The sequence below is a fragment of the Streptomyces sp. NPDC005878 genome, assembly GCF_040629815.1.
Taxonomy (GTDB): Bacteria; Actinomycetota; Actinomycetes; order Streptomycetales; family Streptomycetaceae; genus Streptomyces.
In genome coordinates this window covers 1-57,149 of sequence record NZ_JBEXWK010000017.1, presented here as the reverse complement: position 1 = coordinate 57,149, position 57,149 = coordinate 1, and the positions used below count along the sequence as shown (strand labels likewise).

Here is a 57,149-nt window from a genome sequence, read left to right as displayed (position 1 = left end):
GCGTCCGAGGCCTCCTCGGGCGCCGCCTCGCGCAGCAACGAGGCGGCGAGGAGCAGCACCTGATGGGCGTCCCCGACCGGCCCGCCGCCCAGCCCGGCCAGCCCGCGCGCCAGCTCGGCCCTGCCGCGCAGCACATCCGGCGGTACCCGTGCGCCCTCCGGGGCCCGCACGTCGCCGGTCGCCCCGCCCATGCCCATGCCCGTCCGGAGCCGGTCGGACCGGTGGCCTGTGTCGTGAACGTTGCGAGGAGGCCCGGATCGGGCCGGAACTCCAAGAGCGCGGGGCGGGGAGGGCATCCCGGCCCCGGGCGGGACCGAGGCCCTCGCGATGGGTGGGGCGAGGTGCGGCGTACGCGCCGCCGCCGCACGATTCCCCGCCGTGGTGTCGTCCCCGCCCACCGGCCCGCTCCTGCCGCAGGAGCGGACTCCGGGGCGGCCTCCGGCGGGACGGGCGAAGAGCGCGTACAGCTCCCGGCGCCGACGCGGTGGCACGGTACCCAGGACCGCGCGCCGCAGAAAGGGGTCGTCGAACCGGAGTGCTTCCCGGGTACCGCGCAGGAATCCGTCGGCGACCAGCCGGTCCAGCGCCTCGGACGACGCGCGCACGGCGCGGGCCACCGCCAGGACCGCGTCCGCACCGACCGGACGGACGGCGGCAGGCCCCCCGGTCACCGGATCCGGCTGCCCCGTGCCGGGCTGCGGCTCCCCGGCGACGGCCACCAGGGTCAGCACCCGCCCGCACTCCGCCGGCAGGGAGTCGAGGAGCCCCCGGTACACCCGCGACAGTGAGGCGTCGTCGGTGACCGGGCCCGGGGGGCCGTCTCCGCGCTCCAAATCGGCGCGGACACGGGCCGCCGTCGCGGTCAGGACACCGGGGTGGCCCGCGGCCTCGTCGAGCAGGCGCGTGCGGAAGGACGCGGTCAGGGGCAACCGGCATAGGTCGTCGAGCAGGGTCCGCGCTCCCTCGTGGCTCAGCCGTCCCAGGGACAGCAGCCGGGCACCCGGCACATCGGGGGGCCGCCGATAGGCCGCGAACGAGACGACCCATGCCCACGGCCCCGTGTTCCCCCGCCAGGCCGCGTCGAGCGCGGTGCGGGAGTGGGCGTCCCAGAGGTGATGGTCGTCCAGGCAGAGCAACAGCGGCTCGCCGGGGCACAGGGCGGCCAGCGCGCCGGGTACGCCGCCCGGGCCACGGGCCGCCCGCAGGGCACGTCGCGCGGCCGGGGGAGTGGGGGCGAGGGCGGACATGAGGGCGCGTACCCCGCTCCAGGGGACGCGGTTGCCGCTGGGCGCGGTCACCTGGTGGGCCCGGATCCGGGAGTCCCGTACGGCCTGGTCCAGCAGTGCGGTCCGGCCGGTGCCCGGGCGTCCGGTGACCAGCAGGACGGCGCCCCTCCCCTCGGCGGCCCGCGCCGACAGCTCCGCCACGGCGGCGAGTTCGGACGTACGGTCGTACAGCCGCGGAGCAGTGGCGACCCTCGATGCTCCACTCACGCCATCACCGTACTGGCCGGTAAGTGGCCAGGAAAGAGGCAGGCGCTGGGCCGGGGACCACACCTCGGGCTCATCCGTTGTGCACGCGGACAATCTGAGGGGCACAGGCTCGGGCGCCCGGAGCCCCTGGCCGCGCACCCGCCCGCGGTGCGCGGCGAGGGCCTCCGGCCCGGGTCAGGAGCCGAGGGGGCAGGTGCCCCGGTACTCCTCGATCGTCAGGCTCGGCCGTGGCAGGGGACAGAGGAACTGCTCGTAACGGGTGTCGTCGTCGATGAACCGCTTCAACCAGGAGATGCTGTACTTCGCGATCGTCGTGTTGGAGCTGTTGGGGGTGAGGTGGGTGGCCCCGTTGAGTTCCAAGTAAGCCTTGTCCAGTGAGGCCGGCAGGGTCTCGTAGAACGGCTCCGAGTGGGTGGCGACGGGAGCGATCGTGTCGCCGTCGGCGCCCACGATCAAGGCCGGGGTGTTGATCTCGGGCCAGGTCTTGTCGGTGTTCCAGGCGGTCAGCGGGATGGTGGCCTTGAGCGAGGGCCGGCTCTTCGCGGCCTCCAAGGCGCCTCCGCCGCCCATCGAGTGGCCCATGACACCCAGCCGCGAAGCGTCGACGCGGTTGCGGACCGAGCTCCGTTGGGTCAGATAGTCGAGCGCCGAGAGGAGTTGGCGGCCCCGGCTGTCCGGCTGGTCCAGTGTGGTGAGGGTGTCGATGGTGAAGACGACGAAGCCCTGCGAGGCGAGCCGTGGTCCGAGCCACGAGATGGAGGACTGGTACGCGGTGAAGCCGGGGGCGATCACCACCGCGCCGAACGTGCCGTCGCTCGTGGAGGTGGGGTAGTAGATGGTGCCCCCGCCGAACCCGGTGACCGAGAGGGCGGAGACGCTGCTCTGGGAGACCGCGTAGGACCCGCGGACCGCCTCGATGGAGGCCACGGTGGGCGCCGGTCCGCGCTCATAGGGGTTGTCCGAGGCGGTGGAGGCGGTGGAGGCGGTGGAAGGGGGCGAGGCAGTGGCGGCGGGTGCGGCCAGGAAGGCCAGGGATGCCAGGGCCGCGGCGGCGGCGATGTGTCGTTTCACGACGGAGCCGTCCTCTCGAGTCGTGTGCCGTCATGACGTGGGTTGCGCGACGCCGACCGCAGAACGACCGGCGCACCGGTGTGGACCGGCCCCGTCACTGTCGGGGTGGCGCCGGGGGAAGGCATCGGTGAAATGACCGGCCACGCGGGGACGGGCGTGCCTCGCAACGGCACGAGGGCTCGGGCCTGCGCAGGTGCCGTCCGGGAGCGCTGCCGAAGTCAGAGTCTCGGCAGGGCCCCGCGGGTGAACGGGTCACGCAGGGGGTGTCGGCAAGATCCACAGGGCGAGCGGATCCATGTCGCCCCGTTCCACGGTGAACCCGGCGGAGCGCAGAATCCCGGTCACGGCGGTCTGCAGATGACCTGCCGCCTGTATGAAGTACTGGAAGGCAGGGCCCCCGTCCGGACAGCTCGTGTCGAACTCGGCGTGAACTGACGGATCGCAGTTCCAGTAGACGTCGACTCCCGGTTTCCTCAAAGGGATCGACGTCGCCCTTTGCCCCTGGTGACTGGTCGCCGATCGTGCCCAGGCAGGCCGGCAGACCGGCCTTTCGCAGCTCATCGCACACCCGGGCAGCCAGCCTGGACCGCGCCTCTGCCTCCTCGGCGGTGACATGCTTGAGCCCTACGTCTTCGGGTGTCAGGTCACCGAACTCGATGTCGATCACGCTTCCTTGGTTGCCGAGAGTGGCCAGACTCGCCGGCGGCCCGCATCCAGAAGTTCCTGGCGTTGCCGGTCGTCTTCTCTGGAGTGGCATCGTCCATGTCGGGTGCTGGCCGCGCTGGAGACGGCGGTGGGGGAGGTGTTGGACGACTCCGTCGTGGAACTTGTCGAGCAGGTCAACGCCGCTGTCGAGTTGCGCGATGGGCGCGCTGCGGTTCCTGATGGAGGCACCCGCAGACAAGGAGTGGACAGACGACGGTGCCGTGCACGAGGTGCACTCGCTCAAGCGCCGCGCGGCTACCGCAACCCGGCCCGTTCTACGCCAAGTTCCTGGACGGCGTCCGGGAACAGGTCAACCGCCTCATCGAGCAGTCCATGCAGGAGTGGGACCGCGTCAGCCAAGGTCCGGAACGGGCCGGGTGAGCCGAGTTTCGGTCCGTGACTGGTCCGGAAGCGCTGGCCAGGAGCGGGACACGAGGGGGAGGAAATGGGAGTTACAGCAGAGATCGGGTCCTGCTTGGAGTGGGCCGGACAGAAGGCGCCTGACGGGCGGAAGCCCAGGTCAGGCGCCTGGTGCGGGCTTCTAGAAGAACCCCAACTTCTTCGCCGAGTACGACACCAGCAAGTTCTTCGTCTGCTGGTAATGCTCCAACATCATCTTGTGGTTCTCCCGCCCGATCCCCGACTGCTTGTACCCGCCGAAGGCGGCATGCGCCGGGTACGCGTGGTAGCAGTTCGTCCAGACGCGGCCCGCCTGGATCGCGCGGCCCGCGCGGTACGCCTGGGAGCCGTCGCGGGTCCAGACGCCGGCGCCCAGGCCGTACAGCGTGTCGTTGGCCGTGCGGATCGCGTCGTCGAAGTCCGTGAAGGACGTCACCGCGACGACCGGGCCGAAAATCTCCTCCTGGAAGATCCGCATACGGTTGTCGCCCTCGAAGATCGTGGGCTGGACGTAGTAGCCGCCGGCGAGCTCACCGTCGTACTCGACGCGCTGACCACCCGTCAGGACCTTCGCGCCCTCCTGCTGGCCGATGTCGAGGTAGGACAGGATCTTCTGGAGCTGGTCGTTGGAGGCCTGGGCGCCGATCATCGTGTCGGTGTCCAGGGGGTGGCCCGCCACGATGGCCTCCGTGCGGGCGATGCCCGCCTCCAGGAACTCGCTGTAGTGGCCGCGCTGGATCAGCGCCCGCGACGGGCACGTGCAGACCTCGCCCTGGTTGAGGGCGAACATCGTGAAGCCCTCCAGCGCCTTGTCGCGGAAGTCGTCGTCCGCCGACCAGACGTCATCGAAGAAGATGTTCGGTGACTTGCCGCCGAGTTCCAGCGTCACCGGGCGGATGTTCTCCGACGCGTACTGCATGATCAGACGGCCCGTGGTCGTCTCGCCGGTGAAGGCGATCTTCGCCACCCGCGGGCTCGACGCCAGCGGCTTGCCCGCCTCCACGCCGAAACCGTTGACGATGTTGAGTACGCCCGGAGGGATGAGGTCGGCCACCAGAGCCAGCCATACGTGCACCGACGCCGGGGTCTGCTCCGCCGGCTTGAGCACCACCGCGTTGCCCGCCGCCAGCGCGGGCGCAAGCTTCCATGCGGCCATCAGAATGGGGAAGTTCCACGGGATGATCTGGCCGACGACGCCGAGCGGCTCGTGGAAGTGGTACGCGACGGTGTCCTCGTCGATCTGGCTCAGCGACCCCTCCTGCGCCCGCAGCGCACCCGCGAAGTAACGGAAGTGGTCGATCGCCAGCGGGATGTCCGCCGCCAGCGTCTCGCGGACCGGCTTGCCGTTCTCCCAGCTCTCCGCGACCGCCAGCTCCTTCAGATGCGCCTCCATCCGGTCCGCGATCTTGTTCAGAATGTCCGCGCGCTCCGCCGGGGCCGTCCGTCCCCACGCGGGGGCCGCCGCGTGGGCCGCGTCGAGTGCGCGCTCCACGTCCTCGGCCGTACCCCGGGCGATCTCGGTGAAGGACCGGCCGTTCACGGGGCTCGGGTTCTCGAAGTACTGGCCACCGGCCGGCGGCACGTACTCCCCGCCGATGAAATGGTCGTAGCGCGACTCGTACGAGACGATCGCACCCTCGGTGCCGGGCGCTGCGTAACGGGTCATGTCCGTGGCCTCCCTCCGGCGCCGCCCGCCCTTGGACGGCACTCGCAGCGCAGGCTAGGGAGGGCGAGGTTGCGCCCTCGTTGCGCGAGGTCCGGCCCCCCTGGGCCTTGCCCGCTCGCCGGGTTCAGGGGGTGCCGGGGGCGCCGGGCACCCCCGACCTCATCCCCAGTTCCGTCTCCAGATCGGCCAACCTGGCCTGCGCCGAGCCTCGTTGGCCCTCCGGCAGTGCCTGTACCAGGGCCCGCAACACCCTCGAATCCTCCTCGCCCCACGGGCTGCGCGCCCAGTCGGCCAGCAGGACCGGATCGCTCCGCTCGATCACGGCCGCGCGCAGCTGGGCGGCGAGCCGGGACCGTATCCGTATCACCGCGGGTGCCTGCGAGGCGGGCAGCAGGGGGCCCGCGTACGCGCCCATCGCCGCCGCCACCGCGCCCGAGGCCAGTCGGCGGGCGACCAGGTCGAAGTCGGCTTCGACGGGGAGCGTGAGGCGGTACGGGCGGGAGGCGAGGAGGTCGGGGCCCAGGAGGTGACGCAGACGGGAGAGTTCGGCGCGGATCGTCACGGGCGTCACGGACTCGTCCTCGTAGAGGTCGATCAGGAGTTGGTCACCCGTCAGGCCCTGGGGGTGGCGGGCGAGCAGGACCAGCAGCTCGCTGTGGCGGCGGCTCAGGCGCACCTTGCGTCCGGCCGCGACCAGGAGCGCCTCGTCGCGGCCGAGTGCGCTCAGCTCGATCGTGTCGCCGGCCGGTTGCGGGGCCAACAGGGCGAGTTCCGCCTCCGCCGCCCGTGCCACCGCCTGGACGAAGGCGAGACTGTGCGGGTGCGCCAGACCGTCGCCGCCGGTGATGTCCACCGCGCCGAGCAGCCGTCCCGTACGCGGGTCGTGCAGCGGGGCCGCCGCGCACGTCCAGGGGTGCACCGGGCGCCGGAAGTGCTCGGCGGAGAAGACCTGTACGGGCCGGTCCTCTTCCAGCGCGGTGCCCGGCGCGTTGGTGCCCACCGCCGACTCCGCCCACCGCGCGCCGGGCACGAAGTTCATCGCGCCCGCCTTGCGCCGGGTGCCCGCGTCGCCCTCGACCCACAACAGCCTCCCGCGCGCGTCGCAGACGGCCACGAGATGGTCGCCGTCCTTCGCGTACGTGCCCGTCAGCTCGCGGATCACCGGCATCGCGCGCGAGGGGATGCCCGTCGCGGTACGCCGCAAGCTCGTCCTCGTCCAGCTCCAGACCGGCCGTGCCGTCCGGGTTAACCCGGGCGCGCGCCGACCGCCGCCAGGACGCCGCCACCAGCGGGCGTACGGGCCGGACCACCCGTCCGGCCGAGGTGAACGCCTCGTGCGCGCGGCGCAGCTCACCGGTCCGCTCGGCGGGGTCCGCGCCCGCCTCCAGGGCGACCCAGGACGCATGCCGGGACTCGTACCGCGATTCGTACCGCGTATCGGTCACCTGAGCCTCCGGTCGGGCGGGCGGGCGGGCGGCGTGGACGGGGACCGGTCCATCGTCGGCCCGCCCCGCGCACCCGGCAAGCCACCTCGCACCGAGGGGCTCGCGTCCGGCCGGTCGTCACCTCGGCCCGCGTCCAGCCTCGGTGGGCCGTCCAGGCGCGCCGGTCGGGAGAAGTGGACCGGGGTGCCCGGTCAGGAGAAGTTGACCAGGCGGATGTACCGCACCCAGTCCCAGTTCGTCCCCGGATCGGTGTGGTCGCTGCCGGGCACCTGGTAGTGGCCGATGATGTGCTCGCGGTCCTTGGGGATGCGGTAGCGGTCGCAGATCGAGGCGGTCAGGCGCGCCGACTCCTCGTACAGCGCGTTGGTGAAGTAGGCGGGCTGGTCCACCCAGCCCTCGTGCTCGATGCCGATGCTGCGCGTGTTGTAGTCCCAGTTGCCCGCGTGCCAGGCAACGTCACGCTCGCGCACCATCTGGGCGACATACCCGTCGGCGGAGCGCACCACGTAGTGGGCGGAGACCTTCTTCGCCGGGTTCTGGAAGATCTTGAGGGTGGTCGCGAACGACTCCTGGGTGACGTGGATGACCACCCGGTCGACGGCGTACGAGACGGGCCGCTGGGAGACGGTGTAGTTGGAGGTCGAGGCGGCGACCCACTGCGCCGGCGGGTAGTCGGTGTCGGCCATGGCCTCGGCTCGCGTCGCGGGGAAGAGCGCGCTCGCGGCCACGCTGGCGGCGGCGCCCTGGAGGAGTCTTCGGCGGTCCACGGGTAACGGAGCTCCTGTACGTCGTGTGTGCGTCGTATGTGTGTCGATACGTCACGTTCAACCGGCAAGAACCTCGCCGAGGTTACGGTACGGGGAGGTGCCGGAGCGTGGAAGACAAGCGGCGGCGCGTGGCGTCCGCCGCGCGCGGGGCTGTGCGCCGCCACCACCCGGACGGCTTCCGCACGCACGGCGACTGACCGACTTTGGCGTAAATTCCGGGCAGGGGTCGCGAGATGAACCGTTTCCGTCCGACGCTGAAGGCTATGGCCACACCCCCCGTACCCCCGCGCCCTCCCGGGCCTCCGCCTCCGTCGGGCGGGGGCTTCGGCCCCCCTGCCTGGCAGCCCCCGGCCCCGCCACCGCCGCCCCCTTCCCCACCGGCCGGGGGCGGTCGGCGGGGTGTGTACATACTGCTCGCTGTCATGGTGGCCGCGGCGGCGCTCCTCGCCGTCGTGCTCGTGGTGAACGGCGGCGGCGACGGGGCCGACGACAAACCGACGAAGAGCCCGGCGGGCACCGCGACCCCCACGCCGACACCCTCCCTGAGCCTGCCGAGCGGGCTCCCGACCGGGCTGCCCTCGGAGCTCCCCACGGACCTGCCGTCGAACCTGCCGTCGGCGCTTCCGACGGCCCTCCCGTCGGGGCTGTCCACGCTGCTGCCGAGCGGGATCCCCAGTGACCTGCCCACCGACCTACCGGACCTGCCGGATCCGTCGGAGCGTCCCGGCGAGGTCCCCGGTGGAGACCTCCCCTCGACGGTGAGCGGACCCGGCGACGACACCCCGTACTACGAGTTCAGGGCGGGCGGGATGGCGAAGCCGAGCCCGCGGGTGCCGCCAAGGGCGTAGGGCGTAGGGCGTAGGGGTGGGGGAGCCCTGCCTCCTTACGTATGTGGCGGTGGTCGTGCCTCTGGGACGCAGCGGTCGTGGAGGGCGGGGAGGGCGTGGAGGGTGAGGACATCGTGACCTTCGTGCAGGGTGTGGGGTTCGCCGGGGAAGCCGGTCCCGGGGCGCGGGCGTGGGCAGGCCCGGCATCGTGCGCCCCCGGGCCTGCCCATGTCCACGCCCCCCACCCCCACCCCTACCGCTCCAGCACTGCCCCTGGATCGGTGTCCGCGGGCCCCGCCGGGACCCAGGCGCCGCGCTCCTTGCGGTACGGCCACCATCGGCCGTCCCGCCCGAATCGGAGCTGTGCGCCGCCCCCGACCACCGTCCAGCGGTTCGCCCCGGACGCGCGCAGGACCGGCCGCTCCTCGTCCTGCCAGGCCCGTGCGAGCGCGTCCTTGGCACGGGCCAGCGCTTCCGGACCGGGGGGCCACTCCTCCTCCAGTACGGAGAGGGAGGCGGCACCCCCGTACCGCCACGCCTGTACGGCGAGATCCAGCCCGGCGGGGCGCCGCCCCGAACCGGCCGCCAGACGGGCCGTGATCTGCGGGTCGGCGCACTCCACCGCCAGACGCACCGCGTCTTGACCGGGCGTCAGGCAGGCCGTCAGGGGCTGCGACGCATGACCCGGAGCCAGCGCCTCCGCCAGCATCTCCCGCGCCCGCCGCGCCGCGTCCGCCGCGAGGAACTCCAGCGCCGCGGCGTCGACACCGCGCCCGGGGGGCGTCTCCGTGTCGAGGCGCGGCGGCGCTCCTGCCTCGGCCGGTGTCTCCGGTGCCCCGGGCAGCGGTGGCACGACGTCCCGCGCCGCGAACACCTCGGCGGCCGGCACCCCGGCCGGAACCTCCGGTTCCGCCGATCGGGGTGCCGCGCTGCGCTCCTCCAGCTCCGCGAGCAGCGTCCGCTCGCCCCGGCCCCGCATGAGCAGCAGCACGAACGGGTCCTGGTCGAGGAGCCGCGCCATCTGGTAGCAGAGCGCCGCCGTGTGCGGGCAGTGGTCCCATGCCCCACAGGTGCACTCGGGCTCCAGGTCGCCTATGCCCGGCAGGAGTTCCACACCGGCCGACGCCGCGTCCTCCACCAGGTGTGGCGGCATGTCACGGTCGAGGAGGGCCGCGATGTGCCCCGCCCGCTCCACCGCCATCCCCAGGAAGCGGTCCCAGTCGTCCTCGGAGAGCGGGTGCCACAGGACGTCGCCGCGGTGGGACGTGCCGTCCGGGTCGCGGACGACCGCGGTGATCCGGCCCGGCCGTACCGACACCGCCCCGACCGCGCCCTCGCGCGCGTAGCGGCGGCCCGCCTTCAGCTGCCCGCCGTCGAGTGCCGTGTCCTCCAGTGCCTTGAGCCAGGCCAGCCCCCACCACGTCTGCGCGAAACCGCGCCCGGGTGCGGGCGGCAGCGCCGCGAAGGTCCGCTCCTCGGGCGCACGGCCGCCCTGGGCGCCGTCCTCTTCCCCGTACACCCACTCCCGCGAACCGTCTCCGTATCCGCTCATCGCCCGCTCCCTCGCAGTGCCACCAGGTCCGCCAGTTCGGCGTCGGACAGTTCCGTCAGCGCGGCCTCGGCCGACTCGCCCGTGCCGAGCACGGCGTCCGCCAGCTCCCGCTTGCGCGTCAGCATCTCGGCGATGCGGTCCTCGATCGTCCCTTCCGCGATCAGCCGGTGGACCTGCACCGGCTGGGTCTGGCCGATGCGGTACGCGCGGTCGGTGGCCTGCGCCTCGACGGCCGGATTCCACCAACGGTCGTAGTGGATGACGTGACCCGCGCGGGTGAGGTTCAGACCGGTGCCCGCCGCCTTCAACGACAGCAGGAACACCGGCACTTCACCGTCCTGGAAGCACCGCACCATCCGCTCGCGCTGCTCCACGGGCGTACCGCCGTGCAGGAACTGCGTGGCGACGCCGCGCGCGGCCAGATGCCGCTCGATGAGCCGTGCCATCTGCACGTACTGGGTGAAGACCAGAACCGAACCGTCCTCGGAGAGGATGGTGTCGAGGAGTTCGTCGAGCAGTTCCAGTTTCCCGGAGCGGTCCTCGATGCGCGGCTCCTCCTCCTTGAGGTACTGGGCGGGATGGTTGCAGATCTGCTTCAGCGAGGTGAGCAGCTTCACCACCAGGCCGCGCCGCTCGAAGCCGTCCGCGGCCGCGATCTCCGCCAGGGTCTCGCGCACCACCGCCTCGTACAGGCCGGTCTGCTCCTTGGTGAGCGAGACCGCCCGGTCGGTCTCCGTCTTCGGCGGCAGCTCGGGCGCGATGCCCGGGTCGGACTTGCGGCGCCGCAGCAGGAACGGACGGACCAGCCGGGACAGCCGCTCGGCCGCCGCCGGATCCTTGCCGCCCTCGACGGCCTGGGCGTACCGGGTACGGAACGTGCCGAGGCGTCCCAGCAGCCCCGGAGTCGTCCAGTCGAGGATCGCCCACAGCTCGGAGAGGTTGTTCTCCACCGGAGTGCCCGTGAGCGCCACGCGCGCGCGTGCGCCGATGGTGCGCAACTGCCGGGCGGTCGCCGAGTACGGGTTCTTGATGTGCTGGGCCTCGTCCGTGACGACCATGCCCCACGCCACCTCGCCGAGCCTGGCGGCGTCCAGCCGCATCGTCCCGTACGTGGTGAGGACGAACTCCCCGTCCGCCAGGTCCTCCAGGCGCCGCGCGGAGCCGTGGAAGCGGCGTACGGGCGTGCCGGGGGCGAACTTCTCGATCTCGCGCTGCCAGTTGCCCATCAGGGACGTCGGGCAGACCACCAGCGTGGGGCCGGCCGTCTCCGGCGTGCCCTGGCGGTGCAGGTGCAGGGCGATGAGGGTGATCGTCTTGCCGAGGCCCATGTCGTCGGCGAGACAGCCGCCCAGCCCCAGCGAGGTCATGTCGGCCAGCCAGTTGAGGCCGCGCAGCTGATAGTCGCGCAGCCGCGCGGCGAGGGCGTCGGGCTGCTCCACGGGCTGCGCGCGGGCGCCCTCGGGGTCGGCGAGGCGGTCACGCAGCCCGGCGAGCCACCCCGACGCCTCGACCGCCACCCGGCGCCCGTCCACCTCCGTCGAGCCCGTCAGGACGGCACCCAGCGCGTCCACGGGGGTCACCTTGCGGTCCTGTGCCGCACGGGCGCGACGGACCTCCTCCGGGTCGATCAGAACCCACTGGTCACGCAGTCGCACCACCGGGCGGCTGGCCTCGGCCAGGTGGTCCAGCTCCGCGCGCGTGAGCTGCGTGTCGCCGAGGGCGAACCACCACTCGAAGGCGAGCAGGGCGTCGGCGGAGAGCATGGAGGGGGCGTCGGACCGCGCACTGTCCGGCGACGCCCGGTGCGCGTCCTGCGGGTGGGAGCCGTGTGCGTGGGTGCTTCGCCCAAGAGCGTTCTGTCCGGGAGCGTTCTCTTCGGGAGGACTCTGTACGGGCCCGATCACCGCGCGCGTGGTGAACTTCCGCGCCAGGTCCTTGGGCCAGTGCACCTGGACGCCGATCGCGGCGAGCGTGCGCGCGGCGCCGCCGAGCAGCTCGCCCACCTCCTCGTCGGCCAGCTCGATCGTGTCGGGCACGGCCGCCGACAGCAGTGGTGCGAGCGGCGCCCACGCGCGCGTGGCGCGACGCAGCGCCAGCAGCGCGTCCATCCGCGCGTGCGGACCGAAGGCTCCGGCGGTCGGACCGGACTCGCGCCATACGTCGGCCGCGTCCGCCACCAGGGCGGGGTCGCTGACGCTGTGCAGCTGGAGCACGGCCCGGAACGACGGCCCCTCCGTACCGGAGTCCGCCGACTCCAGGCCGGGCAGTTCGACGCGGAGCGAGATCCGTACGCCCGCGTCGTGTCCGGCGGCCACCTCCGAAGCCCAGGCGCGCTGTTCGGGCAGCCGCTGGGGCGAATCGGCCGCGAAGGCGGGGGAGCCGGCCGCCAGGGCGGCAGCGGGGGTACGCGGCAGCCCGTCCGCGACCGCGTCCAGGAACTGCCGCACCAGCAGCTCGGATTCGGGCAGCAGCAACACTGCGGCACCGCTGTGGGCATGGCTGTCGGCGTGAGGTTCGGCATGAGCGTCGGCTTCACCGGCGGCGTCGAGCGGTACCGCGTGCGCCTCGGGCGGCATCGACGCCGCCAGTTCACGCACGCGCTCCAGCTCGTCGGCGCCGAGTGGTCCGATCCGCCACGCGTCGTGGTCGGTGGTGGTGAGGCCGGGCAACAGCAGCCCGCGCGCGGCGAGTTGCAGTGCGCGCAGCGCGGCCGTACCCCAGAAAGCCGCAGCTCGCGAGGTGTCGGGCCGGGGCCGGACGCGGGTGAGGACGGGCAGTGCGTCGCGCACGGGCAGCACAACCGCACGTACCTCGTACGGCTCGACGCCGGCCCCGGATCCGACGCCTGCTCCCACCACCGTCAGCTCCTCCACCGCCTCGTCGAGGTGGCCGGAGAGGGCGAGCGGGGCGGAGTCGTCGGCGTGCCAGAAGGCGACACGGCCGAGCCGGGGCGGGTCGGCGGGCAGGAAGGTGACGTGGCAGCGGGCGAGTTCGTCGATCTCGGAGGGAGTGGGCGCGGGAAGCCTGTACTCGGCGATGACGCATTCCTCAAACTTGACTACTCCGGTGTCTTGAGTCGCCGAGGGTACACCGGGCGGTCCGATGGCGGGCGGATGCTCGCCGTGATGTGGGTCACTACTGAAGGGCGGCAAGGGGGCGGTCAGGAGGGTCGTCTGGGAGGTGGCCAGGTCCGGTGTTGTCACCCGGGGTGGCGTCAGCCCCACCACGCCCCCGGGACAGACCCCCGCCCGTTCCGGGTGGTGGCCTCATGGCGGCAAAGGCCCTTCCATTTCTACGTTCTATGAGGTCAGCGCAGGTGACTGCGGTGGACCAGCGACCGGAGAACGACCATGCCCCAGGCCCTCGCGAACGCCGAGAGCGCGCCCTTGCTCACGTCACCGCACCCCACCGGAGCCCCCGTCCTCACCGGAACTCCCCCAGAGGCCCTTACGGGAACCCCCACCGGCAGGGGGAGCGAATTCGCGCCGCTCCTGAAGGCGGTGAAGGGGCAGGGACTGCTGGAACGGCGCACCGGCTGGTACGCGAGGGGCATCGCCGTCAACCTCGTCGCCCTTGCCGCCACCGTGGCCGCGATGGTCCTCACGGGCGACACCTGGTGGACCCTCCTGTACGCCGTGCCGCTCGCGGTCCTCTGGGCGCGGACCGCCTTCTTCGGCCACGACGCCGGCCATGCCCAGATAACCCGGGGCCGTCGCGCGGGCAGAATCCTCGGCCTGCTCCACAGCAATCTGCTGCTCGGCATGAGTTACGCCTGGTGGAACGACAAGCACAACCGTCACCACGCCAACCCCAACCACGTCGACAAGGACCCGGACGTCGGCGTCGGCGCGCTCGTCTGGACCGAGAAACAGGCCGAGCACCGCGAGGGTCTCGCACGCTGGCTGACCCGCAACCAAGCCCGGCTGTTCTTCCCCATGCTGCTGCTCGAAGGCATCGCCCTGAAGGTCTACGGATTCCAGGACCTGCGCAGGCAGCCCCGGCGGGAACGCGCGGTCGAGGGCACGCTCCTCCTGGTGCACCTGGGCTGCTACCTCGGCCTCCTGCTGAGCGTGCTCTCGCCGGGCAGGGCGCTGGTCTTCGCCCTGCTGCAGCATGCCCTCTTCGGGCTCCATCTGGGAATGACCTTCGCCCCCAATCACAAGGGCATGGAGATGCCCGACGCCGACGACGACGGCTGGGGACATCTGCGCCGCCAGGTCCTGACCTCGCGCAACGTACGCGGCGGGCCGCTCACCGACTGGTTCCTCGGCGGCCTCAACTACCAGATCGAGCACCACCTCTTCCCGAACCTGCCCCGTCCGCATCTGCGGCTCGTACAGCCGCTCGTCCGTGCCCACTGCCGAAGCCTCGGCATTCCGTACGCCGAGACCTCACTGATCGACTCCTATCGGCAGGCCCTGCGGCACATGCACGCCGTCGGAGCACCGCTGCGGCGAGGCGCTGCCGCGTAGACGCCGCGTACCTGGCGCATAGTGGAGGCAGACGGCAGGGGTACCGGAGAGGAAAGCCGGTGCCGGGCGGGAACCGGACGACGCGGTGGCGCGTTACCTGGGCAGAGAGCGGCGGCGGCAGCGGCCGCGAAGGAGGCGACGGACATGTCGAAGCGCGTGATGATCGCCGTCGGTGGAGTGGTGGTGGGACTCATCCTGATCCCACTGATCGGCTTCCTGCCGGCGCTGCTGGTGCTGATAGGGCTGCCCGTCCTGGGATACCTGATGCTGGACCGCAGCCAGCGACGCAGACTGCGGCACATCAGCCGCAAGGAGCTGCGCTGACGACGGCCGTGGCGCGCCGCGTATCTGATGCCACCCGGAATCGCCTGACCGGCACGCCCTGACCCAGCACGCCCTCGAAGGAGGTCAGGAAGGTCGTACGGCCATGGCGTCCAAGGCCTGGAGAAGCGCCGGCAATTTAGGGCCGCGCCCCACCGGCACCACCTCGCCCGGCTCGTCGTCCAGCAGCACGAAAGCGATGTCATCGGTCCTCGCGACGATCGACCAGCCAGGACCGTCCGCACGCAACATACGCGCGCCGTCCGGCGCGAAACTGGACCGGACGCGCCCAAGCGGGGGAGGGGAGTCGAGGTACTGCCGGACCTCGGAGAGAACGCGCTCCACGCGCGCGCTGAGGCGGCCGGCAGCGAGGGCGGAGTCAGGCTCGCGGGGGGAGTCACCCGTGGGCACGTCCGCCTCCGGTACCTCCGACGCCTCTACCGCCGCAGAGCCCTCGCCGCCCCCGGCCGCCCCGGCGCCCTGGTCACCCGCACCGCGTCCGTCCTCGTCCTGATCCTCACCATCGTCGGACATCTGTCCGCGCCACATCGCCCACTGGAGGGCGATCTGGTCCGCACCGAGGCGGCGTTGCGCCGAGCCCCACACGCTCGTGTCGGGCGGCGAAAGGGGAGGGCGCGCGGTGCCGTCGTCGTCCGGCTCCGGCTCCGGATCGTGCGGCGCCGCCACTCCGGGCGCGGCGACGGCCAGTTCCAGTGGCCAACCCGGCAGGGCGGCCACGACCGTACGCTCGTCCGGGGACAAGTCGTACTCCATCCCGCAGTCCCACGACGCGATCGCCACGGCGACCAACGAGACGTCGTCGACGATCACGGTCCAGCGGGCGCCGCTCCCGTCCTGCCCGAGGACCAGGCCGTAGCCACCCGGATACGGCTCAAGACCCAGGGCCGCGCACGCCTCCGGGAAGTCGTCACCGAGCACGCTGGGGAACTGCGCGGGCGTGAGCAACACCGCCGTGAGCACATACAGCGCGTCGTCATCGACCGCGTCGGCCGCGGCTGTGCCGGCCGTGGCCTCGTCCGTCCCGGTCACGGAACCCTCCCCTTCGGATCGCTCGTCGGCGCACCTTAACCAGTGGGTAACCCGATCGTCGAGGGTTTGCGGCAGCGGAAGGTGCGGACAGGACCGGAGAGGTGGTGGAGATCGCGGGGACGCCGCCGGCCCGGATCGCGCGGCCTAGGCTCCCGCCCGAGCCGGCCGGTACGTAATCAGGCGACCGGCAACCCCATGAGTGAACGCGCGACGGTCTGCGGTGACTCGTCCCGCTCCCGCGCGAGCGCGATGAGCGCCCGGCACGCCAGCTCCCGTACCCCGAAGGACATCGCCTCGGGCGACACCCAGCCGGTCGCCTCGTCCAACGTCTCCTGATCGTCGTCGGCGCAGGCGGCGACATATGTGGCGGCGGCCTCGAAGAGATTGTGCTGCCGCGCGGTCTCGCGCCGTTCCGGCTTCCGGAATCTGCCGAACATGCGAAACATCCGGACCGCCTTCCTCGCAGGTGCGCTCACCCGTCAGAAAACAAAGTGCCTTTCTCAAGCTAGAGTTGACGAGCCGGTGACAGATAGAGGTCGGAACGGGTCGATCGACGCGAAGAGTCGATCCGAAGTGCCGACGCGCACCGCCGACGCGTGCCGTGAACGGCTCGCATGCAAGGCAGACCGTGCGACCCCGACGCGCCGTTCGAGCCGTCGCTGGAGCCGCCGTTCACGGGTCGGTCACGGAAACCCGGCCGGACACCCCCTAGGCGCCATGTGCGGTAGTGGCGCCCCTCGTCCCAGGTGACCCGAGTGACCGAAGAGTGGTCCGCAGCCACTTCAGCTCCGCCGCGCTCGTGGCCCGGGCCACGACGAGGATGCCCTGCCGGAACGGATCGTCCAACTCCTCGGCCGTGAGTGGACGTTCACCGTCGTAGAAGAAGCTGGCGGGCTCCTCCAGGAAGCGCAGCCGCCGCCGCAGCACCTCGGCCTGTCGATCCGGCTCGGGCAGGTGCCGCAGAAACGCCAGCAAGGTGAACCACCGGTTCTCGTCCGTGATCTCCACCTGCTCGGGCTCCGCGAGCCGCCGCACCAGTTCCGCCCTGCCCTCGTCGGTGAGCGTGAGCATGTGGCGGGGCGCCGCCACCGCCCCCGGCTGCGTCTCCCGCGCGAGCAGCCCCGCCTTCTCCAGTCGCTTGATCGCCGGGTAGAGCGTGCTCTCGGCCACCGGGCGCACGTGTCCGGTCAGCGCGGTGATCCGTTTGCGCAGCTCGTAGCCGTGCAGCGGTGCTTCGTACAGAAATCCCAGGATCGCGAGCTCAAGCATGGCCCGCATTCTGCCCGATGTGCGTGGTACATCGTTACCGGGGTACATCCGTGTCGATGTATAGTCCCGCATCAAGCAGAGGCCGCAGAGGCGGTCGGCGCGGAGGCGCAGCAGAACGGGGGGATGGACCGTGCGACAGACGGCATTCGACGAGCAGGGCAGCCAGATCCGCTGGACCGAGTCGGAGGGACTGCGGACGGAGTCCCAGCTCGACGCCGACCGGCCGAACGCCGATGCAGGAGAGGGGGGTGGCGAGGGACTCGGCGGGCGAACGGGCCGGCCGCCCCTCGTGTATGTCCATGGGCTCGGCTCGGCCTCGACCGTCTACCACGCCCACATCGCCGCCGACCCGCGTCTTGCCGCGCGCAGGCAACTCTTCGTGGACCTTCCCGGTCACGGAATCAGCGACCGTCCGTCCGGTTTCGGCTACACCTTGGAGGACCACGCGGACGCACTCGCCGCCGCTCTCGACGCGGCGGGCGCCGTCGGCGCCGACATCGCGGGCCACAGCATGGGCGGCGCCGTGGCCATCGTGCTCGCCGCCCGCCGCCCCGACCTGGTGTCACGGCTGGTGCTCACGGAGGCCAACCTCGACCCGAACCCGGCCCCGACGGCCGGAAGCAGCGGCATCGCGTCCTATACCGAGGACGACTTCGTTCATGGCGGCGGCTTCGCGGCCGTCCTCGAACGCGTCGGCCCGCTGTGGGCGGCGACGATGCGCCTCGCCGATCCCCGCGCCCTCCACCGCACCGCTCTCGGCCTGGTGCGAGGCACCGACCCCACCATGCGCCACCTCCTGTTGGGCCTGCCGATCGACCGCACCTATCTGGTGGGCGACGTCGACAACGACCTCGCCGGCCGTGCGGAACTGGCGGCCTCGGGCGTCCGTATAGAGGTGGTACCGAACGCAGGCCACAACATCATGTTCGACAACCCCCAGGCTTTCGTCAGGGCGGTGGCAGGTGAGGGTGCGAGGGTTGCCACGGCGGTGTCGGGGCGGCCACACCGATCCTGACCGGACGTGCACGCAAGCCGGGGCCGACCTCCTGGCTACTCCTCCCGCACCGCCACCGCCAGGAACCGCGCGTCCTCGTCCACGTACGACACCATCCGCCAGCCCGACCCCGCGAGCAGCGGCCGCAACCGCGGCTCCGCCCGAAGGTCGTCCGCAGTGATCTGCCGTCCCTGGCGGGCGGCGAGAGCCGCACGGCCGATCGGGTGGAAGAGCGCCAGCTTGCCCCCGGGGCGCACCACCCGCGCCAGCTCGCGGAGGTTCGCCTCCGGGTCCGGCAGATGTGAGATCAAGCCCGCGCCGAACACCGCGTCCAGGGCGCCGGTCCGCAGCGGCAGCCTGGCCACGTCGCCGAGCAGCAGCGCACCGGCACGGTTTCGCCCTGCCCGTACCGCGGTCTCCAGCATCTCCGGCGTCAGGTCGAGGCCGAGCACCGTGCCGCCCGGCCCCACCGCGTCCCGAAGCGGCGGCAGCGCGCGGCCCGTCCCGCACCCGGCATCGAGCACGGCCGCCCCGGTGGGCAGCCCCAGCTCCGCGACCGCCGCCGCGTAGGCCGGACCGTCGTCCGGGAAGCGACTGTCCCAGTCAGCGGCTCGGGGGCCGAAGAATTCCTGAACGTGCGTCTGGTCATGGGCCATCTGTCCATGATCCCGCACAGGCCGTCGGTCCGGTGCTCGCTCCACGCGCGCGACGCGCACGCCCGCGACGCGCACGGCCCGCGACGACGACCGTGCTGTGCGCGCCCGGCACCTCCGGCAATGTGCTCCCACCCGGGGCCTCTCCTGCCCGGGTTCTCCGCCGCGCCGGGCGGGCGTTGCCGTTACCGTCGGGAACCCCTGCTTGCCCCCGTGCGAACCATGCGTAAGGCTTGCCGCAGACCTGGGGGAAAACGGGGAACACATGAGCGGGATGAGGCTGTCATGGCACTGAACAAGGAACTCGACTGGCTGCTCGACGACCTGACCAAGCGCGTCGAGCACGTGCGGCACGCCATCGTCCTGTCCAACGACGGTCTGGTCACCGGAGCGAGTGCCGATCTGCCCCGCGAGGACGCGGAGCACCTGGCCGCGGTCTCCTCCGGCCTGCACAGCCTGGCCAAGGGGTCCGGCCGTCATTTCCGGGCAGGCAGGGTGCGGCAGACGATGGTCGAGTACGACGAGGCGGTCCTCTTCGTCACGGCGGCGGGTGACGGGAGTTGTCTGTGCGTGCTCGGTACCGCGGAAGCCGACATCGGCCAGATCGCGTACGAGATGACGCTGCTGGTCAACCGTGTCGGCGAGCACCTCGGTGTGGCGGCGCGCCGTCCCGGCCCTCCGGTATCTGGCATCTGACCAGCGGCTTTACGGCGGGCTGAGGTCCCGCTGGGAGGGTTATCCACAGGCCCAGCGGGATGTCTGCGCGGAGGGTTACGGTCGTCACCGAGAGTATTCGCAGACTCACGGGGGAGGACCTCATGACCACCACGACCACGGCCGAAGTGAGCGGAAAGACAGTCGCCTTGGGGCGGGCCGCCCAGGAACTACAGCTGAAGCGGGGCGAATTCGAGCTCGCTGTCCAGCTCGGCCATGTCCGTACCGTACGGGAGGGCCTGGGCACCCGTCCGCGGGTCGCGCAGGAGGAGGTCGAGCGGATCCGCTCGACCGAGGGTTTCCCGGAAGCCCTGCGCGAGCGGGTACGGGTGGTGGGCACGGCCGAGGCGTCGCAACTGCTGGGCGTTCCCGCCCACCGTTTCACCCGGCTCGCCCGCGGCGGTCACTTCACACCGGTCAAGTGCTATCTCAACCGCTACAGGGCCGTCGTCTGGCTGTACGTCGCGGAGGAGGTGACCGACCTGGCCCTTCGGCACCCCGAGTTGATCAACGATCGGCAGTTGCCGAAGGAGACGCTGGTCCGGCTGGGCGCGGGCGAGGACCGGCGACCGCGCAACTGGCGGGGCCGCCGCGCCGCCATGCTGCTGCGACAGACCGATGACCCGTGGGAGCGTGCCGCGGGAATCGCGTCCGCGCTCGATCCCGCCCATGTGGTGGAGGTGGTCCCGGACCCGCATGAGCGCGCCTACCTGATGCACCTCCGGCCCGAATCGGTTCGGGTCGGCCCGGACTCGCCCGCCGCCCGGGAGATCATCGAGAGGCTGCAACGCGCCCAGGACCTCGACGAGGTGCTGTGGTACCGCATGGATCTCACCCAGCATCTGAGCGTCGCCCGGTCGTTCCGCCCGGCGCCGCGCCCGGAGGGCACGCGCCCCGGATTCGACGGGCCTTGCGCCGCGCGGCCGGTTCCGATCCCCGCGGCCGCTTCGGCTCCCGTACTGGTGGAGCCCAAGGTGAGCGCACTCGGGCAGAGCGGTTTCGTGCAAGGCCGGCCGGACAGGAGGCGGCTTCAGCCCGTGGGGGCGGAGCGGGGGGAGTCCGGGGAGCATCGCGTAGAGGCCGGCGAACATGGGGAGTACGGAGGACCCCGGGTGGGCCACGGAAGGCTCAGGCGCGGCCTGGCGCGTCTGCGGCGGCCCAGGTCTGCCGCCCGTTCGACGACCACCGCGCCCTGACCCCGGCGGCAGCGATGCTGAAATCAGGGCTCGTCAAGTGGGCCACGGCTGTGGCCCGTTCAGTGCCGCACCGCACGTCGAGCGGTGGCCGAAGGCCGCCCCCGCCGCCCGTGGCCGCGCTTGCGTCGGCGGTCCCGCTGCGGCCACAGCAGGACGTACGCCGTGGAGACCACGACAAAGGCGAGGCGTATCAGTCCCCGTGCCGAGTCGTCCGGGACGACGAAGACGCTTCCGTACAGGGCGATCAGCGCGAGCCAGCTCCACCACGGCACCAGCCGGCGCTGGCCGATCACATCCCACAGAAGGGTGCCCAGCAGGACGGACGCCGTGTAGTACGTGTAGACGCTCGGGTCGAGGACGATGCGGGCGTTGGCGCCCAGCAGCACCACCGCCGTCCAGCGCTGGCGCCAGACGGCGATGCCTCCGAGCAGCAGACTCAGCGCGGCCTGGGCCGGCCGGTCCCAACCGGGGGTCTCGGCGTCGCCCACGCCCAGCCAGCGCAGCGCCGAGGCGGGTTGGTTGGGTATCGCGAACCCGGTGGCGGCGAAGCTGTCCGCGTTGCCGAGGAAGAAGGGCAGCCACGCCAGGGCGACGAGCCCCGCGCACCACAGCCCGGCACGCGGCCACGACTGCCGGGGCAGTGCGAAGAGCAGCATGGCGAAACCCAGCGCGGTCGGCTTGGAGTCCATGGCCAGCGCCAGCCAGATGCCTGTCCCGGACGCGTTGCCACGGGTGACCGCGCGGACGGCGAGGGTCGTGAAGAACAGCGCCAGCACGTCGTCGAGGTGGCCGAACCGGACCGAGACCTCGATCCACATGGGGATGAAGGCCAGCCCCGCGATGAGGACACGGCGGCGCAGGCGCTGGTGGTTCGTGCCCGTGCCGAGGAAGTGCCAGGCGGCGCTGCGGCCGACCAGCACCACGATGACCAGCCCGAGAACCGACATCAGCGCGGCGGCGAGGAACTGCCCGGTCGAGTCGGGAAACGGGTTGAAGAGACCGGCGACCAGAAAGCTGACCGGCCCCATCTGGAGCTCGGGGTGGTGGGCGTAGAGGTTGAGTCCGCCGGTGCCGTCGCCGGACGGTCCCTGGTAGATCAGCTCACCGCCGGTGCGCAGGTAGTGCCAGGAGAAACCGCCATTCGGCTCCACCACGGCGAACCACACGGCGGTCCACGCGGTGAGCAGCACGAGGTGCATCCGCTGACTGATGGCCGGCACGTTCGTTCAGCTCCTGTTTCCCCGCCGGGTACGTCGACAGCTCGCAGGGGCCTGCGGAGCCCGGCAGGGAAGACGGGAGTGCGGTGCGGCTCGTTCATCGGGGGAGGCATGTGTGCTTCCCCCCACACCCGAAGGGTGACGAATGGGTCAACCCACGCTGATCATCTTGGCGACGCTCGGTACGCCGTCCGCGTTGAGGGCGAACAGCAGGTACGTGCCGGGGAGCGCGATACCGGGATCGCTCGGGATGGAGAGTTGGTAGGAGCCTTCGCCGACCTGGCGGAACGTCAGGGGCACCCGGCGCTGGTCGTTGTCGGTGGAGTGGGTCGCGGCCCCGGAGCGGACCAGCGCGAAGGCGCTGACGGGCGAGCCGGTGGAGACGGGCAGCGTCGAGCCGAGTGCCACATGGGCCGGCGGAGTGCTGGTGATCACGGGCCGGGTCCGTTCGGTGCCGTCCGGGTTCAGCAGATAGGGCGGGGTGAAGATCGAGCCGTTGAGGTGGTTGGTCGCGCAGTCGCCGCACAGTCCGCCGCCGCCCGAGAAGACGCGCCCGTCGGGCAGCAGATTCGCGGTGCTGTGGTAGGTCCGGGGCACCGCCATGGTGGCGAGCGGTGTGAAGCGGCCGGTCGCCGGATCCCAGATCTCCGGGGTCATGACCGAGGTCGCGTCGCTGAACGGGACCGGGGTCTCCTGCCCTCCGAAGACGGCGACCTTTCCGTCCGGCAGCACCACGCTGTTGCTGAACGCCCGGGCGGCGGCCATGTCCCCGGTGCGGGTGGCGATGGGTCGGCCGCCGCCGTTGAGGTCGACGGTGTAGGCCCGGCGCGTGGCGGGGGTGTTCTGGTAGGCGGGCGCGCCGCCCAGGGTGAGCAGCTTGCCGATGTCGTACGAGACGGCGTTGCCGTTCATCGCGTCCGGGCTGTCGGCCCTGGTTCCGGCGGGGGTGATCGTGCCGTCGCCGTCGGTCGTGATCCAGTTCATCTGCTTGCTGGGGCCGAGCTGGAGGACGCGGCCCCGGGAGGTGGCGTGCAGCCACATGTGGTTGTCGGCCCGGTAGGGACCGGCGGGGTCGGCCGTCATCGCGCCCGCGGCCGGCACTCCCGGCAGCTTGCGCCAGGTGTGGGTGGCGGCGGACCACACCTCACCGTTCTTGGGGCCGTCGCCGCCGCTCCACGACCCGCCGAGGACGAACGCGTCACCGTTGGAGAGCAGCGTCATCGCCTGGTAGCCGCGGGTGATGTTCATATCGGCCGTCGAGGACCAGGAGTCCGTGGCGGGGTCGTAGATGCTCGCCCGGGACGCGTTGCTGCCGCCCGTGACCAACACCCGTCCGTCGGCCAGCAGGGCTATGCCGGGACAGAACATGTCATGGCCGGTGTTGTCGACGCGGCGCTGGGTCACGTGGCCGGTGGTGAGGTCCATGATGGCCGTCTGGGTGTAGCCGTTGCTGCCGCCGAACCGGTCGACGGCATACGCCGACCAGGCCAGGAGCTTGTTGCCCGGCAGGACGGCCGTGGCGACCGGCACCAGGGGGAAACCGGTGACAGGACCCCAGGAGCCTCCCACCGAGGGGTCGCTCGGACCGCTGAGCCGGATCTCGGCCGCGGAGCTCCAGGTCCCCCGCTGTCCCGCCTCGCTGAGAGCGATGAGGCGTACGTAGCGGGCGGAGACGGCGTGGGTGAAGGGAACGGTCTTCGTGGTCGCGTCGTCCTTGAAGTGGCCGCTCGCGACCGGTGCGCCGAACGAGATCCCGTCGAGGCTGGTGGAGACCGTATAGGTCCCGATGCGGCCGTTCGCGTTGGTCTGTCGCGGCTGGTAGGTGAGCGCGGAGACCGTGGTGGTGCGGTGCATGTCGATGACGAGGGCGTGCGGGAACCGTGTGGGCTTCGGCGACCACCTGCTGTGCCAGAAGGTGGCCGGATCGCCGTCCAGGACGTTCGCGGCGCGGTCGTTCTCCTTGGCCGTCTCCTCATCGGTCGCGGAGGCCGTCCAGCCGTCGACCGGCAGGAAGGCGGTGGAGGGCGCCGGGAGGCCGGGGGCACCCAAGAGGCCGACGTCAGCTCCCGACGCCGGCGGGGTGGGCGCGGAGCGGGTGGAGGTGCGTTCCGTCCCGGCGGCCCAGCCACGGCGACCGCCGGCCGTGGTCGTGGCCGAGAGCCGCAGGTAACGGGTGTTCTGTGCGGCGAAGTCGAGGGTCTTGGTGGTGAGGTCGTCGGCCAGGGTGCCGGTGGCCACGGGCCGGGTCCAGCGCCGCCCGTCCGTACTGAGACGGATGGCGTACTCGGTGACACGGCTGCCGTCGACGGCCTTGCGCGGTCGGTAGACGAGCGCGGAGACGACGTCCGTCCGGTGCATGTCGATGGTGAGGGAGGTGCCGCTGGTCGTGATCGACCAGCCGGACTCGTCCAGGGCGGGCGCGGTGGACCGCATGGCCTCGGCGGGGACCACTCCGTGGTGGGGAGAGGTCGGGGACGCGTTGGGGTCGATCACCGGGGGCGCGGGGCGATGGCCGGCGGCGGCGTCGCTCGGCACCAGCGGCACCAGCGCGGCGGTCGTCGTGACGGCCGCGATGAGGACGAGGGCACGCGGTCTGAGGCGGGTGAGACGGAACGATGTACGCGAGAACCTGGATGTCATGACGAGCCCCCCGGCTGAGATGTGGCGGCAATGCTCCGGCTGAAGCTAGGTCATGTGGGTGCCGTGTCAAGGTCAGATGCCGGAATCGCGCCGTACTCGGGCAGGTCCTGGCGTGGAAACGGCGGATGATCCGCCCTTGACCGCGGGTGGTCCAGGCCAAGAGCCCCCCATGTGTACGTACACCGCATGTTTCTTCGCACCGTTTCTCCGTGCATTGCGGATCCACGCATCGGTACTGCGCGCCCTGGGGCAGCGGGGTCCACCTGGCTTCCGGTCGGCAGTGGCTCGGGGGAGGGGGCCACTGCCGACCGGGCGTTCTCACAGTGGGGGCGGCGGAGCCCCGGCCGGGCACCGGGGAACCCGCATCCGCCTCGGGAGGTGTCAGCCGGCGGCCTCGTAGGCAGCCATACCCGCTCGGCGGCCCGCCAGGGTGAGCAGGGCGACACCGGTCAGGGTGCCGATGACGAGTACGGCCGCCCCGGTCCACGCGGCGTAGCCCACCGCGTCCGTGAAGGCCACGGCCGGGCTCTTGACGCCCGCGGTCAGGCGGTACGTGAAGCGGGAGGTCATCAGGGTGCCCAGGATGCTGGTGCCCAGGACCGCGCCGACCTGGCGGGCGGCGTTGACCGTACCGCTGGCCTCGCCCTCGCGGCCGCGCGGCACATGGCTGACGCCGAGGGCGGTGGAGGGCGCGTTGGCGAGCCCGCAGCCCAGGCCGAAGACGACGAGTGCGGGGGCGTACGCGGTGAAGGTGTCGCCGGGCTCGACGGTGGCGAACAGCGCCGCGCCCGACGCGGCCAGGAGGAGCCCCGCGATGATCAGCGGCCGGGGGCCCCACTTGCGTACGAGGACCCCTGCCGCGACCGACGCGGCGATGAAGGTGACGAACTCCGCCAGGAGTTGGACACCCACCTCCAGGGCGCTCAGACCGCGCACCCGTTGGAGCCACAGGACCTGAAGAAGGGAGACACCGACGAAGCCGAAGAGGACGGTGGCCGCCAGCAGCAGGGAGGCGCTGTAGGACGGATCGCGCATCAGACGCAGGTCGAGCATGGGGGACTCGCGGCGCAGCTCGACGGCGACGAAGAGGCCGAGGAGCAGAAGGGCTCCGGCGAGTGAGGCGAGGGAGCGGGCGGCGGTGTAGCCGTGGTGGCCGCCGTCGATCAACCAGTAGATGAACAGGACGAGTCCGGCCGTACCGAGTATCTGTCCGGCCCAGTCGGGTCGGCCGCCCGGGACGCGCGACTCCTCCACCCGGGCCAGCGCCACGAGGGCGGCCACGGCGCCGAGAGCCACGTTCAGCCAGAAGGCGGCGTGCCAGGTCCACCACCGCAGGGCGAGTCCGGCGGTGACGGGGCCGATGGCCAGGCCGAGCCCTGAGGTCGCGGCCCAGGCGGAGATGGCTCCGGCGCGGCGGCGCGGGTCGGGGAAGGCGTGGCTGACCAGCGCCAGCGAGCTCGGGGTGATGAGCGCGCCGCCGAGGCCCGCGAGGGCCTGGCCGATTAGAACCGTCTGGAGGGTGGAGGCGAGGACGAGGACCAGTCCTCCCGCGCCCATGGCCACGGCCCCGGCGAGGAAGACTCTCCGGCGGCCCCATCGGTCCGAGAGGGCGCCGGCGCCGAGGACGAAGGAGGCGACGACGAGGGTGTACATGCTGGGTACCCAGACCAGGTCGGCCGGGGCGACGTGGAGGTCGTCCTGGACGGCGCTGAGGGTGCCGATGGTCTGGGTGGTCTGGAGGAAGACGGTGAACAGGCCGAGGCAGGCGGCTACGAGGACGGCCGTGGGGCTGCCCTTGGTGCGGAGGTCAGCGCGTGGCACGGGACACCTCCGTGACTCCCGAGGCTCCCGAAGTCCCCGAGAGGGCGGCCTTGACCTGGCGGGTGAGCGCGTCGGCGAGTACTTCCTCGCGGCCCGCCTCGACCGCGTCGAGTACCTGGTGGGCGACGTCGACGGGGCTCGTCTTCGGCTGGTCGACGCCGGCTGCCATGTCGGTGTCGATGAAGGCCGCGTGGACGGCGACGGTCAACGTGCCCTGCGGCCGCAGCTCTTCGCGTATCGCGTTCGTCATCGACAGGGCGGCCGCTTTGGAGACACCGTACGAACCGACCTGCGGGAGGGTGTGCCAGGACAGTACGGAGAGCATGTTGACCACGGCGCCGCCACCGTTCCGGGCGAGCACGGGCGCGAAGGCGCGGCACATCGCCAGAGTGCCGAAGAGATTGGTCTCCAGCTCCGCCCTCGCCCCTTCGAGTGAGTCCGTACCGATCAGGGAACTGCCGCGCAGAATCCCCGCGTTGTTGAGGAGAAGGGAGGTGTCGGAGCAGAGTTCGGCGGCCGCGGCGACCTGGGCGGGGTCGGTGATGTCGAGCGCGACCGGGGTGAGTCCCGGGTCGGTCACCGTGCGCGGATCGCGTGCCGCCGCGTAGACGGTTTTCGCGCCCCGTTGCAGCAGGGCGAGGGCGAAGGCGCGCCCCAACCCTCGGTTGGCGCCGGTCACGAGCGCCGTGGTGTTCCGCATGCGCGTCTTCTTTCGGGATGTGGAAGCAGGCCCGAAGGCGAGTGAGTAGGAAAACTGGACTCACTCTAGCGGAGTGGGTTGGATATTCAAATGGATGGAGGTGTGGAGGCGTGGATCAGGTGTCGGTGAAGTCCAGGGGCGGAACAGCGAGGTGTGACCGGGGGGTGCGGGGCAGGGTGTTGCGGCGGCGCGCGGAAGGAGCCGTCAAAGGGCCGCTTCGACCTCCAGGTAGCGGTGGCGGCGCGCTCCCCGATATTCCAGCGCCTCCCAGCCGCATGCCCGCAGTGCGTCCGCACATCGGCGCAGCGCCTCCGCTTCCTCCTGGGCGGCGCCGCTCCCGGGCGGGCCCAGCCACTCCACGCGGACGGCGCCGGGCTGTTCGGCAGGACAGACGCGGTAACCCGTCGCGGTCCGCCGTCCGGTCCCGTCCACGGCTGACGGAGGGATGCCCGCGGCCTCCAGGGTCAGGGAGATGGCGCGCCCCAACTGTGTCCGCTCCCAGGCGGCGGGTACGGAGAGCGGCTCCGCGTGCCCGGTGTTCATCAGGCGCCGGATCTGCCGCAGTCCCTCGAAGGCGACCCGCACCGCGGCTTCCCGCTGGGCCGGCGGCTCCGCCGGTGCCGGTCCGTCGCCGGTGGCTGCCTCGAACGTGGCCGCAGGGGCTCGTTCGCCGCGCTCTCGGGGAGACGTCATCGTGAACCCTTCTCCAGCTGTCGGGAACGGCAAGGGGTGCCGAACCGGTGGGCGGCCAGGCTGTCAGGCGCTCAGGACGCGGGCAAGCGGGGGCATTCGTTCGCTGCTGTCGGCCTGGCTCGGCTTCCGGCACCGCTCCTCTTCGGCGTTGCCGGCGTGCAGGCGCGGGTCGGTCGCCATAAGGGTGTGCGTCCTCGTCCGGCAGGCGTGTCTCGCCTTCGTCGTGGGGGCGATCGCGGGACGGATGGGGGAGCGCGGCCGTGGCGCCCTAGCCGGTGCCCTGTGTCGTGCTTTTGAGGTGCTCGATGCCGATCTTGTCGGTGGTGTCGGCGTCGCCGTCCAGTCGGTGGACGAGGACCCAGGCGCCGTTGGGCAGCGCGCCCGCGAAGACCGAGGCGTCCTTGGTCGCGCCGTTGTGCCACACGAGGCGGCCGGCCCGTTGCCAGGACGGGGCGGGCTCGCCCAGCCGGTGGTCGACGAGCAGCGAGGTGAGCAGCTCGGAGGCCGCGACCGGGGTGGCCCACAGGCCCCCGGCTGGGAGGATCGCGCCGGTCATGGTCTACGGTCGGAGGGGACGGCCGAGGAGCCCCCGGGCGACCAGGCGTCGCTCCGGCGGCGGGGCGGAGGTTACCTGCGTGATGTCGAGGGGGCTCAGCACGAACTCGGTCAGCAGGTGTTCGTACGGGGCGCCGCCCGCGGCGGCGAGGGCCGAACCGAGCACCGCGTAGCCGAAGTTGGAGTACTCCTCCCGCTCGCCCGGGGCCCCGGTCACCAGGGTGTCCAGGCGCCGGACCAGCGCGTCGAGGGCCGCGGCGTCGAACGGGACATACGGATCGCGGCGATCGAGGCCCGGAGGCAGCCGGGGAAGGCCGGAGGTGTGGGTGGCCAGATGTCGCAGGGTGATGCCGGTGCCCGCCGGGACGGGCAGGAAGCGTTCGAGGGGATCGTCGAGTTCGAGCGCACCCGCGGCGGCGAGGCGGACCAGGAGCGTGCCGGTGAGAGGCTTGGTCAACGAGCCGATCTGGACGCACAGTTCGGGGTCGTGGCCGTGCTCGACCCGTGGCGGGGCGGAGCTGCTGAGGACGCACAGGGGTACGGGACGCATCATTCCATGATCCCCGATGCCGAAGTCCCGGCATGTGGCGGGGCCGCCGCGACGGAAGCGAGACGGCCCCGCGTGCTGCGACCCGGGTCAGCCCCGAGGCAGCGTCATGCCCTGGACCTGGGGGAGCGCGGTCCAGTCGTTGGAGGCGATGGTCGCGTGGGACTTGGCGAGCAGCGCTATGCGGGCCTGGGCGTCGGCCGCGGGAGGGTTCTTGGCGTCCAGAGCCGGGGCGACGCCGTGGGAGTCGGTCATCACCAGCAGATAGTGGCGGGCGTCGTACCAGCCGGTGTCGATGGTGCCGTTGAGGTACGTGGCGGCGTCACCGTCGAACAGGACGAACCACGGGCGCAGCGAGGTGTCCGCGTAACGGGTGCGCGGGTCACCGGACTGGGCGCCGTGGACCGTGGGGAAGATCTGCGCCTGCCCGGTGCGTCCGGCGGCGTGCAGATCGCGCAGATACGTCGCGTACTCCTTGTCCGTCCACAGGGTGTCGGTCGGATTGCCCTCCTCGACCGTGCCGGGGATGATCTCCAAGATGACCTTTCCGGCGAGTTGCGCGCGGGTGGGCCAGTTCCCGGCCGTGGCCGCCTCGTCGAGGGTGGCGTACTGGCCACCGCCCGGCTTGGCCAGCAGGTCGGCCGGGCGGAAGACCGCCGACCCGAGGTGAGCGCTGATCGCCTGGTCCAACTGGGCCGGGCCGAGGCCGAAGCGGGACTGGAACCCGGCCTTCATCTCCAGCTTGATCATGAGAGGCCCGCGTCCCGGGTGGGCCGCGAGCCAGACCCGTACGTTGTCCAGGCAGCTCTCCAGGTTCTTGTTGGCGCTCCCGGAGTAGAGCTGTGCGGGCGTGCTCGCGTTGACGCAGTTGTTGCTGTTGCCCAGCGGGTTGGAGTGGCTGACCTTCCACTCCTTGGTGATGAAGTCGTCCCACACGTCGAGCTCGATCATGGAGGTGCCGGTGTCGAGTGCCTGTGCCAGATACCGGAAGGACGCCGGGTCATAGATGTTGTGCAGGCCCGAGGACGTGGCGCCGGACAGCGGCAGGCTGTCGGGTCCGGCGGCGGAGGCGTCGGCGCCGCCGCCCGCGCCGAGGAGCGCCAGGCCGAGACCGACGGCGGCGGTCGCGGCCAGGGCGGTGCGCAGGCGGGTGGTACGGCGTCCGGGCAGCGGTTCTGACACGGGGACCTCCAGTGGGGGCGGCTGTTCGTCGGACGGTGACAGCAGAGTGTGAATCGACAGAGTCATGACAAGCAACACGCGCTGCATTCCCGCCGTCGCCGAGCTGTCGTCGAGCTGTTCGCCGGTCCGTCATCGGCTGCGAGTCTTCGAACGGCACGCCGTGGATGGAGGGTTGGCCGGCGCACTGCCCCACCGCTGCTCCGGCCGGCACAGCAGGATGTGGTCCGTCCCGGGCGCCGCCGGCCTCGGCGTGCCGTGCCGCCGCGGTCGGCGCGCCCGGGGCGGGTGCTGATCACCCGAGGGGGATCACCCGGTGATCGAGAAGACGACCCGTATGCCGGTGGTGGAGTTGATGCGCTCGTTGATCCCCCAGATCCGCCCGGTGTCCGGCGAGTAGCCGAGGTTCTGGGTCAGGACCGGGGAGGTGGTGTACACGTGCGGGGCGTCGTTGGGCAGGGCCCGGTGGATGCACGAGTAGTCGATGGCGTCACCGGAGCCGCCGCCGGTGCCCGTGGGGCAGGTGCCGCTCATGTACCAGTACTGGCCGTTCGTCGTGGCCCCCTGCATCGCCCAGACCGGCGACGAGTAGCCGACGGTGGCGTGGCTGACGCCGTGGCCCGACGGGTCGGTGGTGGAGGGGAGCGCGGTGAGGTAGTTCAGCGGCCAGCGCACGACCCGGCCGCCCGCTCCGCCGGACTTGTACTCGGCGGAGACCAGGCCGTCCTGGCCGGTGCGGTCCAGACTCAGCGAGTTCAGACAGGGGGTGGTGCCGGCGGCCACGGCACACGCGGTGTTGTCGTCGGCGGTGGTGCGGTAGCGGCCGACCATGGGCAGCGCGTAGTTGCTCCAGCGCGCCGAGGACGTCGTGCCGGTGATGCCGACCGACTCCTGGCTGGAGTTGACCTTCCAGATGTGCTGGAGGTCGTACACCTGGAGCCAGCGGCCGTTGGCGACGAAGACCTTGTTGCCGTACCAGACCACACCGTCGGCGTGGGTGCCCTGTACGGCCCGGAAGTTGCCGTCGCCGCCCGCGCGGGTGCCGGTGGGCTCGACGAGCAGCAGATGGTTGTACGTGATCGTGCTGTTGTCGGCGTTGACCAGACTGACCCGGGCGAACTCGTTCGGTACCGGGTTCGCCCCGCCGAGACCCCGGCTGAAGTGCCAGGAGGCCAGGAAGGCCTTGTGGCCGTCCCACAGACCGCCGGGCTGGGCGTCGTACGAGCCGGTCAGGCCCTGCGGCGTCCAGCCGCCCGCGTCGGTGTAGGAGTTGGACGTGTCGTCCGCCTTGTCCCAGCAGAAGCCGGTCGGGCCGAGGCTCGAAGCAAGGCCCGTGCTGTGGCACAGGCCGTTGGTGCCGGTGCGGCCGCCCGAGGTGAGCACGCTCGTGGCGTTGGTCCGGGCGACCGCTCCCTTGGCCTCCACCGCCTTGATCGCCTCGTCGTAGACGTCGAAGGTGTTCTGGCGCTGCCCGCCGAAGTCCGCCTGCGGGTCGAGGGTGAACTGGCTGACGACGGCGCTGTCGAGCGCGCCGAACGGGGTGGCCGCCCGGGCGGGACCGGCCGTCGCCAGGGATGCGGCGACGGCGGCGAAGCCGGCGGCCAGGGCGGTGAGCCCGGTCTTCCATGATCTGGTCATGACCAGGAAGAGTAGGTGTCAGAGCGGCGGGCGCACATCCCGGGCCGGGGACGTGAAGTGATATATCGGGCCTTGTTCGGCGTGCGGGAAGGTCAGCAGGGTGATCTCCACGGTGCGGTGGTGCTGGTCGCGCACCTCGCGGTGGATCTCCAGCTGCGGAACGCCGTCGGAGCGGTCGTCGCCGGGGGCCATGGTGAGCTGCTCGTTGTGCTCCAGGCTGAGGCCGGCGTCCGCGGCCCACGCGTAGAGGCGGCGCAGATCGCTGTGGGTGTGGTGGGACAGCGTCCGCTCGTAGCGCGCGAGGAGCGGGATCTGGGCGATCAGGCTGGGGGAGAGGTAGCTGACCGCGTGCTGGATCTCCCGGTCGCCGGCCGAGGCCGTGTAGTAGTGGACGAGGGTGCGGACGCCGGGCCGCAGGCCCAGCTGCGCCGCGTACGGGGCGGGCGGGGCCTCCCAGACCAGCCGGGTCGCGGCGGCGATGCCCGCCCGGGGGCTGAGCGCGCCCAGCGGGAACTGCGCCTCCGGGGGCGCCTGGAGCAGCCGCGCGTGCGCCTCCCCGGGGCGGTCGCCACGGACGAAGGAGCCGCGCTTCTCGGTGCTGATGAGCCCCTCCTGGCGCAGGACGTCCAGGGCCTGGCGGATCGTCTGGCGGTTGCTGCCGTAGTGCTCGGCGAGGATCCGCTCGGCGGGCAGCCGGTGTCCGGGTGTCGAAGTGCCGGACTCGATCGTGGACTTGAGGTCGTGGGCGATCTCCAGATAGCGGGGGACGGGGGGCAGGGAATGACCATGTGTGCCGGGCATGTGTCTCCCTAGATCGATCACTGCGGGTGTCTGAGTGGTTCTGTGGAGCGACTGCCTTTGTATCATTGGTCTAGACCGCCAGGGTGAACCGCAGGCGGACATTGGCGAGATTGCCACATACGGGAGAGGCGGCGCGCGGGTCAGGAGGGCAGGAATGGCCGGAGCGCGTCGGTCGCGCCCGGGAACCCTCGCAGGTCCGCCTCCGTCGCGAACTCGTGGTCCGCGTAGTCGAAGCCGGGCGTGACCACCTCGGCCACCAGGCCGTGTTCGGCGCCGTCGACCAGGCGGGACGCCTTCCAGTGGCCGCCGGGGACGAGCAGGAACCGCGAGTCGTCGGTGCCGAGGCGGACGCGGCCGAGGGTGCCGTCCGGGGCGAGCGTGGCGTATTCGAGCGGTCCGCCGTCCAGGAGGAAGTGCAGGATGTCGCTCCGGTTGCGGTGCAGACGGCCGAGCGGCTGGTCCCGGGTGAGCAGATAGTGGATGGACGTGGCGGCCGGTCTGGGGCCCCGGGGGAGCGGCAGGGTGTGCGCGCTGGTGTAGATGCGGCGGAAGTATCCGCCCTCCGCGTGGGGTTCGAGCCCGAGCTCGGCAACCCAGTCCCGCATGGCATGCCCTTCCGTCGCCGTCGCCCCCCGGGGCCCCATAGTGGCAGGCGCGCTCCGGGCTCAGGGACCCGAGGCGTACGTATCGGTCTGGAGGTCCTCCACCAGCGCGAACAGCCGGGCCTCGTTGCCCGCGAGGCCCGCCGCCCGCAGGGACTCCTCGGCCTCCGCCATCGGCCCGGCGAGCAGCGCCAGGGCGCGCGGCGCCGTCGCCGGGTCCGCGAGCACGGCCTGCGCGGTCTGCAGCAGCCGGACGTACGCCTTGGCGGCCGTGCGCTCCGGTTCGGTCATCTCGGCTTCTCCCTCGTGTCCGTCGGTAAAGGTGTCGGACCGTCAAGCATCTCTCGCGGCACTGACAATGGGCGGCGCGCGGCTCGCGGACGCGTCCCTGGGGCCGGGAGCGGGCGGTCTCCGTGGCCCCGGGGCGGTGACGTGTCCGTCTCGGCCGGCGGCTACGGCGGCACCGACCTCGGCCGGACCTGCTCCGACACGTCCAGCACCGCAGTTCCTCCGCACGGGTGTGTCCGGCGCGCCCCCTTGACCGGGGGCGCGCCTACACGTTTTCGGGGGCCGATGGGGGCAGTTGAGTCACTTCTGGCGCGCGGCGCGTAGGTGAGGTGGTGGAATCCGTCACTAACACCACGGTCCATTTCGTCATAGAGGACATAGAGCCGACGCTGGTGCCCGTCCCGAGGGGGGAGACATGGAAGAGATCTGCGTACCGCTGTATGTGGAGCTGCTGCACGAGGGGGGTGATGCCATGACGCCGGTGGAAGCCGTGATGACCTATGACTCCGACGATCCGCTCGCGGTGTCCGTGGACTTCGTCTGCGGCAACGGCACCCACACCACCTGGACGATGGGCCGGGACCTGGTGGCCGAGGGGCTGACCTCCCGCCGCCCGGTCGGGATGGGGGACGTCCGCGTCTGGTACTGCGGCGACGGGGGGTTACGGATCAGGCTGGATTCGGACGAAGGCAGCGCCGATCTGCTGGCCGGCCTCGAGGACGTCGCGGAGTTCCTTTCCCGTACGTACCAACTCGTTCCGGAAGGAAGCGAGCTGGACGGCTACGACGTGGACGCGGTCCTGGACCTGCTGCTGGCGTCGACCCCCGCACCGGCCCCGGCCTGCCGCTGGTGCGGCCGGGAGTGTCCGTGTCTGGATCACGGCCCGCAGTAGGTCCGACGGGGGGAACGGATTCCTGAGAGCCCGCCGCCCGCCCCGGCGCTTCCGGAGCGGGCGCGGCTCGAAAGCGTTCCACGTCAACACGCCTGGCTACAGCGGCTATTGACAGTTCTGTCAATGACATGAACATTACTAGTCGCTCACCGGGTTCCGCCGCGGCGCACCACCCCGCTCCACCCCGCGCCGCCGCCGGACCCGTGCTCCCACCCCCCACCGTCGTACCCCATGACGTCCGGACCCCGCGTCCGGTCTGGAGGAGCCACGTGAACACAGCCACGCGCACCCGGGCGCGAACCGCCAGGTCCGCCAGATCCACCGGATCCGCGAGAACCGCCCTCGCGGCCGCCCTGCTCGTCGCCGCCGCGGCGCTGGGAACCGTGCAGAGCACGGGGACCGCCGCCGCCCGTCCCACCGAACGCCCCGGCACCGCGCCCTCGCCCGACGCCCCGCACCGCGGCGCCGTCGCCGGGGCCCGCACCCCCGGCCACGACGCGGGCCGCGACCGGGCGGTGGCGGCGCTCAAGGACGGCCGCGCCGCACGTCCCGCCGCCCTCACCCACAACTGGTGGGGGATCTTCCCGCAGCCCGGCACCCACGACGGCATCACCGCCACCCACAGCCTCGACCCCGCCTACCACGTGAGCGACGCCGACAACTTCACCTACGCGCCCACCACCAAGGCGCAGAACTCCTGCATCGAAGTGGTCACCGCGTACTGGAACAGCGGCAACGAGCTGTGGGCGTGGGACTGGTGCTCGCGGAACGGCGGACCCGCCAAGATCGTGCCGCTGGACGCCGACTTCCGCGCGAAGTACACCACCGCCGTCGACGGCCGCCCGGCCTTCAGTATCCAGCTCGTCAAGGACACCGGCTCGGGCAACCGCTGGTCCTCGTACCTGTACAACCACCGCAGCGCGCAGTGGGAGCTGCTCTACCGCCAGTCCGGCACCGACCAGAGCGACCTGGACTACGGCTGGGACATCTTCGAGATCTACGCGAGCGTCAACCCGGCCACCGGTGTGGGCTACTACTGCACCGAGGCCAGGAACACCGTCTTCGACAGCAGCGCCATCCAGCTGCGCAAGGCGGGCGTGTGGAAGCCCGCGCGCCCGGCCGACTCCCCGTGGACCGAGGCCAATCCCTCCGGGCGGGACTTCCTCTGCCCGCCGCTGAAGTTCCTCCAGGCGGGCGCCAACGACCACTGGACCGTACGGCAGTGACCGCGCCCTGAACCCACAGCCGGCGCCCGGCCGCCTTCCCGCGGCGGCCGGGTGTCAGGGCGCGTCGGCCGTCCACCACCGCGCCTTGTACAGGCTCGACCCCTTGAGCTCCTCCTCCCCGCCCGGCCCGTGGAAGCGGATGCGGGAGGTGCACCAGGTGCAGGGGGCGCCCGGCTCGGGGCTCACGGTCAGGAGCTGCCCGGTGGCCGGGTTCTGGCTGACGCTCTTGACCGAAGGGCGGTCGACGGCGCTCTCGTCCGGGTACGGGACGAACGCGCCGGTGGGGACGGCGAAGCGGCGCACATGGGTGCTGGTCGACAGCCACATCGTGCTGTCCGTGCCGAGCGCGCGCGCCAGGTCGTGGCCGCCGGTCTCGGGCAGGGCGACGGTCCGCGCCGCCGTCAGCCGGGGGCTCGCGGGGCCGCCCTCCACGGCGAGGCCCACCAGCAGCCGGTCGCCCAGCGCCCACAGCAGTCCGCTGCCCGCGTCCCACAGCAGCCCGTGCGCCCCCGGCAGCGCGAAAGAGGCGTGCGTCCCCGAGCGCGCGCCCTGTGAGGCGGCGTAGACACGGACGAAGCCGCCGGTGCTCGCCGCCACCGCGATGTTGCCGTCCGGCAGCAGCTCGACGCTGTGGGGGTTGGCCGAGGCGGGCAGCGAGGCCGCCCAGTACACCGCCCCGCCCTCGCGGTGCACCGCCGCCACGAAACCGCCGGAGGCGCAGGTCAGCAGCAGCGGGCCGGCGGCGGTGGCGCGGGCCTTGGCCTCGCTGACGTTCTGCCAGCCGCCGCGCGGATCGAGATCCGCCAGGGTGGGGTCGGCCACCGGCGACCAGGACCACAGCGGTTGCAGATCGGCGGCCCGGGCTGTCCGGTCGGGGCTGCCCGAACGCCAGTAGGCGCTGGCCGCGTCGAGCAGGATCACCGACTGGGACGCCTGGTCGCAGGCGAGGATCTGGGTCCCCGGCGCGCGGGAGGAGGGGGGCGCGGCAGCGGGGGAGGGGGCCCGCGCGGCCGCGCCGGCCGTCGGCGCCGCCAGCGCGGCGAGCCCACCGGCCACGGCGGCCCGCAGCAGGGCCCGGCGGGGGGCGCGCGAGGAGGATGCGGGACGTGTCATGGGCACGGGGTCCTACGTTGGCAGGCGCCTTCCTCTCCCGTGGTGAAGGGGGCGCGCGGTCCCCGCGTACTCCACCCGGACGGGCCAGCGGGCGGCTCCACCGGCCGCGACCGACGATGGAGCGGTGAACACCACGTCGCACATCGCACCCGGCGGATTCCTGACGCGGCCGCTGGACAAGGCCGACGTGCCCGCCTGGCTGAGGCTGCGCGTCGACGCGGAGCGCGCCGACAGGAGCGGCCACCACGTCGACGCCGACGACCTGGCCGAAGAGCTGGAGAACCCCAAGTTGGACCTGGAGCGGGACACCCTCTCGCTGTGGGACGGCGCACGGCTCGTGGCCTACGCCCTGGTGCACGCCCCGGACGGAGCCGTGGACGCGGCCCGCTTCCGCGGCGACGCGGCGGTCCACCCCGACTGGCGGCGCCAGGGCCTCGGCCGCCATCTCGTCTCCTGGATGGACGCACGGGCCCGCAGCCGCTACGCCGAGGGCTTCGCGCACCTGCCCGGTGAGCTCCTGATCAGCGGGAAGTCCGGGGATGCCAACCTGGAGGCGCTGGCGGCGAGCGGCGGGTTCACCGCCTGCCGCTGGTGGTTCGAGATGACCCACCCGCTCAACACCGGGCGCCCGATGACCGGGGGCGTACCGGAGGGGCTGCGGCTCGTGCCGTTCGAGCCCGTCTGGGACGAGCCCACCCGGCTGGCCCACAACGACGCCTTCCGGGACCACTGGGACTTCACCGCGATGGACCCGACCGACTGGCGGACCCATGTCGTGGGCGCCCGCTCGTTCCGCCCGGCCCTGTCGAGGCTGCTCCTGGACGGCGATCAGGTGGTGGCGTACCTGATCGCCGAGGAGTACGAGGCGGACACCGCCGCCGACGGCACCCGCGACTGCCACGTCGGCTACCTCGCCACCCGCCGCTCGCACCGCGGGCGCGGGGCCGCCCCCACCCTGATGGCAGCCACCCTCGACGCCGCCCTCACCCACGGCTACGACAGCGCCTCCCTCACCGTCGACACCGCCAACCCGTCCGGCGCCCTGGGCCTGTACGAACGGCTGGGCTTCACCGCCCACCGCGAGTACGTCACGTACGCCCGGCCGCTGAGGGGCGGCTGAGGGCACGCGGAAGCAGGGGGCGCGCCGGGCCCGCCCGGCGCCGGTGTGAAGCGGGTACGCGCCCCGATCGGTCGGGTTAGTCGGGATGATCTTCGGGTACCCGTGGCGGACACGTCCGGTATCCCGGGCGCTCATCGGACCTCGGCAGGCAGGAGGCACGCATGGACGGTGCGACGGTGGGGAGCGAGGCGCGGGGCCGGACCATCACCACCGAGGTCCCCGCGCGGCTGGACCGGCTGCCCTGGTCGGGCTGGCACTGGATGATCGTCATCGGGCTCGGCACCGTGTGGATCCTCGACGGCCTCGAGGTCACCGTCGTCGGCAACATCGCCAGCCGCCTCTCCGAGGACGGCAGCGGTCTGGACATCACCGACGCGCAGATCACCGGTCTCGGCGCCGCGCTGTACGTGTCCGGAGCCTGCTTCGGCGCCCTCTTCTTCGGCTGGCTCACCGACCGGTACGGCCGCAAGAAGCTCTTCCTCATCACCCTCGCGGTCTATCTGGCGGCCACCGCCATGACGGCGCTGTCCTTCTCCGCGTGGTGGTTCTTCCTCTTCCGCTTCCTCACCGGCTTCGGGATCGGCGGCGAGTACGCGGCCATCAACTCCGCGATCGACGAGCTCATCCCCAGCAAGTACCGCGGCCGGGTGGACCTCATCATCAACGGCAGCTACTGGCTCGGCGCGATGGGCGGCGCGCTCCTGTCCGTCCTCGCCCTGAACACGGACCTCTTCCCCAAGGACCTCGGCTGGCGGCTCACCTTCGCCCTCGGCGTGGTGCTCGGCCTGGTCATCCTGCTGGTGCGGCGGCATGTGCCGGAGAGTCCGCGGTGGATGTTCATCCACGGCCAGGAGGAGGGCGCGGAGGGGCTCGTCAAGGACGTGGAACGGCAGGTCGAGGAGGAGACGGGCGAGCCGCTGCCCGCGCCGGGCCGGGCCATCACCATCGAACAGCGCGAGAGCGTGGGGTTCCTGGAGATCGCCAGGACCCTCTTCCGCTCCTATCCCAAGCGCGCGGTGCTGGGCTTCGCGCTCTTCATCGGGCAGGCCTTCCTCTACAACGCCATCACGTTCGGCTTCAGCTCGATCCTGGTGAAGTTCTTCGACGTCGCCAGCGGCCACACCGGCTACTTCTTCGCCGTCGTCGCCTTCGGGAACTTCCTCGGACCGCTGCTGCTCGGCCGGTTCTTCGACACCGTCGGGCGCAGGGTGATGATCGCCGGGACCTATCTGCTCTCCGGCGCGCTGCTCTTCGTCACCGCCTGGTTCTTCAGCCAGGGGTGGCTCAACGCGACCACGATGACCGCCTGCTGGTGCGTGGTGCTCTTCTTCGCCTCGGCGGGCGCCAGTTCGGCCTATCTGACGGTCAGTGAGATCTTCCCGATGGAGACCCGGGCGATGGCGATCGCCTTCTTCTACGCGATCGGCACGGCCGCCGGCGGTATCTCCGGGCCGCTGGTCTTCTCCGGGCTCACGTCGAGCGGCATCGTCGACGACGCGGTGGTGGCCTTCTGCGTGGGCGCGGCCCTGATGACGATCGCGGGCGGGGTGGCGGCGTTCTTCGCCGTCGACGCCGAGGGCAAGTCGCTGGAGGACATCGCCACGCCCCTGTCGGCCCGGGAGGCGGCCGCCGGAGGCTGAGAGCCTGACTTTTGGCGGCGGACCGGTCGCCCGGCCGCCCCGCCGGGCGGCCGGACCAAGGCGAAGGCGCCCCCGCGCATACCGCGGGGGCGCCTCCTTCGTCCGCGCCGGGTGTCAGCGCTTCGGCGTGTTCGCCGCGGTGACGTTGACCGCGGCCCAGGCCCTGTCGACCGTCTTGTACTCGACGCCGGAGGTGCCGTACAGGTCGGCCGCCGCCTTCAGCGTCGCCGTACGGGCGTCGTGGAAGTCGGTGGTGGAGACCATGTAGCGCGTCAGGGCGCGGTAGAAGATCTGCGTCGCCTTGGCGCGGCCGATACCGGTCACGGACGCGCCGTCGTAGGTCGGCGAGTCATAGGCGACCGAGCCGATCGTCTTCTTGCCGCTGCCCTCGGCGAGCAGGTAGTACGCGTGCGAGGAGACGCCCGAACCGCCGTGCACCTCCGCGTCGTACGAGGCCGGCGACCAGTAGTCGACCGTGCCCTCCAGCTCGTCGAGCGACGGCTTGTCCAGACGGCGCAGGAAGGTCTGCGCCAGTCCCAGCTTCTCGCCCACCAGGTAGTTGGGCGCGTTGTTGGCGTTGTTGGTCTCGAACTCGACGTTGCTGCCGAAGATGTCGGCGAGCGACTCGTTGAGCGAGCCCGGCTCACCGAACTGGTTGCCCTGGTCGTCGACCCGGGTCGGCTGGAGGTTGGCCGTGGCGTCGACCACGCCGTGGGTGAGCTCGTGGCCGGTGACGTCGAGGACGACCAGCGGCTGGGTGAAGGTGGCGCCGTCGCCGTCTCCGTAGAGCATGCAGCCGCACTCGGAGTACCAGAACGCGTTGCCCACGTTGGTGCCGAAGTGCACCATCGCGCGGGCACCGGCGCCGTCGTTCTTGATGCCGTTGCGGCCCAGCACCTTCTTGTAGAAGTCGAGGGTGCTGGCGATGCCGTACTGGGCGTCCACGGCGGCGGTCTGCCGGTTGGTCTTGGCGCCGTTGCCCCAGGTGTTGGACGTGCTGGTGAACGCCTTGCCCTGGGTGAACTGCTCCAGCTCACGGCCGCCCGCGTCGCGCGTCTCGGTGTTGCCGCGGGTGGCGTCCTTGAGCAGGTACGAGGTGCCGCCGGTCCTCAGGGTGTTCAGCGGCACCTTGCCGACGAACAGCGACGCGCCGGAACCGACCGACGGGATGCCCGCGGTGCGCGGCGGGTTGAACGGCTTGCCCGCGGACGCGGTGGCGGCGGCGCCGGAGGTCTTCACCCCCGTGAGCGGCGCCGCCTTCTCGCCGCTCTTGCGCAGCTTGGACTTCAGGCGCGGCGAGATGAAGGTGTCCGCGGCGGGGATGTCGGTGAGCACGGCGCCGGTCGTGGCGTCGATGACGACCGTGCGGACGCCGCCCGCCTCGGTGGTCCTGCTGTTGCTGACCTTGATCTGGTAGGCGAGGGCGGTGCGGCCGGCGCGCACGTCGACGACGAGCTCGGGCGTACCCGCGTCGCCCTTCGCCCGGGAGGCGGCCTTCGCCTTGGCCTGCGCGGCCGTCAGCTTCGGTGCCTTGGCGGTGACGGCGACCTGGCGGCGGGTGGCCCGGGTCACGTCGAGGTACGCGGACTTGGCGTCGAGGTGGATGACCAGGTCACCACCGAGGACCGGCATCCCCTTGTGGGCGCGGGCGAACCGGACGTGCTGCTTGCCGTCCGGGTCGACCAGCGTGTCGGTGGCCGTCAGGGTGTCGTCCTTGGAGACACCGGTGGCGGCGGCGTGCGCGAAGGCGGCGGCGCGCGCCGCGTCCACGACCGACTTCGCGGACTTGGCGGAGGCGGCGACCCGGGAGTTCCCGGAGGCGGCGACCCGGGAGTTCCCGGAGGCGGCGGAGGTCGCGACGGCGGTGCCCACGCCCCCCACCGTGATGGTCGCGGCCGTGGTGACGGCCAGGGCGATCGCCAGTCTGCGTATGTGGGGTGTACGCACTATGGAGGATCCTTAGGTGTTGCGGGGCGGCCGGCTACAACCGCCCGTACGCACGGTGTCTGCGAGCACCGCGGGGACTGTGTGGTCCCGAGCGAACACTGCTATGCCTGACATGCGCATGTAAAGCCGTTTGTTCGGCTTGTGTGCCTTCGGAACGGAGATTTAACCATCGCCTCCGCCCGTGCGGACACAGAGCGACCGGCCGTGCGGGATGCGTGTTCCTCCGATGATCCCACCGGTCCAGATGTGCACCGGACCACGTTGGTTGCACCGGCCGCGCACTGTGCTGGTCATCACAGCGCGCGGGCGGCGTTTCCCTCCCGTACGAGGGGAAATGCGCGGATCGTTGGCGGACCGGGGGCGGCGTCAGCTCGCCGGGTGACGGGCCGCCGGACCGGTCCAGTCGGCGGTGACATGGCCGAGGCGTACCCGCTGCGGGTGGTCACCGACCGCGACGGACACCGTCCTGCGGCCGGTCGCGAAGTCGATCGCGGTGATCCGGTCCGCCCCGCTCTCGGAGATGACGCACGACGTGCCGTCCCCGCTCACGGTCGCCCAGTACGGTTTGGACGCGGGGACCAGCGGCCCCTCCCGCAAGGTGGCCCGGTCGACGACCGTGACGTAGTCGTCCATCGTCCCGGCGACGCAGAGGCGGGCACCGTCGGGGCTGATCGAGAGGCCGTGGTGGCGCGAGTCGTTGACCCAGGTGGTGCGGTCCTCGCTGGTCGCGGGGTTCTTGGGCAGGGTCTTGACGCGGGTGATCCGGTCGGTGGCGATGTCGTATTCCAGCAGGCCGTTGAAGAACGACACCTGGAAGTAGAGCGTGGACTCGTCGGGTGTGAAGACCACGGGCCGTACCGCGTCGGAGAGGTCCTTGCGGCCGAACGCGTCGAGCCGGTCGCGCATGTCGATGACCTTGACGGGCTTGAAGGTGTGCGCGTCCACGACGGTGATACGCCGGTCACCCTTCGTCCAGTCCCACGCCGGGTCGTCGAGCGCCGTGTTCACCTCCCCGATCGCCATGTTCCACAGGTACTTTCCCCCGTCGGTGAAAACGTTCTCGTGGGGTTTGTCGCCGGTCGCGAAGGAACCGAGCTGCCGGCCGGTCGCGATGTCGAGGACGTGCACGGTGTTCGAGGTGGAGGCGGAGACGGCGACCCGGGTGCCGTCGGGGGAGACCGCCATGTGGTCCGAGCGGTAACCCGACACGGGGAAGCGCCAGTTGATGTGCCCGGTGGCCAGGTCGAGGGAGACCACATCGGCGAAGCTGGGCCGGGAGACCACGACCGCGGAGCCGTCGGGCGTGGAGTACATGTCGTCCACGAACTGGTCGTGGCCCTCGCCGGGGCCCTGCCGGATGCCGAGGAAGTAGGCCAGTTTGATCGGGTTGAGGTAGATCTCGGTGAGCCGCTGGTCCTTGTCCGGGATGACGTTGATCCGCCCGATCCGGGCGAGGTCGCCGCTGGACTTCACGACGTCGGCGGTGCCGTCCCAGTTGTTGCCGACGAACATCACCTCGCGCAGGGCCGCGGCACCCGCGGCCGGTGTGCTGGGGGCGTCGGAGGCGGACGAGGAAGCGGAAGCGGTCGCGGAGGCCCCGGTCACGGCGAGGGTCACCACGGCCGCCAGAGAGCCGAGCGTTCGGTAGGCGGGCATCGTCTCACTCCGGATGGTTTTGTGGGGGGCATGACAATCACGGTGCGATGTGGCTACCGGACGGTAGTGAGGCCCGCGCGACAAGGCAAGAGCCATGACGGCGGCGGATGCCGGGCCCGGCCGGACGCGGCGGACGCCGCCGACCCCGCTGAGGGGCGGGCGGCGTCCGCTGGATCGCGAGGCGGTCTCGGCTCATGTCGAGGGCCGTGTCGACATGGAGGTGGAGACTGAGCTTCGCGCCGGCGCGGCCCGCCGGAATCGTCACCGTGTGGGCGAGTCGATCCCCTTGGGTACCTGGACCGCTCCTTCCGCGGCCGGTGTGCCCGGCGCGCGGCGAGGGGAAGAGCGTTCCCGGCATGTGACGGCAGGAGCGTTTCCGTCAACAGCCTTCTCCGCACCAGTGGTTGGGTCGCGGGAGCGCCGCGGACGCGCCGCTCGGGAGCCGTCGGGGCGGCGCCGCCGTCAAGGGCGGTCCGTGGCGTGCCGCGCGTCCCGCCGCGGCGCCCGCCCGAAGCGGGTGTTCATCACGATCGGATCTCGGAGCCGGGGGAGGGGCTTGCCGGAGGGCCTGTAATCGATTCCAATCCTCCGTGTAATCGATTCCACGGACGCACAAGGAGGTGGTCCGGCACATGGCGAGCATCAAGGACGTGGCCGCCCACGCGGGCGTGTCCGTCGCCACGGTCTCCCGGGTCCTCAACAGCCACCCGTCCGTCAGTCCCGAGGCGCGCACCCGCGTCCTCGCCGCCGTGGACGCCCTCGGCTACCGGCCCAACGCCGTGGCCAGGTCGCTGCGCACCGACCAGACGCGCACCCTGGGCCTGGTCATCAGCGACGTACTCAACCCGTACTTCACCGAACTCGCCCGCTCCGTCGAGGAGGAGGCCCGCGCGCTCGGCTACAGCGTCATCATCGGCAACGCCGACGAGCGGCCCGAACTCCAGGACCACCACGTCCGCACCCTCCTCGACCGCAGGATCGACGGCCTGCTCGTCTCGCCGACCGACGGGGGCTCCCCGCTGATCCTGGACGCGGCCCGCGCCGCCACCCCGATGGTCTTCGTGGACCGCTGGATCCCCGGTGTGGACGTACCCGTCGTACGGGCCGACGGCCGGGCCGCCGTCCGCGATCTCGTCGCCCATCTGCACGCCCTGGGCCACCGCAGGCTCGCCATCATCGCGGGCCCCGCCGCCACCACCACCGGCAGCGAACGCGTCGAGGCCTTCCGCGACGCCCTGGGCGAGCACCGGCTCCCGCTGCCCGAGGCCTACATCGGCCACGGCGACTTCCAGGCCGGCAGCGGCCGCCGCTGCACCGAGCGCTTCCTCGCGCTCGCCGAACCGCCCGAAGTCGTCTTCGCCGCCGACAACCTGATGGCGCTGGGAGCGCTCGACGCCATCCGCGCGCACGGCCTGCGTGTCCCGCACGACATCGGGCTCGCCGCCTTCGACGACATCCCGTGGTTCGTCCACACCGACCCGCCGATCACCGCGATCGCGCAGCCCACCGGCGCGCTGGGCCGGGCCGCCGTCCGCGCGCTCGTCGACCGCATCGAGGGCCGCCCCCCGCAGTCCGTCACCCTGCCCGCCCGTCTGGTCGTCCGCAGCTCCTGCGGCGAGAACGCCCCCACCCGGAGGAGCACCCCGTGACCGGTTCCGCCGATCTCCTGCGCGTCGAGGGCATACGCAAGGCCTTCCCCGGGGTGCTCGCCCTCGACGGCGTCGACTTCGCCCTGCGCCGGGGCGAGGTGCACGTCCTGCTCGGCGAGAACGGGGCGGGCAAGAGCACCCTCATCAAAGTGCTCTCCGGCGCCCACCGCCCCGACAGCGGCCGCGTCCTCGTCGACGGACACGAGGTGCGCGTCCAGAGCGCCCAGGACGCCGAACGGCTCGGGATCGCCACCATCCACCAGGAGTTCACCCTGGTCCCCGACCTCTCGGTGGCGGAGAACATCTTCCTGGGCCGCCAGCCGCGCCGCTTCGGCATGATCGACCGCAAACGGATGGAGGCGGACGCGGCCGTGCTCCTGAAGCGCGTCGGCGTGGACGTGCCGCCCCACGCGCGCGTACGGGAACTGGGCATCGCCCGGCTCCAGATGGTCGAGATCGCCAAGGCGCTCAGCCTGGACGCGCGCGTGCTCATCATGGACGAGCCCACCGCCGTCCTCACCTCCGAGGAGGTCGACACCCTCTTCGCGATCGTGCGCTCGCTGCGGGCGGACGGCGTGGGCGTCGTCTTCATCACCCACCACCTCGAAGAGATCGCGGCGCTCGGCGACCGCGTCACCGTCCTGCACGACGGCAGGAGCGTCGGCCAGGTGCCGGCCGCCACCCCGGAGGCCGAACTCGTCCGCCTGATGGTGGGACGCGACATCGACCAGCAGTACCCGCGCGAACGCCCCGACCCCGGCGCCCCGTTGCTCTCGGTGCGCGGGCTCACCCGCGACGGCGCCTTCCACGACATCGGCTTCGAGGTGCGCGCCGGCGAGGTCGTCGGCCTCGCGGGGCTGGTCGGCGCGGGCCGCACCGAGGTCGCCCGGGCCGTCTTCGGCGCCGACCGCTACGACAGCGGAACCGTCGAGGTGCTGGGCGCGTCCGTCGCCCGGCACGACGTGAACGCCGCCATGGCCGCCGGGATCGGCCTCGTCCCCGAGGACCGCAAGGGCCAGGGCCTCGTCCTGGACGCCTCCGTCCAGGAGAACCTCGGCCTGGTCACCCTGCGCTCGGCCACCCGCGCAGGCCTCGTGGACCGCAAGGGGCAGCGCACGGCCGCCGCACGGATCGCGGAGCGGCTGGGCATCCGGATGGCCGGACCCGGCCAGCAGGTGCGCACCCTGTCCGGCGGCAACCAGCAGAAGGTCGTCATCGGCAAATGGCTGCTCGCCGAGACGAAGGTGCTCATCCTCGACGAGCCGACCCGGGGCATCGACGTCGGCGCCAAGGTCGAGATCTACCGGCTCATCAACGAACTGACCGCCGCCGGGCACGCCGTCCTCATGATCTCCAGTGATCTGCCCGAAGTGCTCGGCATGAGCGACCGGGTCCTGGTCATGGCCCAGGGACGGATCGCCGGGGAACTCCCCGCCGCCCGCGCCACCCAGGAAGCGGTCATGGAACTCGCCGTCGGCACGGCCCCCGCCACCGCCCCGGCACCGCACGAAGAGGAGGGTCCCCGTGGCCACTGACACGCTCCGCAGCACCACGGACGCGAGCGGCGCCCGGGCTGTGCGCCGCCTGCTGCTCGACAACGGCGCCCTGAGCGCCCTGGTGGTCCTGGCGGTGGCGATGTCGCTGCTCTCCGGTGACTTCCTGACCACGCAGAACCTGCTCAACGTCGGTGTCCAGGCCGCCGTCACCGCGATCCTCGCCTTCGGCGTCACCTTCGTCATCGTCTCGGCCGGCATCGACCTCTCCGTCGGCTCGGTGGCCGCCCTCAGCGCCACCGTGCTCGCCTGGACCGCGACCGAGCAGGGCCTGCCGGTCTGGCTCGCGGTCCTGCTCGCCATCGGCACGGGCCTGGCCTGCGGCGCCGTCAACGGCGCCCTCGTCGCGTACGGCAAACTCCCGCCGTTCATCGCCACCCTGGCCATGCTCTCGGTCGGCCGGGGCCTGTCCCTGGTCCTGTCGCAGGGCAGCCCGATCGCCTTCCCCGAGTCCGTCTCCCGCGTCGGCGACACCCTGGGCGGCCATCTGCCGGTCCCGGTGATCGTGATGGTGGTGATGGGGCTGCTCACCGCCCTGATCCTGTCCCGTACGTACATCGGGCGCTCCATGTACGCGATCGGCGGCAACGAGGAGGCGGCCCGGCTCTCCGGACTGCGGGTCAAGCGGCAGAAGATCGCCATCTACGCGCTCTCGGGCCTGTTCGCCGCCGTCGCGGGCGTCGTCCTCGCCTCCCGGCTGGTCTCGGCGCAGCCGCAGGCCGCCCAGGGGTACGAGCTCGACGCGATCGCGGCCGTCGTCATCGGCGGGGCCAGCCTCTCCGGCGGCGTCGGCAAGGCCTCCGGCACCCTCATCGGCGCGCTGATCCTCGCGGTGCTGCGCAACGGCCTCAACCTGCTGTCGGTGTCCGCCTTCTGGCAGCAGGTCGTCATCGGCGTGGTCATCGCGCTCGCGGTGCTGCTCGACACGGCACGCCGCCGCGTCGGGGCGACGACCGCGTCCGCCGCCGGGAGCGCGCCCGGGTCGGGCGGCAGGCGGGGCGCGGCGAAGCTCGCGGCCGCGGCCGTCGCCCTGGCGGCGGTCCTGGGCGCCCTGTCGTTCGTCGACACCGGCTCGTCCGGCTCGTCCACCAGGGTGGGCATGTCGCTCTCCACCCTCAACAACCCGTTCTTCGTGCAGATGGAGGCCGGGGCCAGGGCGGAGGCCAAGGCGGCGGGAATCGACCTCACCGTCACCGACGCCCAGAACGACGCCTCCCAGCAGGCCAACCAGATCCAGAACTTCACCGGCGCGGGCGTGAAGTCGATCATCGTCAACCCGGTCGACTCGGACGCCGTCGGACCCTCGGTGCGCGGCGCCAACAAGGCGGACATCCCGGTGGTCGCCGCCGACCGCGGCGTCAACAAGGCCGAGACCGCGACGCTGGTCGCCTCCGACAACGTCGCGGGCGGCAGGCTCGCCGCCAAAACCCTCGCCGACCGGCTCGGCGGCAAGGGCCGGATCGTCGTCCTCCAGGGCACCGCGGGCACCTCCGCCAGCCGCGAGCGCGGCCAGGGCTTCGCCGAGGGCATCAGGGCGTACCCCGGCATCACCGTCGTCGCCCGCCAGCCCGCCGACTTCGACCGCGCCAAGGGCCTCGACGTCATGACCAACCTGCTCCAGTCCCACACCGGCGTCACCGGGGTCTTCGCCGAGAACGACGAGATGGCGCTCGGCGCGGTCAAGGCGCTCGGCGACCGGGCGGGCGCCTCCGTTGCCGTCGTCGGTTTCGACGGCACCCCCGATGGCCTGAAGGCGGTCGCAGCGGGCACGCTGTACGCGACGGTCGCGCAGCAGCCCTCCGAACTCGGCCGCATCGCGGTGCGCAACGCCCTGCGGGCGGCCAAGGGCGACACGGTCGAGAGCGCCGTGAAGGTCCCGGTCAAGGTCGTCACCCGGCAGAACGCCGCCGACTTCTCATGACGGACGCCGGTCCGCCACTCAGCGAAAGCAGGACAGGGATGTACGACTACGACCTCCTGGTCGTCGGGTCCGCCAACGCCGACCTCGTCATCGGCGTCGACCGGCGCCCCGGGCCCGGTGAGACGGTCCTCGGCTCGGACCTGGCGGTCCACCCCGGCGGCAAGGGCGCCAACCAGGCCGTGGCCGCCGCCCGCCTCGGGGCGCGCGCCGCGCTGCTCGCCCGGGTCGGGGACGACGCGTACGGACGGCTGCTGCTCGACTCCCAGCGGGAAGCCGGAGTCGACACCGTCGGCCTGCTGGTCGGCGGGGCGCCCACCGGGGTCGCGCTGATCACGGTGGACCCCTCGGGGGACAACAGCATCGTGGTCTCGCCCGGCGCCAACGCCCGGCTGACCCCGCAGGACATACGCGCCGCCGCCAGCCTCTTCCAGGCGTCGCGGGTGGTCTCGGCGCAGTTGGAGATCCCGCTGGAGACGGTGGTCGAGACCGTCCGCAGCCTCGCCTTCGACAGCCGGTTCGTCCTCAACCCCTCGCCCGCCGGCCCGCTGCCCGCCGAGGTGCTCGCCGCCTGCGATCCGCTGATCGTCAACGAGCACGAGGCCCGGTTCCTGCTGGGCGCCTCGGCGGGGCCCGCCCCCGAGGACTGGGCGCGGGCGCTGCTGCTGCGCGGACCGCGCTCGGTGGTGATCACGCTGGGCGCGGCGGGCGCCCTGGTCGCGGCCGGCAGTACGAACTCGTTCGTCCGGGTGGAGAGCCCGCGGGTCGAGGCGGTGGACACCACGGGTGCGGGCGATGCCTTCACCGCCGCGCTCGCCTGGCGGCTGAGTCTGCGCGAGAGCCTGGCGGACGCCGCCGCGTTCGCCGTGCGGGTCGGCGCGGCGGCCGTCACCCGGCGGGGCGCGCAGGAGTCCTTCCCCACCGCCGACGAGGTCTTCGCGCGGTGAAGAAGGGCGGCATCCTCAACCGTCATCTGTCGGGCGCGCTGGCCGAGTTGGGCCACGGCGACGGGGTCCTCGTCTGCGACGCCGGCATGCCCATCCCGGCCGGCCCGCGCGTGGTCGACCTGGCGTTCCGCGCCGGGGTGCCCTCGTTCGCGGAGGTGCTCGACGGGCTGCTGGCCGAGCTGGTGGTGGAGGGCGCGACTGCCGCGCGGGAGGTGCGCGCGGCGAACCCCGAGGCCGCGCGGCTGCTGGCGGACCGCCTTCCGCGGCTCGACCTGGTCGCGCACGACGAGCTGAAGGCGCTGTCGGCGGGCGCGCGGTTGGTCGTACGGACGGGGGAGGCGCGCCCGTACGCGAACGTGCTGCTCAGCTGCGGGGTGTTCTTCTAGGGCGTGTTGGGCGTCGCGGGGCAGGCGGGACTTTCGCAACACGCCCTGGGCCCGCGCGGCCGCCCCATCGGTTATCGGCCATACGCGTACATATCCCGGAAGGCGCCCCCTCGTGCCCCTTACCGTGATCCCCGGTGCGTCGGCCGACGCAGCAGCACACGGCCCTCGGGGCCTCGGGCCAGGGAGTGCGGGAATGACACGACGGCTGGGCACCCTCGCGGCGGTCGGCGCGCTGACCCTCGTGGTGACGGGCGCGGTCCCGGCGACCGCCGCGGCCCCGTCCTCGGGCGGGACGGGACACGCCCCGGCGACGGCCGAGATCTTCGCCACGGACAACACGGCCACCATCACCGACCCCGACGACCCGCGGCTCAGGACGCGGCTGGTCCGCTTCGACCACGAGGTCCGCGACATCATCCGCTCCCATGGCGCGAGGGCGGGCCGCTCGACCCTCCTGGACGGCGTCTTCTGGTCCTCCGGCCTCCAGCAGGCGACGTACGAGCGCTCACGCGAGTTCGACGTCAACCACGTCGGCGCGGCCGGGCTGCACCACCTCGCCGACATCATCCGCAAGCAGTACCGGCAGGAGTCCGTGCTGACCTTCCGCCACCTCCCGCGTACCTCGCCCGAGACCAACGCGGTCGACATCGAGGCGAGCGGGGTGACCTCGCGCGAGCTCCACGACGCGCTCGTGGCGGACCCCGAGGCCCGGGACGAGCTCGGCGGCGGCTCGGTCACCGCCCGGGACGGCCGCCTCGTCCTCATCGCCCCCCTCGACGACCTCCCGCTCGCCCGGAAGTTCGTGGCCGGGCTGGGCGTCGACTGGAACAAGGCCCAGGTGCGGTACGGCGCCGAGGAGTTCGTCGGCGGCTGACACGCGCCGGAGGGCCCCCGTCGGCCGGTGCCGGCGGGGGCCCCTGCGCGCGCCGCGGTTACGACACGTACAGCTTCCCCGGGTGCGGGTAGTTGGACCGGAAGCCGGCCAGGTCACGGGCGTCGGACGGCTTGAGCTTGATGCAGCCGTTGGACTTGTAGTCGCTGTTGCCGTCCCAGCGGTAGGGCTCGGTCTTGCCCTGCTTGCCGTTGGGCAGCATCTCGCTGTGGACGAACAGCGCGTCCCGCTTCACCCCGTGGGGCTTGCAGAGGTGTTCGCCGATGTACCAGGCGAGGCCGTGGATGCCGCCCTTCCCGCCGTCCTTGTGGGCCTCGAACGAGCGGATCCTGTAGTCGCCCTTCGGCAGCACGCCGCGGTTCTTCAGGCACGAGTTGGTGCTGCCCGTCCCCGACCCGGCACGCCAGGTCTTCACGGTGTACGTGCGGACCTTGTCCGGGTTGACGACCTGGACGTACACCAGGCTCAGCCGCGAGTTGGAGGTGTCCTTCTTGTTGATCTTGAAGGAGAGGTAGGTGTAGCTGCGGGACGCGGCGGCCTTGCCGCCGGCGCCGGTGGTGCTCGTCGCGCTCGTGGCGGAGGCGGCGGACTGCTCCTGTGCCGTCTTGGCGTGTGCCGGCGAGGCCTGCGCCGGCAGGGCGCCGATCCCGGCGACGGCCATCGCGACGACGGCGCCGTACGCGAACCTGGACTTCCCCCGTACCGTGGTCATGGACTCGTTCCCTTCCCTGGGGTTCCCCCGAGGACCGCTGTCCCCGGTGTGCCGAACACCCTAGGAATCACCGCCGACGCCGGGCATTCACCGGGGGGTTGAACCCGGATGAACCTCAGGGGTAGCAGTGGGGGGCGTCTCATACCCCGGCGGTAGGCCCTCCGCGGTAGTCCGTCACCCTGACAGGCTCACGCGGTCACGCCGGGTGACCACGTTCACCCCATCCGGCCCGCCCGCCACAGGGCGCCCTGGCGCAGCCGAATTGGCCACTTTACGTGGTCGCACACCCGGTGCTTTTCCGGGAAATGCGGCGCAAGCTGGTATCGGAGCCGGGCCGTCTATCCCCGAGCAGACGGCCCCGCTCCCTCCGGGGCGCCGCCGACCGCGGGAGGACGGCGCCCCGAAAACACGCGCTCAGGCCACCAGCTCCGGGTGGTGCAGCCGCGCCACCCGCGGATGGGCCCGCAGCCACCCCTTGAGCTCGTTGCGGCCGTACTCGGCGTGCAGCGGGTTGTCGGCGCTCTGCGCCACTCCCGGCGCGTCGGCCAGATAGGCGCCCGGGACCGTGTCGATACGGGCGTCCAGACGCGGGTTGTAGAAGAACGGCACCGAGTACCGCTCCACCGCTCCGGGCGGCGAGACCACCCGGTGGTCGGTGGCGGACAGATAGCCCCGGGTCGCGATCTCCAGGAGTTCACCGAGGTTGACGACGAAGGCGCCGGGCAGCGGCGGCACGTCCACGAAGCCGTCCCCGAGCCGGACCTGGAGGCCGCCCACCGAGTCCTGGAGCAGCAGCGTGAGGAAGCCGTAGTCCTTGTGGGCGCCCACGCCCTGGCCGTCGCCCTCCGGCGCGCTGCCGGGGTAGCGGATCAGCTTGGTGTGCAGGTGCGGTCGGTCCGCGAAGGCGGCGTCGAAGAAGTCGGCCGGGGCGCCGATCGAGGTGAGCAGCTCCTGGAGGAGCCGGTGCGCGACGGAGGCGAGTCGGTCCTGCCAGTCGAGCACGACCGTACGCAGCTCCGGCAGCGCGTCGGGCCACTGGTTCGGCCCCTCCAGCCAGCGGTACGCCGGGTCGTCCGGGCCCACCACGGGCGCCGGCCGCTCGGCCCCCACGTCCAGCTGGTCGCGCCAGTCCGAACGCCCGCCGGTCAGCTCGTGGCCGATGCGCGTGTAGCCGCGGAAGTGCGGCGAGCGCAGATTGCTCAGGGCGAGCCGGTCGGCCTCCGGCAGCGCGAAGAACTCCCTGGTCAGCCGAAGTATGCGGGCGAACTCGGCGGCGTCGATGCCATGGCCGGTCAGATGGAAGAACCCGGTGTCGCGAGCCGCTCGGTGCAGCCCCTCGTGGAAGGCGTCACGCGTGGCCGGGTCGTCCGCCTGCGCGAGGTCGACCACGGGCAGGGAGGTGGGAAGCAGGGTGATGCTGGACATGAGCGGTTCCGTTTCCGTTCCGGGATGTACGGAGGTCCTGTCCCCGGGGTTGGCGGGAGGACGGCCGGGACGGAGAGGCGTAGGGGTGCGCCGAACCGGGAGACCGCGACAGGACCGTGGGCGAAGGGCGAGGGCCGGGGCGGGCGAGGAGCCGGGCCGGGCCATGGCCGCGAAGGCCGCGAGGGTCAGTCCTGCGGGCGACAGCTCGTGGTCGTGACGCGCACGTAGTCCACGTGTCGGCGCATCACGAGAAGAGTCATGACCTGAGAGTACGCCCGCGGCGCCCGGTCGCGGAGGAGACCTTCCCCACATTGACGCGCGATCGGCGCGGTCTGCTCATCCGATCGGGGCATCCCCCAGCCCCGCCTCCCGCGTCCAGTGCCGCGGATTGGCGAGAGTCGTACGCGTCCAGCCGCACGCCGGCCCGTCCACCAGCCAAGGGATCCCCCATGCTCCGTCGTCTCGCCGTCGTCCTCGCCGGCCTCTCCGCCGCGGTCTGCCTCACCGCGGGCACCGCGCACGCCCTGCCCACCGACGGGCCCACCGACCTGACGCCCCGTGAGCAGGCGGGTCTGAACTTCGCGGGCCACCTGCTCGGCAGCCTCTTCGGCGGTGCGCCGATGCGGGGCGCGGGTCTCTGACGCGGCGAGGCGGGCGCCCGCCCCCTCCGGGGTGAGCGCCCGCCTCTCCTGGCCGGGTGCGGGGATCAGCCGACGTTGACCGCGGCCCAGGCCGCGTTCACCGCCTTGTACTCGGCGCTGCTCGCGCCGTAGAGCGCGCCGGCCGCGCTGAGCGTGGCGGTGCGGGCGCCCTTGTAGTCGGTCGTCGACGTCATGTACGAGGTGAGCGCCTTGTACCAGATCTGCACGGCCTTGTCGCGGCCGATGCCGGTGACCGTGGAGCCGTTCGAGGTGGGCGAGTTGTAGCTGACGCCGTTGATGGTCTTGGCGCCGCTGCCCTCCGAGAGCAGGTAGAAGAAGTGGTTGGCCGGGCCCGACGAGTAGTGCACGTCGAGGTTGCCGAGGCCGGAGGCCCAGGCGTCCTTGGACCCGCCGTCCTTGCTCGGCTTGTCCATGTAGCGCAGCGGGGTGCCGTCGCCGTTGATGTCGATCTTCTCGCCGATGAGGTAGTCGCCGACGTCGGTGGCGTTCTTCGCGAAGAACTCCACCGAGGTGCCGAGGATGTCCGAGGTGGCCTCGTTGAGGCCGCCGGACTCACCGCTGTACTGGAGGTTGGCGGTGGCCGCCGTCAGACCGTGCGACATCTCGTGCCCGGCGACGTCCAGCGAGGTCAGCGGGGCGGCGTTGCCGGTCCCGTCGCCGTACGTCATGCAGAAGCAGCTGTCGTCCCAGAACGCGTTGACATAGGCGTTGCCGTAGTGGACGCGGCTGTAGGAGGCCACGCCGTCGTTCTTGATGCCGTTGCGGCCCAGCACGTTCTTGTAGAAGTCCCAGGTGACAGCGGCGCCGTAGTGCGCGTCGACGGCCGCGGTCTGGGTGTTGGAGGCCAGGCCGTTGCCCCACACATCGTCCGTGTCGGTCAGGAGCGTGCCCTTGCCGCCGGTCTTGTGGGCGAGGTTGTACGTCTTGTGGCCGCCCCGGGCGGAGTCGCTGAGCTGGTACGTCGAGCCGGACTTGGTGGTGCCGAGGGTCACCTTGCCGCTGTACTCGCTGTTGCCCGTGCCCGTCTTGACGGCCTGCCACTGGGAGAGCTTCTCGCCCGTGGTGGCGTCGGTGACGACGTGCAACTGGCTGGGGGTGCCGTCGTCCTGGAGGCCGCCGACCACCGTCTCGTAGGCGAGGACCGGGGTGCCGCTCGCCGCCCAGATCACCTTGCGCGGCGCCTGGTCGGCCGTGGCCTTCGCGGCGCCCGCGCCCTTGGCGGCGGTGAGCGCCTTCTGCTGGACGGCGGCCGTGTCGAGGGCGGGGGTGGTGGAGGCGACCTTGATGGCGGCTCTGGTCGCCCGGGTCACCCCGGCGGTCGCACCGGACTTGGTCTCGTGCACGACGAGGTCGCCGCCGAGGACGGGCAGTCCGGCGTAGGTGCGCTCGTAACGAGTGTGGACGGTGCCGTCGGCGTCCTTGACCACATCACGGACGACGAGCTTCTCCTGGGCGCCGAGGCCCAGTTCGGAAGCGGTCTTGGCGGTGGTGGTGTTCGCCTCGCGGATCAGCTCGGCCCGCTGGGAGGCGGAGAGACGGAGCGGCTGCGCGGACGGGCCGTCGGCCGTGGGGGAGGAGGCGCCGGCGGATCCGGAGGACAGGGCGGTCAGACCGGCGGCGAGCAGGGCGGCGGCGGCGACGGGGCCGACGACGCGCGTAGAACGCGTTATACGAGAGGTCACGCGAGCGTCCCTTTCTGAGGGGGAGGTGGGGGGTGCGGGTGCCACGTGCGAGCACAGCGTTGCAGGAGGGGCGCGTACATGTCATTGAGGTGTCCGCACAATGACCGGAAAGCATCCGAGGTGCGCTGAGCTGGGGCGGAACGGGAAGTGGCTTTCCGGTCAAGGGATTTCGGGCGTCCCAGGTCGTCGCGCGTCAAGCTGTGAACCGGCTGTCACGTTCCGTTGTGGCCGGAAAGTGACCTTGGGGGATGTGAAAGGACCTGTCGGGGTCTGGACCGTGCCGAGGCAGATGACTACTGTCGTCAGCACCTATTCAAAAAGTTGACTAGGTGTGACGAGGGAAGAGGGGTCGGCGATGGCGACGACGAGTGCCTTCCGTGAGGCCGTGGAGTCCGGTGACCATGCCGCGATCGAGGAACTGCTCGCGCGGGACGTGGTGTTCACCAGCCCGGTGGCGTTCAAGCCGTATCCGGGCAGGGCGATCACGGCGGCGATTCTGCGGGGCGTGAGCCGGGTCTTCACCGACTTCCGTTATGTGCGGGAGATCGTCGGCGCCGACGGCCGCGACCAGGCGCTGGTCTTCACGGCCAAGGTCGGCGAACTGGAGGTCAACGGCTGCGACTTCCTCCACTTCGACGAGGACGGCCTGATCGACGACTTCACGGTCATGGTCCGTCCGCTGTCGGGGGCCCAGGCGCTTTCGGAGGCGATGGGGGCGCAGTTCGACCGGATCCGCGAGGAGGCGGCCGCGGGCTGAGCGCCGCGCGGATCCGGGACCGTGCGCGAGAAGCCCGGGCCCACGAGGATTTCCTCGTGGGCCCGGGCTCTTCGCACGCCGGCGGCGGCTTGCGACCGCCGGTCACGCGCTGTCGGTCACTCGATGACGAGCTCGACCTCGATGTTGCCGCGCGTCGCCTTGGAGTACGGGCAGAAGGCGTGGGTCGCCTCCACCAGCCGCTGCCCGGTCTCGCCGCCCAGCTCGTCCGGCAGCTCGACGCGCATGACGACCGCGAGGCCGAAGCCGGTGTCGTCCTTGCCTATGGAGACCTCGGCGGTGACGGAGACGTCCTTGGTGTCCAGCTTCATCTCACGGCCGACGGCTCCCATGGCGCTGGCGAAGCAGGCCGCGTACCCGGCGGCGAAGAGCTGCTCGGGGTTGGTGCCCTCGCCGTTCCCGCCCAGCGCCGGGGGCATGGCCAGGGGCAGGTCGAGTCGGCCGTCCGAGCTCACGGCCCGGCCCTCGCGCCCGTTGGCGGTGGCGGCGGCGGTGTACAGCGCGTCCATGGGATGCCTCTTCTTCCGTCCGGTGGTGAGCGGCTGCCGCTCCCCTCTGCACCAGAGAGTTGCACACAACTAAATTGCGCGCAACTCAATGACGTCCGAGGCGCTACCCTGGTGACATGAGCTCCTCGTCGACCCCCGCCGCGTCGCACCCGCCCCTGGCGTCCGACGTCGACCTCCTCCGCCTCGACCACCAGGTCTGCTTCTCGCTGCACGCCGCGTCACGCGCCTTCGGCGGCGTCTACCGGGACGCGCTCAGGGATCTGGGCCTGACCTATCCGCAGTACCTGGTGATGCTGGTGCTGTGGGAGCACGGGGCGCAGCCCGTCAAGGTCATCGGCGAACGGCTGCGGCTCGACTCCGGCACGCTCTCGCCGCTGCTCAAGCGGCTGGAGTCGGCGGGCCTCGTCACCCGGGAGCGCAGCGCCGAGGACGAGCGCTCGGTGACGGTCCGCCTGACCGAGGACGGCTCCGGCCTGCGGGAACGCGCCCTGCCCGTCCCCCTGAAAATCCTCTCGGCGACGGGCCTCTCGGTCGAGGAGGTCCTCTCCCTCCAGCAGCTCCTGGGACGGATCACGACCTCACTGGACCGGGCGCACTGAAGCCGCCGCGCCCCGGTGGTCACGGGGAACTCGGCGGCCACGGCGAACCGCGCCGCCTCGCCCGCGACGGCTACTTCAGACCCATCGCGTCGCAGGCGTCCTTCACATTGGCCGTGCAGATCTCGGCCTTCGAGTAGACGCCGTCGCGGATGACCGTCTCCTTGATGTTGGCCCTGGTGAGGGAGACGATCGGGATGATCACGGAGGGGATGGCCTGCCGGGTGGGAGAGTCGACCGTCGTCTTGGTGATCATGGTCAGCGGCTGTCCCTTGGCCAGCGCGACGGCCATCTGGGCGGCCACGGGACCCTCCTGGACGTACGGCTTGTAGACGCTCATGAACTGCTCACCCATGACGATGCGCTGGACTCCGGCGAGTTCGGCGTCCTGGCCGGTGACCGGGGGAAGGGTGGAGAGACCGGCGGCCTTCAGGGCCGTGATGATGCCGCCCGCCATGCCGTCGTTGGCGGAGTAGACGCCGATGATCTTGTCCTTGCCCAGGGCCGAGATCGCGCCCTCCATGTTGGCGTTGGCGTTCTCCGGCTTCCACTCCTTGGTGTCGTACTCCTTGCC

General features: G+C 71.9%; 49 protein-coding genes and 1 pseudogene (1 of these 50 running past the window's edge). 19 read left to right on the top strand and 31 right to left on the bottom strand.

What is annotated here, in order from left to right; all coding sequences use genetic code 11:
- The 5 genes and pseudogenes from ABZ404_RS23770 to ABZ404_RS23750 all read right to left on the bottom strand — a co-directional run.
- Positions 1–1,493: the 5' portion of a LuxR C-terminal-related transcriptional regulator gene (locus ABZ404_RS23770; protein ID WP_358990849.1), read on the bottom strand. 1,339 nt of this gene lie to the left of the window's left edge; only the first 1,493 of its 2,832 coding nucleotides appear in the window; it begins with the start codon at positions 1,491–1,493; the stop codon falls past the left edge of the window.
- Between the two features lie 174 nt (positions 1,494–1,667).
- Positions 1,668–2,516 (bottom strand): dienelactone hydrolase family protein, encoded by an 849-nt coding sequence (locus ABZ404_RS23765; RefSeq protein ID WP_358832907.1) that lies wholly within the window; start codon positions 2,514–2,516, stop codon positions 1,668–1,670.
- Between the two features lie 1,294 nt (positions 2,517–3,810).
- Positions 3,811–5,334 (bottom strand): aldehyde dehydrogenase family protein, encoded by a 1,524-nt coding sequence (locus ABZ404_RS23760; protein ID WP_358832880.1) that lies wholly within the window; start codon positions 5,332–5,334, stop codon positions 3,811–3,813.
- A 124-nt stretch (positions 5,335–5,458) separates the two neighbouring features.
- Positions 5,459–6,779: pseudogene (locus ABZ404_RS23755) on the bottom strand (GAF domain-containing protein).
- 191 nt (positions 6,780–6,970) lie between these two features.
- Complete coding sequence (locus tag ABZ404_RS23750) at positions 6,971–7,546, bottom strand: peptidoglycan recognition family protein (protein WP_358832881.1); 576 nt, start codon at positions 7,544–7,546, stop codon at positions 6,971–6,973.
- Positions 7,547–7,947: 401 nt separating this feature from the next.
- On the opposite strand from ABZ404_RS23750, the gene ABZ404_RS23745 reads away from it, so the two are divergent.
- The gene (locus ABZ404_RS23745; RefSeq protein WP_358990846.1) at positions 7,948–8,394 is read left to right on the top strand and encodes a hypothetical protein; all 447 of its coding nucleotides are present in this window, start codon (positions 7,948–7,950) and stop codon (positions 8,392–8,394) included.
- 232 nt (positions 8,395–8,626) lie between these two features.
- Here the strand turns inward: ABZ404_RS23745 and ABZ404_RS23740 are convergent, their stop codons facing one another.
- Complete coding sequence (locus tag ABZ404_RS23740) at positions 8,627–9,925, bottom strand: SWF or SNF family helicase (protein WP_358832883.1); 1,299 nt, start codon at positions 9,923–9,925, stop codon at positions 8,627–8,629.
- Positions 9,922–12,963 carry a DEAD/DEAH box helicase gene (locus tag ABZ404_RS23735; protein ID WP_358832908.1) on the bottom strand — a complete coding sequence of 1,014 codons (3,042 nt, stop codon included), beginning with the start codon at positions 12,961–12,963 and terminating at the stop codon, positions 9,922–9,924. Before ABZ404_RS23735 ends, ABZ404_RS23740 begins: the two co-directional genes overlap by 4 nt.
- 312 nt (positions 12,964–13,275) lie before the next feature.
- Here ABZ404_RS23735 and ABZ404_RS23730 point away from each other — a divergent pair, with 312 nt between their 5' ends.
- Together ABZ404_RS23730 and ABZ404_RS23725 are read left to right on the top strand one after the other, a co-directional pair.
- Positions 13,276–14,397, top strand: a complete 1,122-nt coding sequence (locus tag ABZ404_RS23730) for an acyl-CoA desaturase (RefSeq protein ID WP_358832884.1) — start codon at positions 13,276–13,278, stop codon at positions 14,395–14,397.
- Positions 14,398–14,541: 144 nt separating this feature from the next.
- Positions 14,542–14,721 carry a hypothetical protein gene (locus tag ABZ404_RS23725; protein ID WP_358832885.1) on the top strand — a complete coding sequence of 60 codons (180 nt, stop codon included), beginning with the start codon at positions 14,542–14,544 and terminating at the stop codon, positions 14,719–14,721.
- 84 nt (positions 14,722–14,805) lie between these two features.
- Here the strand turns inward: ABZ404_RS23725 and ABZ404_RS23720 are convergent, their stop codons facing one another.
- The 3 genes from ABZ404_RS23720 to ABZ404_RS23710 all read right to left on the bottom strand — a co-directional run bounded on the left by ABZ404_RS23720 (position 14,806) and on the right by ABZ404_RS23710 (position 17,037).
- Positions 14,806–15,768 (bottom strand): hypothetical protein, encoded by a 963-nt coding sequence (locus ABZ404_RS23720; RefSeq protein WP_358832886.1) that lies wholly within the window; start codon positions 15,766–15,768, stop codon positions 14,806–14,808.
- A 176-nt stretch (positions 15,769–15,944) separates the two neighbouring features.
- Positions 15,945–16,205: a hypothetical protein gene (locus ABZ404_RS23715; protein ID WP_358832887.1), complete on the bottom strand. Its 261-nt coding sequence runs from the start codon at positions 16,203–16,205 to the stop codon at positions 15,945–15,947.
- A gap of 271 nt (positions 16,206–16,476) precedes the next feature.
- Positions 16,477–17,037, bottom strand: coding sequence for a PadR family transcriptional regulator (locus ABZ404_RS23710; protein ID WP_358832888.1), 561 nt, complete (start codon positions 17,035–17,037; stop codon positions 16,477–16,479).
- 130 nt (positions 17,038–17,167) lie between these two features.
- Between ABZ404_RS23710 and ABZ404_RS23705 the strand changes: the two genes are divergently transcribed.
- A complete protein-coding gene (locus ABZ404_RS23705) occupies positions 17,168–18,052 on the top strand; it encodes an alpha/beta hydrolase (protein ID WP_358832889.1) in 885 nt (294 codons plus the stop codon).
- A 35-nt stretch (positions 18,053–18,087) separates the two neighbouring features.
- Here ABZ404_RS23705 and ABZ404_RS23700 read toward each other — a convergent pair whose 3' ends face one another.
- Positions 18,088–18,687 carry a class I SAM-dependent methyltransferase gene (locus tag ABZ404_RS23700; RefSeq protein ID WP_358832890.1) on the bottom strand — a complete coding sequence of 200 codons (600 nt, stop codon included), beginning with the start codon at positions 18,685–18,687 and terminating at the stop codon, positions 18,088–18,090.
- Positions 18,688–18,969: 282 nt separating this feature from the next.
- On the opposite strand from ABZ404_RS23700, the gene ABZ404_RS23695 reads away from it, so the two are divergent.
- Positions 18,970–19,380 carry a roadblock/LC7 domain-containing protein gene (locus tag ABZ404_RS23695; protein ID WP_358832891.1) on the top strand — a complete coding sequence of 137 codons (411 nt, stop codon included), beginning with the start codon at positions 18,970–18,972 and terminating at the stop codon, positions 19,378–19,380.
- 122 nt (positions 19,381–19,502) lie between these two features.
- Entirely contained in the window at positions 19,503–20,594 is a 1,092-nt protein-coding gene (locus tag ABZ404_RS23690) for a DUF6397 family protein (RefSeq protein ID WP_358832892.1), read from the top strand.
- 59 nt (positions 20,595–20,653) lie between these two features.
- Here ABZ404_RS23690 and ABZ404_RS23685 read toward each other — a convergent pair whose 3' ends face one another.
- The 12 genes from ABZ404_RS23685 to ABZ404_RS23630 form a co-directional block, all read right to left on the bottom strand.
- Positions 20,654–21,793 (bottom strand): hypothetical protein, encoded by a 1,140-nt coding sequence (locus ABZ404_RS23685; RefSeq protein ID WP_358832909.1) that lies wholly within the window; start codon positions 21,791–21,793, stop codon positions 20,654–20,656.
- 168 nt (positions 21,794–21,961) lie between these two features.
- Positions 21,962–24,451: a discoidin domain-containing protein gene (locus ABZ404_RS23680; protein WP_358832893.1), complete on the bottom strand. Its 2,490-nt coding sequence runs from the start codon at positions 24,449–24,451 to the stop codon at positions 21,962–21,964.
- 381 nt (positions 24,452–24,832) lie between these two features.
- A complete protein-coding gene (locus ABZ404_RS23675) occupies positions 24,833–26,272 on the bottom strand; it encodes an MFS transporter (RefSeq protein ID WP_358832894.1) in 1,440 nt (479 codons plus the stop codon).
- On the bottom strand, positions 26,259–26,972 hold the full coding sequence (locus tag ABZ404_RS23670) for an SDR family oxidoreductase (protein ID WP_358832895.1): 714 nt from the start codon (positions 26,970–26,972) through the stop codon (positions 26,259–26,261). Before ABZ404_RS23670 ends, ABZ404_RS23675 begins: the two co-directional genes overlap by 14 nt.
- Before the next feature lie 204 nt (positions 26,973–27,176).
- Positions 27,177–27,665, bottom strand: coding sequence for a hypothetical protein (locus ABZ404_RS23665; protein ID WP_358832896.1), 489 nt, complete (start codon positions 27,663–27,665; stop codon positions 27,177–27,179).
- 268 nt (positions 27,666–27,933) lie between these two features.
- Positions 27,934–28,221 carry a hypothetical protein gene (locus ABZ404_RS23660; RefSeq protein ID WP_358832897.1) on the bottom strand — a complete coding sequence of 96 codons (288 nt, stop codon included), beginning with the start codon at positions 28,219–28,221 and terminating at the stop codon, positions 27,934–27,936.
- A 3-nt stretch (positions 28,222–28,224) separates the two neighbouring features.
- Positions 28,225–28,773 (bottom strand): serine hydrolase domain-containing protein, encoded by a 549-nt coding sequence (locus ABZ404_RS23655; protein ID WP_358832898.1) that lies wholly within the window; start codon positions 28,771–28,773, stop codon positions 28,225–28,227.
- An 84-nt stretch (positions 28,774–28,857) separates the two neighbouring features.
- On the bottom strand, positions 28,858–29,949 hold the full coding sequence (locus tag ABZ404_RS23650) for a phosphatidylinositol-specific phospholipase C domain-containing protein (protein WP_358832899.1): 1,092 nt from the start codon (positions 29,947–29,949) through the stop codon (positions 28,858–28,860).
- 306 nt (positions 29,950–30,255) lie between these two features.
- Positions 30,256–31,584 carry a hypothetical protein gene (locus ABZ404_RS23645; protein WP_358832900.1) on the bottom strand — a complete coding sequence of 443 codons (1,329 nt, stop codon included), beginning with the start codon at positions 31,582–31,584 and terminating at the stop codon, positions 30,256–30,258.
- 18 nt (positions 31,585–31,602) lie between these two features.
- Positions 31,603–32,385, bottom strand: coding sequence for a GntR family transcriptional regulator (locus ABZ404_RS23640; protein ID WP_358832901.1), 783 nt, complete (start codon positions 32,383–32,385; stop codon positions 31,603–31,605).
- A 140-nt stretch (positions 32,386–32,525) separates the two neighbouring features.
- A complete protein-coding gene (locus ABZ404_RS23635; RefSeq protein WP_358832902.1) occupies positions 32,526–32,990 on the bottom strand; it encodes a cupin domain-containing protein in 465 nt (154 codons plus the stop codon).
- 60 nt (positions 32,991–33,050) lie between these two features.
- Positions 33,051–33,278: a hypothetical protein gene (locus tag ABZ404_RS23630; protein WP_358832903.1), complete on the bottom strand. Its 228-nt coding sequence runs from the start codon at positions 33,276–33,278 to the stop codon at positions 33,051–33,053.
- A gap of 412 nt (positions 33,279–33,690) precedes the next feature.
- On the opposite strand from ABZ404_RS23630, the gene ABZ404_RS23625 reads away from it, so the two are divergent.
- Both ABZ404_RS23625 and ABZ404_RS23620 read left to right on the top strand, forming a co-directional pair.
- Entirely contained in the window at positions 33,691–34,167 is a 477-nt protein-coding gene (locus ABZ404_RS23625; RefSeq protein ID WP_358832904.1) for an SsgA family sporulation/cell division regulator, read from the top strand.
- 269 nt (positions 34,168–34,436) lie between these two features.
- On the top strand, positions 34,437–35,393 hold the full coding sequence (locus ABZ404_RS23620; protein WP_358832905.1) for a carbohydrate-binding protein: 957 nt from the start codon (positions 34,437–34,439) through the stop codon (positions 35,391–35,393).
- A gap of 54 nt (positions 35,394–35,447) precedes the next feature.
- Here ABZ404_RS23620 and ABZ404_RS23615 read toward each other — a convergent pair whose 3' ends face one another.
- Positions 35,448–36,506, bottom strand: a complete 1,059-nt coding sequence (locus ABZ404_RS23615) for a DUF6528 family protein (RefSeq protein WP_358990843.1) — start codon at positions 36,504–36,506, stop codon at positions 35,448–35,450.
- Between the two features lie 124 nt (positions 36,507–36,630).
- Here ABZ404_RS23615 and ABZ404_RS23610 point away from each other — a divergent pair, with 124 nt between their 5' ends.
- Positions 36,631–37,626: a GNAT family N-acetyltransferase gene (locus ABZ404_RS23610; protein ID WP_358834584.1), complete on the top strand. Its 996-nt coding sequence runs from the start codon at positions 36,631–36,633 to the stop codon at positions 37,624–37,626.
- A 161-nt stretch (positions 37,627–37,787) separates the two neighbouring features.
- Positions 37,788–39,266, top strand: a complete 1,479-nt coding sequence (locus tag ABZ404_RS23605) for an MFS transporter (protein ID WP_358834585.1) — start codon at positions 37,788–37,790, stop codon at positions 39,264–39,266.
- 114 nt (positions 39,267–39,380) lie between these two features.
- Here ABZ404_RS23605 and ABZ404_RS23600 read toward each other — a convergent pair whose 3' ends face one another.
- Together ABZ404_RS23600 and ABZ404_RS23595 are read right to left on the bottom strand one after the other, a co-directional pair.
- Positions 39,381–41,213, bottom strand: coding sequence for a M4 family metallopeptidase (locus ABZ404_RS23600; protein ID WP_358834586.1), 1,833 nt, complete (start codon positions 41,211–41,213; stop codon positions 39,381–39,383).
- Between the two features lie 366 nt (positions 41,214–41,579).
- Positions 41,580–42,869: a YncE family protein gene (locus tag ABZ404_RS23595; RefSeq protein ID WP_358834587.1), complete on the bottom strand. Its 1,290-nt coding sequence runs from the start codon at positions 42,867–42,869 to the stop codon at positions 41,580–41,582.
- Between the two features lie 632 nt (positions 42,870–43,501).
- On the opposite strand from ABZ404_RS23595, the gene ABZ404_RS23590 reads away from it, so the two are divergent.
- From ABZ404_RS23590 to ABZ404_RS23565, 6 genes are all read left to right on the top strand, one after another.
- The gene (locus ABZ404_RS23590; protein ID WP_358834588.1) at positions 43,502–44,518 is read left to right on the top strand and encodes a LacI family DNA-binding transcriptional regulator; all 1,017 of its coding nucleotides are present in this window, start codon (positions 43,502–43,504) and stop codon (positions 44,516–44,518) included.
- Positions 44,515–46,053, top strand: coding sequence for a sugar ABC transporter ATP-binding protein (locus ABZ404_RS23585; RefSeq protein WP_358834589.1), 1,539 nt, complete (start codon positions 44,515–44,517; stop codon positions 46,051–46,053). The genes ABZ404_RS23590 and ABZ404_RS23585 overlap by 4 nt, the downstream gene beginning before the upstream one ends.
- Positions 46,043–47,992 (top strand): substrate-binding domain-containing protein, encoded by a 1,950-nt coding sequence (locus ABZ404_RS23580; RefSeq protein ID WP_358834590.1) that lies wholly within the window; start codon positions 46,043–46,045, stop codon positions 47,990–47,992. The genes ABZ404_RS23585 and ABZ404_RS23580 overlap by 11 nt, the downstream gene beginning before the upstream one ends.
- A 38-nt stretch (positions 47,993–48,030) precedes the next feature.
- Positions 48,031–48,936 (top strand): ribokinase, encoded by a 906-nt coding sequence (locus ABZ404_RS23575; protein WP_358834591.1) that lies wholly within the window; start codon positions 48,031–48,033, stop codon positions 48,934–48,936.
- The gene (gene rbsD / locus ABZ404_RS23570) at positions 48,933–49,322 is read left to right on the top strand and encodes a D-ribose pyranase (RefSeq protein ID WP_358834592.1); all 390 of its coding nucleotides are present in this window, start codon (positions 48,933–48,935) and stop codon (positions 49,320–49,322) included. Before ABZ404_RS23575 ends, rbsD begins: the two co-directional genes overlap by 4 nt.
- A 193-nt stretch (positions 49,323–49,515) precedes the next feature.
- Complete coding sequence (locus tag ABZ404_RS23565; RefSeq protein ID WP_358834593.1) at positions 49,516–50,196, top strand: hypothetical protein; 681 nt, start codon at positions 49,516–49,518, stop codon at positions 50,194–50,196.
- Positions 50,197–50,254: 58 nt separating this feature from the next.
- On the opposite strand, the gene ABZ404_RS23560 is transcribed toward ABZ404_RS23565, so the two are convergent.
- Complete coding sequence (locus tag ABZ404_RS23560; protein WP_358834594.1) at positions 50,255–50,926, bottom strand: hypothetical protein; 672 nt, start codon at positions 50,924–50,926, stop codon at positions 50,255–50,257.
- 414 nt (positions 50,927–51,340) lie between these two features.
- Positions 51,341–52,351, bottom strand: a complete 1,011-nt coding sequence (locus ABZ404_RS23555; protein ID WP_358834595.1) for a 2-oxoglutarate and iron-dependent oxygenase domain-containing protein — start codon at positions 52,349–52,351, stop codon at positions 51,341–51,343.
- Positions 52,352–52,800: 449 nt separating this feature from the next.
- On the opposite strand from ABZ404_RS23555, the gene ABZ404_RS23550 reads away from it, so the two are divergent.
- Positions 52,801–52,992: a hypothetical protein gene (locus ABZ404_RS23550; RefSeq protein ID WP_358834596.1), complete on the top strand. Its 192-nt coding sequence runs from the start codon at positions 52,801–52,803 to the stop codon at positions 52,990–52,992.
- Between the two features lie 65 nt (positions 52,993–53,057).
- Here the strand turns inward: ABZ404_RS23550 and ABZ404_RS23545 are convergent, their stop codons facing one another.
- Positions 53,058–54,683 (bottom strand): M4 family metallopeptidase, encoded by a 1,626-nt coding sequence (locus ABZ404_RS23545; RefSeq protein WP_358834601.1) that lies wholly within the window; start codon positions 54,681–54,683, stop codon positions 53,058–53,060.
- A 367-nt stretch (positions 54,684–55,050) separates the two neighbouring features.
- On the opposite strand from ABZ404_RS23545, the gene ABZ404_RS23540 reads away from it, so the two are divergent.
- The gene (locus ABZ404_RS23540) at positions 55,051–55,452 is read left to right on the top strand and encodes a nuclear transport factor 2 family protein (RefSeq protein WP_358834597.1); all 402 of its coding nucleotides are present in this window, start codon (positions 55,051–55,053) and stop codon (positions 55,450–55,452) included.
- 116 nt (positions 55,453–55,568) lie between these two features.
- Here the strand turns inward: ABZ404_RS23540 and ABZ404_RS23535 are convergent, their stop codons facing one another.
- Entirely contained in the window at positions 55,569–55,979 is a 411-nt protein-coding gene (locus tag ABZ404_RS23535) for an organic hydroperoxide resistance protein (RefSeq protein WP_358834598.1), read from the bottom strand.
- A 116-nt stretch (positions 55,980–56,095) separates the two neighbouring features.
- On the opposite strand from ABZ404_RS23535, the gene ABZ404_RS23530 reads away from it, so the two are divergent.
- Entirely contained in the window at positions 56,096–56,578 is a 483-nt protein-coding gene (locus ABZ404_RS23530; RefSeq protein ID WP_358834599.1) for a MarR family transcriptional regulator, read from the top strand.
- A gap of 70 nt (positions 56,579–56,648) precedes the next feature.
- Here the strand turns inward: ABZ404_RS23530 and ABZ404_RS23525 are convergent.
- Positions 56,649–57,149: substrate-binding domain-containing protein (locus ABZ404_RS23525; protein ID WP_358990841.1), on the bottom strand; the 501-nt coding region annotated here is incomplete at its 5' end.

Bases quoted from the DNA above. Each gene is read 5' to 3' on its own strand.
- ABZ404_RS23760 (WP_358832880.1), bottom strand. From the start codon at position 5,334: ATGACCCGTTACGCAGCGCCCGGCACCGAGGGTGCGATCGTCTCGTAC.
- ABZ404_RS23740 (WP_358832883.1), bottom strand. From the start codon at position 9,925: ATGAGCGGATACGGAGACGGTTCGCGGGAGTGGGTGTACGGGGAAGAG.
- ABZ404_RS23730 (WP_358832884.1), top strand. From the start codon at position 13,276: ATGCCCCAGGCCCTCGCGAACGCCGAGAGCGCGCCCTTGCTCACGTCA.
- ABZ404_RS23725 (WP_358832885.1), top strand. From the start codon at position 14,542: ATGTCGAAGCGCGTGATGATCGCCGTCGGTGGAGTGGTGGTGGGACTC.
- ABZ404_RS23715 (WP_358832887.1), bottom strand. From the start codon at position 16,205: ATGTTCGGCAGATTCCGGAAGCCGGAACGGCGCGAGACCGCGCGGCAG.
- ABZ404_RS23710 (WP_358832888.1), bottom strand. From the start codon at position 17,037: ATGCTTGAGCTCGCGATCCTGGGATTTCTGTACGAAGCACCGCTGCAC.
- ABZ404_RS23700 (WP_358832890.1), bottom strand. From the start codon at position 18,687: ATGGCCCATGACCAGACGCACGTTCAGGAATTCTTCGGCCCCCGAGCC.
- ABZ404_RS23695 (WP_358832891.1), top strand. From the start codon at position 18,970: ATGGCACTGAACAAGGAACTCGACTGGCTGCTCGACGACCTGACCAAG.
- ABZ404_RS23690 (WP_358832892.1), top strand. From the start codon at position 19,503: ATGACCACCACGACCACGGCCGAAGTGAGCGGAAAGACAGTCGCCTTG.
- ABZ404_RS23685 (WP_358832909.1), bottom strand. From the start codon at position 21,793: ATGCACCTCGTGCTGCTCACCGCGTGGACCGCCGTGTGGTTCGCCGTG.
- ABZ404_RS23680 (WP_358832893.1), bottom strand. From the start codon at position 24,451: ATGACATCCAGGTTCTCGCGTACATCGTTCCGTCTCACCCGCCTCAGA.
- ABZ404_RS23670 (WP_358832895.1), bottom strand. From the start codon at position 26,972: ATGCGGAACACCACGGCGCTCGTGACCGGCGCCAACCGAGGGTTGGGG.
- ABZ404_RS23665 (WP_358832896.1), bottom strand. From the start codon at position 27,665: ATGACGTCTCCCCGAGAGCGCGGCGAACGAGCCCCTGCGGCCACGTTC.
- ABZ404_RS23660 (WP_358832897.1), bottom strand. From the start codon at position 28,221: ATGACCGGCGCGATCCTCCCAGCCGGGGGCCTGTGGGCCACCCCGGTC.
- ABZ404_RS23655 (WP_358832898.1), bottom strand. From the start codon at position 28,773: ATGATGCGTCCCGTACCCCTGTGCGTCCTCAGCAGCTCCGCCCCGCCA.
- ABZ404_RS23645 (WP_358832900.1), bottom strand. From the start codon at position 31,584: ATGACCAGATCATGGAAGACCGGGCTCACCGCCCTGGCCGCCGGCTTC.
- ABZ404_RS23640 (WP_358832901.1), bottom strand. From the start codon at position 32,385: ATGCCCGGCACACATGGTCATTCCCTGCCCCCCGTCCCCCGCTATCTG.
- ABZ404_RS23635 (WP_358832902.1), bottom strand. From the start codon at position 32,990: ATGCGGGACTGGGTTGCCGAGCTCGGGCTCGAACCCCACGCGGAGGGC.
- ABZ404_RS23630 (WP_358832903.1), bottom strand. From the start codon at position 33,278: ATGACCGAACCGGAGCGCACGGCCGCCAAGGCGTACGTCCGGCTGCTG.
- ABZ404_RS23625 (WP_358832904.1), top strand. From the start codon at position 33,691: ATGGAAGAGATCTGCGTACCGCTGTATGTGGAGCTGCTGCACGAGGGG.
- ABZ404_RS23615 (WP_358990843.1), bottom strand. From the start codon at position 36,506: ATGACACGTCCCGCATCCTCCTCGCGCGCCCCCCGCCGGGCCCTGCTG.
- ABZ404_RS23605 (WP_358834585.1), top strand. From the start codon at position 37,788: ATGGACGGTGCGACGGTGGGGAGCGAGGCGCGGGGCCGGACCATCACC.
- ABZ404_RS23595 (WP_358834587.1), bottom strand. From the start codon at position 42,869: ATGCCCGCCTACCGAACGCTCGGCTCTCTGGCGGCCGTGGTGACCCTC.
- ABZ404_RS23590 (WP_358834588.1), top strand. From the start codon at position 43,502: ATGGCGAGCATCAAGGACGTGGCCGCCCACGCGGGCGTGTCCGTCGCC.
- ABZ404_RS23575 (WP_358834591.1), top strand. From the start codon at position 48,031: ATGTACGACTACGACCTCCTGGTCGTCGGGTCCGCCAACGCCGACCTC.
- ABZ404_RS23565 (WP_358834593.1), top strand. From the start codon at position 49,516: ATGACACGACGGCTGGGCACCCTCGCGGCGGTCGGCGCGCTGACCCTC.
- ABZ404_RS23560 (WP_358834594.1), bottom strand. From the start codon at position 50,926: ATGACCACGGTACGGGGGAAGTCCAGGTTCGCGTACGGCGCCGTCGTC.
- ABZ404_RS23555 (WP_358834595.1), bottom strand. From the start codon at position 52,351: ATGTCCAGCATCACCCTGCTTCCCACCTCCCTGCCCGTGGTCGACCTC.
- ABZ404_RS23550 (WP_358834596.1), top strand. From the start codon at position 52,801: ATGCTCCGTCGTCTCGCCGTCGTCCTCGCCGGCCTCTCCGCCGCGGTC.
- ABZ404_RS23540 (WP_358834597.1), top strand. From the start codon at position 55,051: ATGGCGACGACGAGTGCCTTCCGTGAGGCCGTGGAGTCCGGTGACCAT.
- ABZ404_RS23535 (WP_358834598.1), bottom strand. From the start codon at position 55,979: ATGGACGCGCTGTACACCGCCGCCGCCACCGCCAACGGGCGCGAGGGC.
- ABZ404_RS23530 (WP_358834599.1), top strand. From the start codon at position 56,096: ATGAGCTCCTCGTCGACCCCCGCCGCGTCGCACCCGCCCCTGGCGTCC.